61 protein-coding genes, 3 tRNA genes, 1 rRNA gene and 1 riboswitch (2 of these 66 running past the window's edge) are annotated in these 56286 nt (G+C 29.5%); of the genes, 35 read left to right on the plus strand and 30 right to left on the minus strand.

Annotated elements, in window-relative coordinates; all coding sequences use genetic code 11:
- The 8 genes in view from dapE to rpmH are tightly spaced (at most 29 nt apart) and all read right to left on the minus strand, a layout consistent with a single transcriptional unit that may run on beyond the window.
- Nucleotides 1–946 carry the 5' portion of a succinyl-diaminopimelate desuccinylase gene (dapE, locus tag AC5SL9_RS00280; RefSeq protein WP_494574088.1) on the minus strand. The gene continues 212 nt to the left of window position 1, outside the view, so 946 of the gene's 1158 nt are visible here — the first part of the coding sequence; it begins with the start codon at nucleotides 944–946; the stop codon falls past the left edge of the window.
- Nucleotides 947–1774: a 2,3,4,5-tetrahydropyridine-2,6-dicarboxylate N-succinyltransferase gene (gene dapD / locus AC5SL9_RS00285; RefSeq protein WP_006997441.1), complete on the minus strand. Its 828-nt coding sequence runs from the start codon at nucleotides 1772–1774 to the stop codon at nucleotides 947–949.
- Between the two features lie 29 nt (nucleotides 1775–1803).
- Entirely contained in the window at nucleotides 1804–2475 is a 672-nt protein-coding gene (locus AC5SL9_RS00290) for a pyrimidine 5'-nucleotidase (protein ID WP_027306796.1), read from the minus strand.
- A complete protein-coding gene (gene argB / locus AC5SL9_RS00295; RefSeq protein ID WP_494574089.1) occupies nucleotides 2472–3338 on the minus strand; it encodes an acetylglutamate kinase in 867 nt (288 codons plus the stop codon). The genes AC5SL9_RS00290 and argB overlap by 4 nt, the downstream gene beginning before the upstream one ends.
- Nucleotides 3339–5015: a membrane protein insertase YidC gene (gene yidC / locus AC5SL9_RS00300; RefSeq protein ID WP_494574090.1), complete on the minus strand. Its 1677-nt coding sequence runs from the start codon at nucleotides 5013–5015 to the stop codon at nucleotides 3339–3341.
- Nucleotides 5015–5266: a membrane protein insertion efficiency factor YidD gene (gene yidD, locus AC5SL9_RS00305; protein WP_006997437.1), complete on the minus strand. Its 252-nt coding sequence runs from the start codon at nucleotides 5264–5266 to the stop codon at nucleotides 5015–5017. The genes yidC and yidD overlap by 1 nt, the downstream gene beginning before the upstream one ends.
- Complete coding sequence (rnpA, locus tag AC5SL9_RS00310; RefSeq protein WP_011281733.1) at nucleotides 5266–5610, minus strand: ribonuclease P protein component; 345 nt, start codon at nucleotides 5608–5610, stop codon at nucleotides 5266–5268. The genes yidD and rnpA overlap by 1 nt, the downstream gene beginning before the upstream one ends.
- 10 nt (nucleotides 5611–5620) lie before the next feature.
- Nucleotides 5621–5785: a 50S ribosomal protein L34 gene (gene rpmH, locus AC5SL9_RS00315; RefSeq protein ID WP_006997435.1), complete on the minus strand. Its 165-nt coding sequence runs from the start codon at nucleotides 5783–5785 to the stop codon at nucleotides 5621–5623.
- 92 nt (nucleotides 5786–5877) lie between these two features.
- Here rpmH and AC5SL9_RS00320 point away from each other — a divergent pair, with 92 nt between their 5' ends.
- Nucleotides 5878–6597, plus strand: coding sequence for a TVP38/TMEM64 family protein (locus AC5SL9_RS00320; protein WP_011281734.1), 720 nt, complete (start codon nucleotides 5878–5880; stop codon nucleotides 6595–6597).
- A 2-nt stretch (nucleotides 6598–6599) separates the two neighbouring features.
- On the opposite strand, the gene AC5SL9_RS00325 is transcribed toward AC5SL9_RS00320, so the two are convergent.
- Nucleotides 6600–6673: transfer RNA gene (locus tag AC5SL9_RS00325), tRNA-Thr, on the minus strand.
- A gap of 101 nt (nucleotides 6674–6774) precedes the next feature.
- Here AC5SL9_RS00325 and AC5SL9_RS00330 point away from each other — a divergent pair.
- The 12 genes from AC5SL9_RS00330 to hisG all read left to right on the plus strand — a co-directional run bounded on the left by AC5SL9_RS00330 (nucleotide 6775) and on the right by hisG (nucleotide 14599).
- Nucleotides 6775–6972 carry a hypothetical protein gene (locus AC5SL9_RS00330; RefSeq protein ID WP_006997433.1) on the plus strand — a complete coding sequence of 66 codons (198 nt, stop codon included), beginning with the start codon at nucleotides 6775–6777 and terminating at the stop codon, nucleotides 6970–6972.
- Nucleotides 6973–7072: 100 nt separating this feature from the next.
- Nucleotides 7073–7630, plus strand: a complete 558-nt coding sequence (dcd, locus tag AC5SL9_RS00335; protein ID WP_006997431.1) for a dCTP deaminase — start codon at nucleotides 7073–7075, stop codon at nucleotides 7628–7630.
- Nucleotides 7631–7632: 2 nt separating this feature from the next.
- A complete protein-coding gene (gene murA / locus AC5SL9_RS00340) occupies nucleotides 7633–8886 on the plus strand; it encodes a UDP-N-acetylglucosamine 1-carboxyvinyltransferase (RefSeq protein WP_011281735.1) in 1254 nt (417 codons plus the stop codon).
- Nucleotides 8886–9281, plus strand: coding sequence for a DUF2948 family protein (locus AC5SL9_RS00345; RefSeq protein WP_011281736.1), 396 nt, complete (start codon nucleotides 8886–8888; stop codon nucleotides 9279–9281). The genes murA and AC5SL9_RS00345 overlap by 1 nt, the downstream gene beginning before the upstream one ends.
- The gene (gene hisD, locus AC5SL9_RS00350; protein WP_011281737.1) at nucleotides 9281–10567 is read left to right on the plus strand and encodes a histidinol dehydrogenase; all 1287 of its coding nucleotides are present in this window, start codon (nucleotides 9281–9283) and stop codon (nucleotides 10565–10567) included. The genes AC5SL9_RS00345 and hisD overlap by 1 nt, the downstream gene beginning before the upstream one ends.
- 2 nt (nucleotides 10568–10569) lie before the next feature.
- On the plus strand, nucleotides 10570–10785 hold the full coding sequence (infA, locus tag AC5SL9_RS00355; protein ID WP_006997427.1) for a translation initiation factor IF-1: 216 nt from the start codon (nucleotides 10570–10572) through the stop codon (nucleotides 10783–10785).
- Between the two features lie 5 nt (nucleotides 10786–10790).
- A tRNA-Phe gene (locus AC5SL9_RS00360) sits at nucleotides 10791–10866 on the plus strand.
- An 88-nt stretch (nucleotides 10867–10954) separates the two neighbouring features.
- Entirely contained in the window at nucleotides 10955–11167 is a 213-nt protein-coding gene (locus AC5SL9_RS00365; protein ID WP_006997426.1) for a cold-shock protein, read from the plus strand.
- A 235-nt stretch (nucleotides 11168–11402) separates the two neighbouring features.
- Nucleotides 11403–11477 (plus strand) — tRNA-His (locus tag AC5SL9_RS00370).
- Nucleotides 11478–11482: 5 nt separating this feature from the next.
- The gene (gene hisS / locus AC5SL9_RS00375) at nucleotides 11483–12880 is read left to right on the plus strand and encodes a histidine--tRNA ligase (protein WP_011281738.1); all 1398 of its coding nucleotides are present in this window, start codon (nucleotides 11483–11485) and stop codon (nucleotides 12878–12880) included.
- On the plus strand, nucleotides 12858–13910 hold the full coding sequence (locus AC5SL9_RS00380; protein WP_494574091.1) for an ATP phosphoribosyltransferase regulatory subunit: 1053 nt from the start codon (nucleotides 12858–12860) through the stop codon (nucleotides 13908–13910). The genes hisS and AC5SL9_RS00380 overlap by 23 nt, the downstream gene beginning before the upstream one ends.
- Nucleotides 13910–14599, plus strand: a complete 690-nt coding sequence (gene hisG / locus AC5SL9_RS00385; protein ID WP_011281740.1) for an ATP phosphoribosyltransferase — start codon at nucleotides 13910–13912, stop codon at nucleotides 14597–14599. The genes AC5SL9_RS00380 and hisG overlap by 1 nt, the downstream gene beginning before the upstream one ends.
- On the opposite strand, the gene AC5SL9_RS00390 is transcribed toward hisG, so the two are convergent.
- Nucleotides 14585–14716 carry a hypothetical protein gene (locus tag AC5SL9_RS00390; RefSeq protein ID WP_269077266.1) on the minus strand — a complete coding sequence of 44 codons (132 nt, stop codon included), beginning with the start codon at nucleotides 14714–14716 and terminating at the stop codon, nucleotides 14585–14587. The genes hisG and AC5SL9_RS00390 overlap by 15 nt on opposite strands.
- Before the next feature lie 64 nt (nucleotides 14717–14780).
- Here AC5SL9_RS00390 and AC5SL9_RS00395 point away from each other — a divergent pair, with 64 nt between their 5' ends.
- The 4 genes from AC5SL9_RS00395 (at nucleotide 14781) to AC5SL9_RS00410 (ending at nucleotide 18427) form a co-directional block, all read left to right on the plus strand.
- A complete protein-coding gene (locus tag AC5SL9_RS00395) occupies nucleotides 14781–15878 on the plus strand; it encodes a DNA recombination protein RmuC (protein ID WP_011281741.1) in 1098 nt (365 codons plus the stop codon).
- 37 nt (nucleotides 15879–15915) lie between these two features.
- Nucleotides 15916–16605 (plus strand): hypothetical protein, encoded by a 690-nt coding sequence (locus AC5SL9_RS00400; RefSeq protein WP_041185804.1) that lies wholly within the window; start codon nucleotides 15916–15918, stop codon nucleotides 16603–16605.
- Between the two features lies 1 nt (nucleotide 16606).
- Nucleotides 16607–18034, plus strand: coding sequence for an exonuclease domain-containing protein (locus AC5SL9_RS00405; protein WP_494574092.1), 1428 nt, complete (start codon nucleotides 16607–16609; stop codon nucleotides 18032–18034).
- 75 nt (nucleotides 18035–18109) lie between these two features.
- Nucleotides 18110–18427, plus strand: coding sequence for a thioredoxin family protein (locus AC5SL9_RS00410; RefSeq protein WP_011281744.1), 318 nt, complete (start codon nucleotides 18110–18112; stop codon nucleotides 18425–18427).
- On the opposite strand, the gene AC5SL9_RS00415 is transcribed toward AC5SL9_RS00410, so the two are convergent.
- Genes AC5SL9_RS00415 through AC5SL9_RS00480 form a run of 14 tightly spaced genes read right to left on the minus strand, consistent with a single transcriptional unit; the run spans nucleotide 18424 to nucleotide 30853 of the window.
- Nucleotides 18424–19692 carry a bifunctional folylpolyglutamate synthase/dihydrofolate synthase gene (locus tag AC5SL9_RS00415; protein ID WP_011281745.1) on the minus strand — a complete coding sequence of 423 codons (1269 nt, stop codon included), beginning with the start codon at nucleotides 19690–19692 and terminating at the stop codon, nucleotides 18424–18426. The two genes, AC5SL9_RS00410 and AC5SL9_RS00415, sit on opposite strands and share 4 nt — an antisense overlap.
- Nucleotides 19646–20575 carry an acetyl-CoA carboxylase carboxyl transferase subunit beta gene (locus AC5SL9_RS00420; RefSeq protein WP_011281746.1) on the minus strand — a complete coding sequence of 310 codons (930 nt, stop codon included), beginning with the start codon at nucleotides 20573–20575 and terminating at the stop codon, nucleotides 19646–19648. Before AC5SL9_RS00420 ends, AC5SL9_RS00415 begins: the two co-directional genes overlap by 47 nt.
- Nucleotides 20572–21369, minus strand: coding sequence for a tryptophan synthase subunit alpha (gene trpA, locus AC5SL9_RS00425; RefSeq protein ID WP_006997416.1), 798 nt, complete (start codon nucleotides 21367–21369; stop codon nucleotides 20572–20574). Before trpA ends, AC5SL9_RS00420 begins: the two co-directional genes overlap by 4 nt.
- Before the next feature lies 1 nt (nucleotide 21370).
- On the minus strand, nucleotides 21371–22603 hold the full coding sequence (gene trpB / locus AC5SL9_RS00430; RefSeq protein ID WP_006997415.1) for a tryptophan synthase subunit beta: 1233 nt from the start codon (nucleotides 22601–22603) through the stop codon (nucleotides 21371–21373).
- Complete coding sequence (locus AC5SL9_RS00435; protein WP_006997414.1) at nucleotides 22593–23222, minus strand: phosphoribosylanthranilate isomerase; 630 nt, start codon at nucleotides 23220–23222, stop codon at nucleotides 22593–22595. Before AC5SL9_RS00435 ends, trpB begins: the two co-directional genes overlap by 11 nt.
- Nucleotides 23219–23911: an orotidine-5'-phosphate decarboxylase gene (pyrF, locus tag AC5SL9_RS00440; protein ID WP_011281748.1), complete on the minus strand. Its 693-nt coding sequence runs from the start codon at nucleotides 23909–23911 to the stop codon at nucleotides 23219–23221. Before pyrF ends, AC5SL9_RS00435 begins: the two co-directional genes overlap by 4 nt.
- Nucleotides 23901–24191 (minus strand): HU family DNA-binding protein, encoded by a 291-nt coding sequence (locus AC5SL9_RS00445; RefSeq protein ID WP_006997412.1) that lies wholly within the window; start codon nucleotides 24189–24191, stop codon nucleotides 23901–23903. Before AC5SL9_RS00445 ends, pyrF begins: the two co-directional genes overlap by 11 nt.
- 3 nt (nucleotides 24192–24194) lie before the next feature.
- Nucleotides 24195–25925, minus strand: coding sequence for a S1 RNA-binding domain-containing protein (locus AC5SL9_RS00450; RefSeq protein ID WP_006997411.1), 1731 nt, complete (start codon nucleotides 25923–25925; stop codon nucleotides 24195–24197).
- Entirely contained in the window at nucleotides 25925–26578 is a 654-nt protein-coding gene (locus AC5SL9_RS00455) for a (d)CMP kinase (protein ID WP_006997410.1), read from the minus strand. The genes AC5SL9_RS00450 and AC5SL9_RS00455 overlap by 1 nt, the downstream gene beginning before the upstream one ends.
- Entirely contained in the window at nucleotides 26575–27903 is a 1329-nt protein-coding gene (aroA, locus tag AC5SL9_RS00460; protein WP_011281749.1) for a 3-phosphoshikimate 1-carboxyvinyltransferase, read from the minus strand. Before aroA ends, AC5SL9_RS00455 begins: the two co-directional genes overlap by 4 nt.
- A 3-nt stretch (nucleotides 27904–27906) precedes the next feature.
- A complete protein-coding gene (locus AC5SL9_RS00465; protein WP_011281750.1) occupies nucleotides 27907–28683 on the minus strand; it encodes an ATP-binding cassette domain-containing protein in 777 nt (258 codons plus the stop codon).
- 1 nt (nucleotide 28684) lies between these two features.
- The gene (lptC, locus tag AC5SL9_RS00470; protein WP_011281751.1) at nucleotides 28685–29269 is read right to left on the minus strand and encodes an LPS export ABC transporter periplasmic protein LptC; all 585 of its coding nucleotides are present in this window, start codon (nucleotides 29267–29269) and stop codon (nucleotides 28685–28687) included.
- Nucleotides 29270–30241: a KpsF/GutQ family sugar-phosphate isomerase gene (locus AC5SL9_RS00475; protein ID WP_011281752.1), complete on the minus strand. Its 972-nt coding sequence runs from the start codon at nucleotides 30239–30241 to the stop codon at nucleotides 29270–29272.
- Nucleotides 30242–30853 carry a ribonuclease D gene (locus AC5SL9_RS00480; protein WP_011281753.1) on the minus strand — a complete coding sequence of 204 codons (612 nt, stop codon included), beginning with the start codon at nucleotides 30851–30853 and terminating at the stop codon, nucleotides 30242–30244.
- A 16-nt stretch (nucleotides 30854–30869) separates the two neighbouring features.
- On the opposite strand from AC5SL9_RS00480, the gene AC5SL9_RS00485 reads away from it, so the two are divergent.
- Entirely contained in the window at nucleotides 30870–31838 is a 969-nt protein-coding gene (locus AC5SL9_RS00485; RefSeq protein ID WP_011281754.1) for a complex I NDUFA9 subunit family protein, read from the plus strand.
- A 171-nt stretch (nucleotides 31839–32009) separates the two neighbouring features.
- Here the strand turns inward: AC5SL9_RS00485 and AC5SL9_RS00490 are convergent, their stop codons facing one another.
- Nucleotides 32010–32510: a GcrA family cell cycle regulator gene (locus tag AC5SL9_RS00490; protein ID WP_006997403.1), complete on the minus strand. Its 501-nt coding sequence runs from the start codon at nucleotides 32508–32510 to the stop codon at nucleotides 32010–32012.
- A 123-nt stretch (nucleotides 32511–32633) separates the two neighbouring features.
- Between AC5SL9_RS00490 and AC5SL9_RS00495 the strand changes: the two genes are divergently transcribed.
- From AC5SL9_RS00495 to argF, 3 genes are read left to right on the plus strand one after another with little or no spacing between them, the layout of a single operon-like run.
- Nucleotides 32634–33446: an ABC transporter permease gene (locus tag AC5SL9_RS00495; RefSeq protein ID WP_006997402.1), complete on the plus strand. Its 813-nt coding sequence runs from the start codon at nucleotides 32634–32636 to the stop codon at nucleotides 33444–33446.
- A 3-nt stretch (nucleotides 33447–33449) separates the two neighbouring features.
- Nucleotides 33450–34616, plus strand: coding sequence for an aspartate aminotransferase family protein (locus AC5SL9_RS00500; RefSeq protein WP_018413799.1), 1167 nt, complete (start codon nucleotides 33450–33452; stop codon nucleotides 34614–34616).
- A 2-nt stretch (nucleotides 34617–34618) separates the two neighbouring features.
- A complete protein-coding gene (argF, locus tag AC5SL9_RS00505; protein WP_018413800.1) occupies nucleotides 34619–35548 on the plus strand; it encodes an ornithine carbamoyltransferase in 930 nt (309 codons plus the stop codon).
- Here the strand turns inward: argF and AC5SL9_RS00510 are convergent.
- The gene (locus AC5SL9_RS00510) at nucleotides 35540–36079 is read right to left on the minus strand and encodes a c-type cytochrome (protein WP_026225046.1); all 540 of its coding nucleotides are present in this window, start codon (nucleotides 36077–36079) and stop codon (nucleotides 35540–35542) included. The two genes, argF and AC5SL9_RS00510, sit on opposite strands and share 9 nt — an antisense overlap.
- A 103-nt stretch (nucleotides 36080–36182) precedes the next feature.
- Between AC5SL9_RS00510 and kdsB the strand changes: the two genes are divergently transcribed.
- From kdsB to recR, 5 genes are all read left to right on the plus strand, one after another.
- On the plus strand, nucleotides 36183–36923 hold the full coding sequence (gene kdsB / locus AC5SL9_RS00515; RefSeq protein ID WP_494574093.1) for a 3-deoxy-manno-octulosonate cytidylyltransferase: 741 nt from the start codon (nucleotides 36183–36185) through the stop codon (nucleotides 36921–36923).
- 1 nt (nucleotide 36924) lies between these two features.
- Complete coding sequence (locus AC5SL9_RS00520) at nucleotides 36925–37755, plus strand: prephenate dehydratase domain-containing protein (protein ID WP_006997397.1); 831 nt, start codon at nucleotides 36925–36927, stop codon at nucleotides 37753–37755.
- A gap of 144 nt (nucleotides 37756–37899) precedes the next feature.
- On the plus strand, nucleotides 37900–39573 hold the full coding sequence (dnaX, locus tag AC5SL9_RS00525) for a DNA polymerase III subunit gamma/tau (RefSeq protein WP_494574094.1): 1674 nt from the start codon (nucleotides 37900–37902) through the stop codon (nucleotides 39571–39573).
- Between the two features lie 3 nt (nucleotides 39574–39576).
- Nucleotides 39577–39894 (plus strand): YbaB/EbfC family nucleoid-associated protein, encoded by a 318-nt coding sequence (locus AC5SL9_RS00530; protein WP_006997395.1) that lies wholly within the window; start codon nucleotides 39577–39579, stop codon nucleotides 39892–39894.
- Nucleotides 39895–39898: 4 nt separating this feature from the next.
- Complete coding sequence (gene recR, locus AC5SL9_RS00535; RefSeq protein WP_006997394.1) at nucleotides 39899–40510, plus strand: recombination mediator RecR; 612 nt, start codon at nucleotides 39899–39901, stop codon at nucleotides 40508–40510.
- On the opposite strand, the gene AC5SL9_RS00540 is transcribed toward recR, so the two are convergent.
- A complete protein-coding gene (locus AC5SL9_RS00540) occupies nucleotides 40497–42692 on the minus strand; it encodes a malate synthase G (protein WP_494574095.1) in 2196 nt (731 codons plus the stop codon). The two genes, recR and AC5SL9_RS00540, sit on opposite strands and share 14 nt — an antisense overlap.
- A gap of 70 nt (nucleotides 42693–42762) precedes the next feature.
- Nucleotides 42763–42850, minus strand: a riboswitch (glycine riboswitch).
- Nucleotides 42851–42941: 91 nt separating this feature from the next.
- Here AC5SL9_RS00540 and AC5SL9_RS00545 point away from each other — a divergent pair.
- Nucleotides 42942–44048, plus strand: a complete 1107-nt coding sequence (locus AC5SL9_RS00545) for an acetyl-CoA carboxylase carboxyltransferase subunit alpha (RefSeq protein WP_011281763.1) — start codon at nucleotides 42942–42944, stop codon at nucleotides 44046–44048.
- On the opposite strand, the gene secA is transcribed toward AC5SL9_RS00545, so the two are convergent.
- On the minus strand, nucleotides 44043–46607 hold the full coding sequence (secA, locus tag AC5SL9_RS00550; protein ID WP_494574096.1) for a preprotein translocase subunit SecA: 2565 nt from the start codon (nucleotides 46605–46607) through the stop codon (nucleotides 44043–44045). The genes AC5SL9_RS00545 and secA overlap by 6 nt on opposite strands.
- 65 nt (nucleotides 46608–46672) lie before the next feature.
- On the opposite strand from secA, the gene argJ reads away from it, so the two are divergent.
- Both argJ and AC5SL9_RS00560 read left to right on the plus strand, forming a co-directional pair.
- Nucleotides 46673–47974, plus strand: a complete 1302-nt coding sequence (gene argJ, locus AC5SL9_RS00555; RefSeq protein ID WP_494574097.1) for a bifunctional glutamate N-acetyltransferase/amino-acid acetyltransferase ArgJ — start codon at nucleotides 46673–46675, stop codon at nucleotides 47972–47974.
- 41 nt (nucleotides 47975–48015) lie between these two features.
- Nucleotides 48016–48447, plus strand: a complete 432-nt coding sequence (locus tag AC5SL9_RS00560; RefSeq protein WP_011281766.1) for a DUF1178 family protein — start codon at nucleotides 48016–48018, stop codon at nucleotides 48445–48447.
- On the opposite strand, the gene ubiG is transcribed toward AC5SL9_RS00560, so the two are convergent.
- Nucleotides 48444–49166: a bifunctional 2-polyprenyl-6-hydroxyphenol methylase/3-demethylubiquinol 3-O-methyltransferase UbiG gene (gene ubiG, locus AC5SL9_RS00565; RefSeq protein ID WP_011281767.1), complete on the minus strand. Its 723-nt coding sequence runs from the start codon at nucleotides 49164–49166 to the stop codon at nucleotides 48444–48446. The genes AC5SL9_RS00560 and ubiG overlap by 4 nt on opposite strands.
- Before the next feature lie 65 nt (nucleotides 49167–49231).
- Here ubiG and AC5SL9_RS00570 point away from each other — a divergent pair, with 65 nt between their 5' ends.
- From AC5SL9_RS00570 to AC5SL9_RS00590, 5 genes are read left to right on the plus strand one after another with little or no spacing between them, the layout of a single operon-like run.
- Nucleotides 49232–50443 carry an aspartate kinase gene (locus AC5SL9_RS00570; protein ID WP_494574098.1) on the plus strand — a complete coding sequence of 404 codons (1212 nt, stop codon included), beginning with the start codon at nucleotides 49232–49234 and terminating at the stop codon, nucleotides 50441–50443.
- Nucleotides 50444–50446: 3 nt separating this feature from the next.
- Entirely contained in the window at nucleotides 50447–51547 is a 1101-nt protein-coding gene (ispG, locus tag AC5SL9_RS00575) for a flavodoxin-dependent (E)-4-hydroxy-3-methylbut-2-enyl-diphosphate synthase (protein ID WP_011281768.1), read from the plus strand.
- 5 nt (nucleotides 51548–51552) lie between these two features.
- Nucleotides 51553–52626 (plus strand): peptide chain release factor 1, encoded by a 1074-nt coding sequence (gene prfA / locus AC5SL9_RS00580; RefSeq protein ID WP_494574099.1) that lies wholly within the window; start codon nucleotides 51553–51555, stop codon nucleotides 52624–52626.
- Nucleotides 52627–53469, plus strand: a complete 843-nt coding sequence (prmC, locus tag AC5SL9_RS00585; protein ID WP_494574100.1) for a peptide chain release factor N(5)-glutamine methyltransferase — start codon at nucleotides 52627–52629, stop codon at nucleotides 53467–53469.
- Nucleotides 53470–53481: 12 nt separating this feature from the next.
- A complete protein-coding gene (locus AC5SL9_RS00590) occupies nucleotides 53482–53958 on the plus strand; it encodes a DUF4167 domain-containing protein (protein WP_494574101.1) in 477 nt (158 codons plus the stop codon).
- Between the two features lie 2 nt (nucleotides 53959–53960).
- Here the strand turns inward: AC5SL9_RS00590 and AC5SL9_RS00595 are convergent, their stop codons facing one another.
- The gene (locus tag AC5SL9_RS00595; protein ID WP_494574102.1) at nucleotides 53961–55259 is read right to left on the minus strand and encodes a M23 family metallopeptidase; all 1299 of its coding nucleotides are present in this window, start codon (nucleotides 55257–55259) and stop codon (nucleotides 53961–53963) included.
- 330 nt (nucleotides 55260–55589) lie between these two features.
- On the opposite strand from AC5SL9_RS00595, the gene AC5SL9_RS00600 reads away from it, so the two are divergent.
- A 16S ribosomal RNA gene (locus tag AC5SL9_RS00600) occupies nucleotides 55590–56286 on the plus strand (it continues 778 nt past the right edge of the window).

Consider the following 56286-nt stretch of genomic DNA (forward strand, 5'->3'; position numbering starts at 1 on the left):
GAATCATATAAGTTGTTTTATTAGGCTTAGTTAAAAAAGCTTCACCTGATACACGATATTCAACTTTAAAATTAGATTTATCGTTTTTAGTAATTTTTTTGAAAATTTTATTCAATCTATTCTTTAAGCTAGAAGACTTATGTTTATTATTAAATCTTATGTTAAAGGTAGCTCTTGCAAGGCCTGGAATAACATTATCAGCTGTATTATTGATATTAATTTTAGTTACCTCTAAATTTGTAGGCTGAAAGTCTTTTGTTCCTTTATCAAATTTTATTTCTTTTATTTCATTTAGTATTTTTATTAATGAAGTCGATGGATTTTTAGCACGATGAGGATATGCAACATGACCTTGAGTTCCAATTATCGTTAATTCAACATTAATACTTCCTCTTCTACCTATTTTAATCATTTCACCAAGTTTATTAGGGTTTGTTGGCTCACCAACTAAGCAAAAATCTATTTTTTCTTTTTTCTTTTTTAAGTAATCAACTACTTTTTTAGTACCATTAATTGCAACACCTTCTTCATCACCAGTAATTAATAAACTAATTGATCCATTAATTTTTTTATTAGTTAATACATAGTTGTTTACAGCAACAACCCAGCTTGCAATTGCACTTTTCATATCATTAGCACCTCTACCAATAAGATGATTTTTTTTAATAGTTGGACTAAAAGGTTTAATCGTCCAATCTTGTATATTTCCGGGAGGCACTACATCCAAATGACCAGCAAACATAAAGTTTGGTTGAGTATTACCCAATCTTGCATATAGGTTTTTAACTGGTTTAGATTTTTTATCTTTAAACTCTAAAATCTTACATTTAAATCCAATAGTAGTTAATTTTTTAGCTAAGAATTTCATTACCCCAGCATCAATTGGTGTAATGCTTGGAAATCTTATTAGCTCTTTAGCTAATGTGATTTCATTATAAGTTGGCATTTAGTCTCTTAATAAGTCGTTAATAGAAGTTTTAGATCTAGTTTTTTCATCAACTTGTTTAATAATTACCGCACAATATAAAGCAGGACCTTTACCATCTTTACTAGGAATGCTACCTGGAACTATTACTGAGTATGGTGGAATTTTTCCATAGATTACTTCACCAGTTTCTCGATAAACAATTTTTGTAGATTGACCAATAAATACACCCATAGATAATACAGATCCTTCTCCAACAATTACTCCTTCAACTATTTCTGAACGAGCTCCAATAAAGCAATTGTCTTCGATGATAGTAGGGTTAGCTTGCATTGGCTCTAATACACCTCCAATTCCAGCACCACCTGATATGTGACAGTTCTTTCCTATTTGTGCACAAGACCCTACAGAAGCCCAAGTGTCCACCATAGTTCCTTCATCTACATAAGCTCCAATATTTACAAAGCAAGGCATTAGTACTGCATTCTTTCCAATAAAAGATCCTTTTCTAACTGGAGAATTTGGAACCATTCTAAAACCAGCTTTTATATGATCTTCCTTAGTCCAATTTGCTGTTTTACCTTTTAATAAATGAGATTTATCATACCAACTACTATACGGGCCGCTTAATGAATCCATATCATGAGTTCTAAAACTTAACATTATTGCTTTTTTAACCCACTGATTAACTACCCACTCATTGCCATTTTTTTCAGCAACTCTTAGCTCACCTTTATCAACAAGTTCAATTGTTTGGTTGATAGCATCTAATATAGATTTATCAGATTGACCATTTATGGAATCTTTATTTTCCCAAGCTGTATTAATAATGCTTTCAAATTCTTTCATAGTTTTATTTTATCTTTAGTAGGTTAGTTTTATTGTGCTTTTAATATATTAATTTCTTGAAGAAAAGAAGGCAAGTTCTTAATCTTATAATCAATATATGGTTTATCGGCATCTTTTTTTGCAAATACTTCATCATTCTCAAGCCAACAAGTTTTCATTCCTAAATTTTTCGCTTGTTCTAAATTATGAGCAATATCTTCGATTAATATTGATTTTGTTGGATCAAGCTCAAATTTTTCTATTATCTTTTTATAAGGTTCAATTTTTGGTTTTGGAATAAAATTAGCATCAACAATATCAAACGCTCCATCAAACAAATCATCTATACCTAGTTGTTTAGTTACATTTTCAACATGAGCGTGAGAACCATTAGTAAAAATATATTTCTTTTCTTTTATTTTAATTAATTCTTCTCTTAATATCTCATCTTTAGGAAGCCAGCTAATATCAATATCATGAACAAATTCCAAAAATTCATGTGGATCAATTTTATCGTGACTCATTAATCCAGATAATGTCGTTCCATATTCATAGAAGTATTTTTTTTGAATTTCTCTTGCTTTAATTAAATCGACATTAAATTTCTTTGAAATAAAAGAAGACATCTTTTTATCAACTTCAGAAAAAACCTTTGTTTGTCCAGAATACAAAGTATTATCTAAGTCGAATAGCCAGTATTTAGTATCAATTAAATTTTTCATTCTCTAATTAAAGTTCCTGAACCATTATCAGATAATAGTTCAAAAAGGAGTGAGTGATTTTTTCTTCCATCAATTATTACAACTGCCTTAACTCCATTACTTGCAACATCTAGACAATTCTTAATTTTAGGTATCATTCCACCAGAAATTACTTCTTGATCAATTAATTCATTAGCTTTTTTAGAATTAATTTCAGGGATTAGTTTTTTTTCACTGTCTAATACGCCCTCAACATCACTAATAATCATTAATCTTCTAGCTTTTAGTTCAATTGCAATTGATCCTGCAGTAGTATCTGCATTTATATTAAAGGTCTGATTATCTTTATCCACACCTAAGGGTGCAATGACTGGTACTTCGTTTGCTTTTATTGTTTCAGTTAAGAACTCTTTGTTAATCCCAGTAGGCTTTCCCACAAATCCAAGATCTTTATCTTCTTGCTCAACAGTAATTATATTATTTTCTTTTGAGGTAATTCTTTTTGCTTTGCAGTCTAACTCATTTAAAGCTTCAACAATCTCTTTATTAAATTCAATTAATACATCTTTAACTATGTTGATCGTATCTTTATCAGTAACTCTTAGTCCGTTAATAAAATTGCTTTTAATATTAACTTCTGAAAGTTTATTATTAATTCTTTTTCCACCTCCATGAACAATTATAGGATTGAAACCAAGTTTTTTTAAAACGACTACATCTTCAATAAAAACTTTAAATAATTTTGGATCAACTAAAACACTGCCACCACACTTAATGATAATAAATTCATCATTATATTTTTCTAAATATTTTTTTACTTCTTCAACTGTTGGGCCATCTTTGGGTAGGATATTTATTAATTCTTCTTCTCTTAACGATGACATTTATGTTGTTTTGATAGTCATTTTTCTTTGAACAATATATTGTTGTATCATTGTGAAGATGTTGTTGAAGCTCCAGTAGATAACAAGACCTGCAGGAAATGGTGCAAGAATTACAGTTAAAAATACCGGAAAGAACATAAATATTTTAGCCTGTATAGGATCTGGTGGAGTTGGGTTTAGTTTCTGCTGTATCCACATTGTGATACCCATAATGATTGGCCACGCACCTATTAATAAGAAAGAAGGTGGGTCCCAAGGAAGTAAACCAAAAACATTAAATAAAGATGTAGGATCTCTATCACTTAAGTCATGTATCCATCCATAAAATGGCATGTGTCTCATTTCAATGGTTACAAATAATACTTTATATAGTGCAAAGAAAACTGGAATTTGAACTAGGATAGGCAGACAACCGCTCATAGGATTAACTTTTTCTTTTTTATAAAGAGCCATCATTGCTTGTTGTAATTTCATTTTGTCATCCTTGTGCAATTCTTTCAGACGAGCCATTTCAGGTGCTAATAACTTCATTTTACCCATAGACTTAAAACTAAAGTTGGCAAGAGGAAAGAAAGCCAATCTAATGCAAATAGTGACAGCAATAATTGCTAAACCGTAATTACCAAGTAATTTAAAGAAGTAATCTAATACAAAGAACAAAGGTTTTGTGATGAAGTACATAAAGCCCCAATCAATCGCTAGATCAAATTTATTGATATCTAAATTTTCAGCATAACCATCAATTACATTTACTCTTTTAGCAGCAACTATAATTTGAATTTTTTCTTCAATGGAACTGTTTGCTTTAACCTCAATACCTTTGGTAGATATGTAATTTGCTCTGAATTTATTTTTATAATCAAAAGTTGTTTTAAACTCTTTACCCTTTGGTGGTATAACTGATGTAACCCAAAACTTGTCTGAAATAGCAACAAATCCATCTTGTGCAATTTGAGTAAATTTTTTATCCTGGATATCGTCGTAATCTTCCTCAATTAATTCATCATCAAGTACAGATAAAAACCCTTCATGCAAAATATAAAAACCAGATATTTCTGGTAATTCGTTTCTAATTATTTGCCCATAGGAGTAAAAATTATAAGATTTATCTGATGAGTTAATTATTTTTTCTTTTACAGTAAATAAAAATTGATCATCTAGACTTATATGTTTTTCAAATGTAATCCCTTGAGTATTACTCCATGTTAGCTTTACAGGATTATTATTAGTTAATTTGTTATTTCCTGAAACTTCCCAGACGGTAGAAGCATCAGGTATATCTATATTTTTATTAGTGCTTACAAAGCCACTTTCAATTAAATAACCATCTTCAACATTTCTTGGGCTTAATAAGGTTATTTTTTCATTTTTATTAAGTTCGACATTATATTCCTTAAAAGTTAAATCATCTATTGCTGCACCCTTTAAAGAAATTGACCCAACAACACTTCCATTTTCAAATTGAATTCTATCATTTTCTTTTAAAGCATCTGCTCTTGAAAGTTTTGAAAAATTTTCATTTTTATCTAAGCTAGGAGTGTCTTCATTATTTTCAATTTTATTTTGTTCAGCTATATTTTTTTTAATAGTCGCAGGGTCAGGCTGAAAAAAAAGAGAGTATAAAATAATTACTGCTGCTGATAAGGATATTGCTGCGATTACGTTTCTAGTATCCATTATTTCTTAGCCTTGAATTCTTTATTTACTGGATCAAATCCTTCACCACCACCTAATATCTTAATAGGATGACATGAAAATATTCTTTTAGTACTTTTTGAGATTGCCTTAACAAGCCCATATGTTCTTAAACATTCAATTGTATATTCTGAGCAAGTTGGAAGATATCTGCACGAAGGAGTTAAGTAGGGGCTAATAACCATTTTATAAAATTTGATCAGGCCAATTAAAATGTTTGATATAATATTCATTACTTAATCTTTTCTATGTCTTGGAATAAAGTATCTTTTATTATCGCATATTCATTGTTTAGCATAGTTATTTTCGCAATCACAAGGTAAGAATAATTAAAGTTTATAGACACTTTTTTTATAGCTTCGTTCATTATATTTCTTAATCTTCTTTTAATTTTATTTCTCTTTACAGCACTACGGATTAGTTTTTTTTTAGCTACAAAGCTAATATTTAATTTTTTATTATCTTTATCTGCAAGAGGACCAAAAAAGAGAGTGATATATTTATTTGAGATTTTTTTTTTCTTAAGTAAATTTTTAAAATCTTCGTTTTTAGAAAGAGCAACAATTTTGCTTTTCATTTATTTTGAACTATTTACCCTGAGGTTTTTTTTGAGTGGATGACACTGTAAGGTTTTTACGTCCCTTATCACGTCTTCTCTTAATAAGTTTCTTCCCACCTTTAGTTGCCATCTTTGATCTGAAGCCATGCTTCTTAAGACGTTTTCCAACTTTGGGCTGATATGTTCTTTTCATAGGATTTATTTAAGTTTTTTTAAATTTCGCCCTTTATAGTAATTATATGTATAAATAGCAAATAGAAGATTTTATAATACGACCAATAAATTATGGAAAAATCAAAAAAAGTTAAGATAACTTTAGGTTTATTTTATCTTCTAGTTGTTTCATCATTTTTATACTTTTTTTTATCAAAATTCACCCTCGAAGAATTAACAAGCTATGAATTTATTAAAAACAATAGAGATTATTTTTTTGGATTAAAACAAACTAATTTATTTTTAATTTCTTTAATATTTTTAACAGCCACAATTATCTGGGTTGTGATGGCTGGATTTGGTTTGCCAGTTGCACTCTTAGCAGGGTTTATTTTTGGCAAGTGGCTTGGAACGATTATTCTAATAATTGGAATGACTATTGGTGCAACAATTTTATACATCATTGGAAATTATTTTTTTAAAGAAATTATTAAAGAAAAGTTTTTAAATAGATTTAAAAATTTAGAAGTAAAATTTAAAAAATCAGAATTTATTTATCTTTTAGCTTATAGATTTATTGGAGGCATTCCTTTTGCATTATCAAATGTGTTACCTTGTATTTTTAATGTTAGAGTGAGTAATTTTTTTTGGGCAACATTAATAGGATTAACTCCACCACTATTTTTAGTTGTTTCAATTGGAAGTGGACTTGAAAAAATCATAGAACAAAACTTAGAAGCTCCTAGAATCATTGATTTGATATATTCACCAGATATCTACATTCCAATGATTGCTTTTGGAGCTTTATTAGTAGCTGCAATTGTTGCTAGAAAAATATTCTACAAAAAATAATTTGGTGCCCCCACCAAGAATCGAACTTGAAATTTATCCTTACCATGGACATGTTATGCCATTTAACTATAGGGGCTAATTTGTTATTTTATTGAAGTATTTCTATAATAAATCATTTTTTCAAAAAATTGCCTTAATTTTTTTCATATAATGATTTATACCTACAGAGGAAATTTTATGGGCATTCATTACGATTATAAATCTACTAAAGGCAATAAGCTTATGGAGAAGCAGGCAAAGAGAGAAAAAAAGCTTGCTGAAAAAAAAGCAAAACGTGAAGCTAAAGAAGGACCAAAAGTTCAAGAAGAACCAGAGAAAACTTTAGATGCATCAAAGCCTATCACTTTAGATTTTTTAACTAATCCAGACAAATAATGAATGATAAAGAAAAAAATGAGAAGTTAAGTCTGGCTCTTAGAAAAAATTTAAAAAAAAGAAAAATTTTTCAAAAAAAAAATAAGAAGAAAAGTAAATAATGTCAGTACTTTCTGATAAATCTATAAGGAAGTTAGCAGTTGAGCAGTCAATGATTTCTCCTTTTATAGATAAGCAAGTCAGGGATGGTAAAATTTCTTATGGACTTAGTTCATTTGGCTATGATGCAAGAGTAGGAGATGAATTTAAGATATTTCATAATGTTAATTCTTCTATCGTTGACCCTAAGGAGTTTAGTTCAGATAATTTTGTAACCAAAAAAAGCTCTGATTATATTATCATTCCTCCTAATTCTTTCGCTCTTGGAACTACTATTGAAGTCTTTAAAATACCAAGAGATATTATGTGTATTGTTGTTGGTAAGAGCACATATGCAAGAACAGGAATCATAGTTAATGTAACTCCAATTGAATCTGAGTTTTTTGGAACAGTTACTCTTGAGTTTTCTAATACCACACCGCTACCTGCAAAAATTTATGCAAATGAAGGTGTTGCACAATTTTTATTTCTAAAAGGAGATCAGTCTCCAGAAACTTCATACGCTGACCGTAAAGGAAAATATATGGGTCAAACTGGAGTAACTTTACCAAAAGTATAATCATGAAAAAATTGGAAGTCTTTGGGGCAGCAAAGCTCAAGGGACAAATTAGAATTTCAGGTTCTAAAAATGCATCCCTTCCTATTTTAGCTGCAACATTATTATCAAATAAAAAGATATCTTTAGCAAACCTCCCACGGGTAAAAGATATTGAAACAATGATACTTTTATTAAAGTCATTAGGTTCAATTATTGAAGATAATAAAAAAGAATTGATTATCAAAAATACCAAGCAAACAAAAACTTTTGCAGCTTATAGTTTGGTTAAAACTATGAGAGCAGGAATATTAGTTTTAGGACCATTACTTGCTAAATTTGGTAAAGCAAAAGTTTCATTACCTGGCGGCTGCGCAATAGGGACAAGACCTGTTGATATTCATTTGCAAGCTCTATCAAAACTTGGAGTTAAATATAAAATTATCCAAGGTTATGTGCATGCTAATGCACCCAAAGGATTAATAGGAGCAAATATAAAATTTCCTAAAGTTTCAGTTGGTGCTACAGAAAATTTAATTATAGCCGCATGTTTAGCTAAAGGAAAAACAACTTTATCAAATTGTGCGATTGAACCTGAGATTAAAGATTTAGTTAATTTTTTAATTAATATGGGGTGTAATATTAAGTGGACTGCAAAGAGAACGGTTAGAATTGAAGGAGTGAACAATCTTAAAGAATTAGATTACTCAGTAATGCCGGATAGAATAGAGGCTGGAACTTATTTAATAGCTGCAGCATTAACTGAAGGAAATTTGAAAATTACTGGAATTGATCCTAAGATAATAAGTACAGAAATTAATATCTTAAAAAAAGTAGGATCAAAAATTACTTTAAAAAAAAATGAAATCCTTATTCAAGGAAGTAAAAAGATTAAAAATATAAATATTAAAACATCTCCTTATCCAGGGTTTCCAACAGATTTGCAGGCACAAATGATGGTATTATTATGTAAGGCTAATAAAAGATCTCATATTAAAGAAGAAATATTTGAAAATAGGTTTATGCACGTTGCAGAGCTTAATAGAATGGGAGCTAAAATTTCTATTAATGGAAATCAAGCAAGCATAGAAGGAAATATCAAATTTGAAGCAGCAGAATTAATGGCCACAGATTTAAGAGCCTCTGTATCTTTAATTCTTGCAGCTCTTGCAGCTAAAGGAAAATCAGTAATTAATAGAATATATCACCTTGATAGGGGCTATGAAGATATAGAGAAGAAATTAAAAAAAGTAGGGGCTAAAATTAAGAGAATTAATTAATGGATAAAAAATATTTATCAAAAATTATAGCTACAGATAATGAGGGATTACAAGTAATCTCAGCATGTTGCTCTGGAGCTGAAGTTAAAGTTAATGAAATTAAGTATCTTCAGAAAAACAAAGTTTTTCTATTATCATTAAAAAGATCTAAAGTAGAAACGGAAGAACAAGATAAAAAAATTATTAGTATTTGCAAATTTGAATTTGTAGATAGAGTTAAATCTAAAAATATTAAACAAAACGACCCTGAGGAAAAATTAGAGTTAATTGGGATGGATTATTTAAAAAATAATGACAATTATGAGATAAACTTAATGTTTACAAACAATGCATATATTACATTATCGACAGAAATAATTGAAGTAACTTTAGATGACCAAAACAAAGCTGATTAATGATTAAGATATTAGATAGTAAAAATAAAAACTTTGATAAAACTTTAGACGCATTACTGTCTAAACGAAAAAATAAAGTCCAACTTAATTCAGTTTCAGTTATTAAAATTATTAAAGATGTTAAGAAAAATGGAGATAAAGCTATTTTAAAGTATGAAAAGAGATTTAATAAAAATAGTATTATTGCCCCAAGCATAAAACAAATTAATAGAGCTATTCAGTCTTTAGATCAAAAAGTTAAAAAGGCAATCGATCTTGCTTATGATAGAATTTATAAATTCCATTCATTACAAAAATTTAAAAACATTTCTTATACAGACAAACTAAAAAATAAATTAGAGTATAAATACGTACCTATTGAATCAGTTGCAATTTATGTACCTGGTTCAACAGCTTCATATCCTTCCAGTGTTTTAATGAATGCAGTACCTGCAATTGTTGCTGGAGTGAAAAGACTAGTTATGGTTAATCCAGGTCAAAAAGGTAAACAAAATCCTGCGGTATTATATGCTGCTAAAAAATGTAAGATTAAAGAGATTTATTCAATTGGAGGACCATCTGCTATTGCAGCTGTTGCATATGGTACTAAGAAAATCAAAAAAGTTGACAAAATTATTGGCCCTGGAAATTCTTATGTAGCTGCAGCAAAAAAAGAAGTATTTGGAGATGTTGGAATTGAAGGAATGATTGCAGGTCCTTCTGAAGTGACAATTGTTTGTGATAAGTTTTCAAATCCTGAATGGATAGCGAGCGATCTAATAGGTCAAGCAGAACACGATAACCTTGCTCAATGTATTTTAATTTCAAAAGACAAATCAATTATTAAAAAAGTTAATTATGAAATTATCAATCAATTAAAAGAATTGCCTAGAGCAGTGATTGCAAAAAATAGTCTACTTAATAATGGAATTTTAATTTATATGCCGTCTGACCAAAAAATTATTAACACAGTAAATAAAATTGCTCCTGAGCACTTAGAGCTTAATACTAAGAACTATAAAAAGGTAGTGAGCAAGATTAAAAATGCAGGATCTATCTGTTTAGGAAAATATGCTGTAATGGCAATGACAGATTATAATGTTGGCTCTAATCATGTATTGCCAACCAATTCCTCAGCAAGATATTCAAGTGGAGTTAGTGTTAATGAATTTTATAAAAGAATTTCATATATAAACCTATCAAAAAAAGGGATTGAAACCCTTGGTCCATCAGTTATAACACTTGCAAACTACGAGGGTTTAGTGGGACACGCTAAGTCGGTAGAAAAAAGAATTAGGAGAAAATAAATTTGTCAAAACAAGAAATGCTGTCGTTCTCAGGAATTGTTGAGGATTTATTACCAAATGCAATGTTTAGAGTAAAATTAGAAAACGGCCATATTGTTACAGCTCATGCTGCAGGCAAATTGCGTAAGAACAGAATTAGAGTACTTCAAGGTGATAAGGTTCAAGTCGAAATGACACCTTACGATTTGACCAAAGGTCGTATCACTTTTAGAGGTTAATATGGGGCCCTGTAGCTCAGTTGGTAGAGCATCGGATTGAAAATCCGTGTGTCACTGGTTCGAGTCCAGTTGGGGCCACCACCACCTCCCTTAAAAATCTAAAAAATTATTGAAAAAATAAAAGAAATAAAATAACTTTTTTATATAAATAATAAAAGGATGAGTAAAAATGAGCACACTAAAAGGAACAGTAAAGTGGTTTAACGGTAAAAAAGGTTTTGGCTTTATTGAAAGAGAAGATAAAGAAAAAGATGCATTCGTTCACGCATCAGCAGTAAAAACTGCAGGTATGCGTTTTTTAAACGAAGGTGATAAACTAGAATTTGAGATGGAGGATGGCCCGAAAGGCCCTTCAGCTGTAAATTTAAAAAAAATAGACTAGTTCTTAAACTTCAAAAATCTAAAAGGGCGTTTAATCCTTAAAAATAAGGTTAACGTCCTTTTATATTTAGGTGTTGAAAATTATTCTTAATTGTCTAAAAGACTGATCATGATTATAAATATTACATACAGAGAGACTTCAAGAAGTACTCACAGACTTTGTTTCCATAGCCTTTAGGCTATTTATTTATAATATAATTTTAAATCCACACAAAAATAATATAAACACAAGGAATGCCTGCGTAGTATAACGGTTAGTACGATAGTTTGTGGAACTATAGGATTTGGTTCGATTCCAAGCGCGGGTACCAAAAAGATGAATAAAGAAAATAAACTAATTCCTGGGTTACCCTCAGGATTTGAAGATCGATGGGGCAAAAAATTAATTCTCAAGAAAAAGTTAATTAATACTATTGAAGCTAATTTTGTAAAATTTGGTTTTGGTGCTCTTGAAACGCCTTCATTTGAAATTTCAGAGAACATAGGATCATTTCTTGCAGATGATGATAGTAATCCTATGTCTGACGTATTCTCATTCAAAGATGGGGAGAAAAATATTACACTTAGATATGATTTATCAAGTCCACTAGCTAGATTTGTTGCTCAAAATAATCAGGAATTACCCTTACCTTATAAAAGATATCAAATGGGTGATGTCTGGAGAAACGAAAAAGCGGGTAATGCTCGTTATAGAAGCTTTTTACAATGTGATGCTGATATAGTTGGTAACGTTAACCCAGCCCAAGCAAATGCTGAACTATGTAATTTGATTGCAAGTACACTTCTTGCCTGTGGTTTAAAAAAAGATCAGTTCGTTGTTAACATTAGTAATAGAAAAATTGTTCAAGGTTTAATTGAAGACCTTAAAATATCCGATGATAAGAAGATAAAGGTTATGAGAGCAATAGATAAATTAGATAAGCCTGGCTTTGGTTTAAGAGGAGTTGAAGATTTATTAAAAGAAGAAAGAGTAGATGCAAGTGGAGCTGTTACAAAGGGTGCTAACTTAACAGATGATCAAGCTTCACAAATAATCAATTTCTTAAAAGTAAAAGATTTAAAAGAATTAAAAGAAAATTTAAAAAATCCTTTATCTCAAGAAGGAATTAAAGAATTAGAAGATTTATTAGAAATAGTAAGTTATGGAGATTATTTAGATCAAATAAAGACAAACTTTACAATTGTAAGAGGGCTTGCTTATTATGATGGGTTTTGTGTTGAAACCAATTTAAATTTCAAAGCAAAAAACAGCAAAGGTAAAGAAGTTGATATAGGAAGTATTTGTTCAGGTGGACAATATAATAAATTAATTTCAAGATTTAAGGGAGTTGATATTCCAGGAACTGGAATGAGCTTTGGTGTTGACCGATTATTATTTGCAATGATGCAACTTGATCAAATTGAAGTGGATGAAAAAAAACCAGTCATTATTTGTGTAATGGACGAAAAGTATTTAAAAAATTATTATGAGATTTTAAAAGTTTTAAGAGATAATAATATTAACTCTGAAATATTTTTAGATAGTAAAAAAAATTTAGGCAAACAATTAACGTACGCAAATAAAAAACAATGCCCGGTAGCTGTTATTTGTGGTGAAAATGAATTTAAAGATAATACGATTACTTTAAAAAACCTTTTAGGAGTTAAAGGTGAAAACAATCAGTTAACGTTCCCAAAAGAAAATTTAATTAATGAAATCAAAAAATTTATCTGAAAAAATTCTTAGATCGGTTAAATCTAAAGGATTTAAATATATTGATTTACCTTCAGTAATTGAGGCCAATCATATCGTTCAACGATCTGGGGAAAATTTTAGAAAGTTTATTTTTTCATTTACTGATCAAAATGGTAGTGAGCTTTGTCTTAGACCCGATCTAACTATTGCATCATGTTTAAGATACTTAGAAAATAATCTTAAAGGAAAAGAGAAAATATTTTATAGCGGTCAGGCCTATAGAAAATCAAATAATAAAAAAGATTCTATTATTAGAGACCAAGTTGGCTTTGAGATTATTGGCTCTAAAGATGAAAAGAAAGATGATAAGGAAATTATTAATACAGCCTTAAAATCTCTATCTAATTTACAATATTCATCAGGAACTTTAAAAATTGGTAACGTTGAGATTTTCAATTTATTAATTTCAAAGCTAGATATCCCAAAAAGATGGAAATTAAGGCTTTCAAGACACTTTTGGAGAGAAGTATACTTCAATGATTTATTAAAAAGGTTAGAGACAAACTCTGATGTAGACCCAACGATTGTTGAAGTTGATAAAAAGAGATATTTAAAAATGTTAAAAGATAATCAGCAAACAATAGTTGCTGGACGATCAATTGAAGAGATTTTAAAGAGATTTGATAACAAGATTAAAGATCCAAGAAGAGCTAGTAGAGGTAAAAACGTTTCAAAAATTATTAAAGAGTTTTTAAAAATTAACTGTCCAATAGGACAAGCTGCTGAAAACCTTAATATTTTTTTTAAAAAAAATAAAATTAATTTAGTTGTGGATCAAAAATATTTCCCAACTTCATTAAATAAAATTCAAAAATTAAATGTAGAGTTCTCAGCGTCTTTTGGGCGTCAATTAGAATATTATACAGGCATGGTATTTAAAATCGATATTAAATCTAAATCTAAAAATATTAATGTAATCAATGGTGGAAGATACGACAAACTAATTTCAGACCTTGGATCTAAAAAACAAGTTCCAGCAGTAGGAGCTGCTTTAAATTTAAACTACTAATGACAAAAAATATTATTAATATTGGAATTCCAAGTAAAGGTAGATTGAGAGCTGATATCTTAAAGATATTTAAAAAAAATAAATTAAATTTAGTCTCAGAAAGAGGTGAAAGAGATTTATTAGGATCTATTAAAAACTTAAATAATGTTAAAGTATTATATCTTCATGCAAGAGAGATAGTTGAAAGACTTGGAGATGGCTCTTTAGATCTTGGCTTTTCTGGATTTGATTTATTAAAAGAAAGTGAAGTAAATATTCAAAAAAAGATAAGTGTTGTTAAGAATTATGGATTTGGTAAAGCAACATTGGTTGTTGCTATCCCAGACCCTTGGATTGATGTTCAAACAGTTGCTGATTTAGAAGAAATTGCTTTTGAATTTAAAGATAAAAAGAAAAAAAGATTAAGAGTGGCAACGAAATATCCTAATTTAACAAGAGAGTTTTTGTTTTCAAAAGGAGTTACTCAATTTAAGTTAGTTAGTAGTTTAGGTGCAACTGAAGCATATCCTTTTACAGGGTCATCTGAAATTATAACCGATATTACTTCATCTGGTGAAACTCTGAGAGCGAATAATCTTAGAATTCTTAAAGATGGCGAAATTTTAAAGTCAGAAGCCTGCATGATGGCTTCAAAATCTTCTTTAAAAAATAGTCTAGTTAAAAAATTAGTTAAGCTACTTTCTAAGTAGAGTATCCTTAACGTAAATTAAAATAATCTTAATAATATCAAGGTTTCTAAGTACTGCATAAGCCGTAACTATAGTTCCTGTAATAAGTAGTATTTTTAATACTAAGATTAATTCCATAGAGACAGTTTTAAATAATTACATATATAAATCAAATTTTTACTATAAAATATCTCATAGAATCATGGACATAATTTTATTAACAGTTTTAGTCTTATTACTAGGAGTTGCTTTAGCAATCCTTTATCTGAACTTAAGATCTAAGCCAAAAGATGAGAGCGAAAATAAAGAAGCTGAAGAGATGGCCAATTTAAAGACAGAAATTACTTCATTAAAAGATACCTTAAATACTACTATTAATACTTCACTTGGTTCAATGTCGACTTCATTTACCGCTCTATCAACTGGGGTGACTAAAGATATGACAGAAGCTTTAACAAAAGTTGATGAAAAAGTAGGAAACTTCAACAGTCAGGTCGAATTATTAAATAAAAGCCAAGAAGGTATAACAAAAATTTTAGCTGGAGTTAAAAAATATGGAACTCTTGCGGAGTTTTCATTAGATGCACTGATTAAAGACTTATTACCTGCTTCTCAATTCATGACTAACGTTAAGATGAAAGAGGACACAAGTGAAAATGTTGAATTTGCAATTAAGCTTCAGGGTGATGTTTTAGTACCAGTAGATTCTCACTTTCCAGTAGAAAAATTTAAAGCTATTACCGATGGTTATGACGCGGATGATAAAAGAGCTGTTGCAGATGCAAGAGCAAAATTAGCGACTGCATTTAAAGCTAAAGCTAAAAGTGTTAATGAAAAATATATTGTTCCACCAAAGACAACAGATTTTGCAATAGTTTATGCACCGACTGAAAGTTTATATAAAGAGCTAACTGAATACCAAGATCCAACTACTAAAGAGTTATTAACTCAAGAATTAATGAAAAAACATAAAGTTGTAATCTGTGGTCCAAATACTCTTTCTGCTTATTTACAATCATTACACATGGGCTTTCAATCTCTAAAAGTTCAAAAGGGCGCAACTGAAATTTACGATCATCTAAAAACAATTAGCTCAAGATTTGGAAAACACTTTGATAATATAATTGCTCTTAGAAAAAAATTAGAAGAAGCAATGATTGTTGTTGATAAGTTTGGAACAGATGCAAGATCGATCAGCAGAAGCCTAGAAAATATTAAAGATCCCGAACAAGTTGATAAAGCTGTTCAAACAGAAAATGTAGAAAAATTTGTTGACCATTCAAAACAAGCCAAAAATTAATTTCATTTTTCCTTCAATACCCCTTATAACAAACTATATGCAGTGGAATAATAAATTTACTTATCCAAAATCTATGAGATCAATGGTTAGTGGCTCAAGAATGTATGCTGTAAATCAAGAAAAACTTCCATCAGTAACTTCCATATTACAAGCAACACAAAGTGAAGAAAAAAAAGCATCTCTTGCAAATTGGAAAGCAAGAGTGGGCGCTGCTGAAGCTAATAGAATTAAAAATGATGCTTCAAGTAGAGGAACATCGATGCATTCTCATTTAGAAAAATATTTATTAGGTCAATTAAATTTAGAGCTATTAGAAGAAGAGGCTAGTAAATCCAAAAAAATGGCAGATGAAATTATTGAACAAGGTATAAAAGGAAAATTGTCAGAAATTTATGGTACTGAAGCAACATTATATTATCCAGGAAAATATGCGGGTACATGTGATGCTTGTGGAGTGTACGAGGGACAAGAAACTATCATTGATTTTAAACAGTCCAACAAACCGAAAAAAGAAGAGTGGATTGAGGACTATTACCTTCAATTAGGGGCTTATTCATTAGCTCATAACGTTGTTCATAACTCAAATATCACTCAAGGAATTGTCCTGCTATGTACGGTTGATAATTTATTCCAAGATTTTAGAATTCAAGGTGTTAAACTAGAAGAATATCAAAATAAGTTTTTAGAAAAAGTCGAACAATACTATCACCAAAGGAATATGAACTAATATGAACCTTGCAATATGGGATATCGAATCTAGTAGCGCTAATACTTCATGGGGAAGCATTATTGAAGTAGGTGGCATTTTAGTTGACCCAAATTTTAAAGAATTAGATCGTTTTAATTTTAGATGTAGATTGCCAGAAGGAGAAGTTCCTCAAGCAATGGCTTTAATAGTTAACAAAACTAGCGTTGATTTATTAACCAAAGGAAATTTAAGTCACTACCAAATGTTATCTCAGTTAGAAGCAACATTTAAAAAATGGAGCCCAGCAATGTTTATGGGTTGGTCAAATATTGGCTTTGATGATGAAATGATAAGAAATGAATTCTTTAGAGGAATTAGATATCCTTATATCACTAACGCAACTCCTAACAAAAGACATGATGGTTTAAACATTGCAAGAGGCGCTCATGCAGTAGATGAAAGTGTTGTAAAAACTGAAATAAATGCAAAAGGGAATGCGGTCATGAAACTAGAATCGTTAGCTAGAATGAATGGTTTTGAATCAAGTGGTGCTCACTCAGCTTTATTTGATGCAGAACTAACCGTTAAGGTTTTAGGATTAATTAAAAAAAATCAGCCTCAAACTTGGGATACATTTTTAAGAACAGCAAACAAGAGCGATACAGAAACAATATTTAAAACAGAAAAAATGTTTACATTAGCTGAATATCATTTTGGTAAAAATTATAGATTTGTAGTTGCACCACTTCACCCAAAACATTGTATTCACCCAATCTATCAATGGGGCCAAGCTTTTGACCTTAAAATTGATCCTATTCCATTATTTGATATGTCAATTTCTGAACTTAAAAGTGCTATTAAAAAATTAAAGTTTTTAAGAACTATACGATCAAATAAAGCTCCTATAATTCTAGACGCAAGTTATGGACTACAAGTTGAACCATATAGTAATCTTGATCCTGATCTAATTAAAGAGCGTGCAAAATTAGTAAACAGTAATGAGAGATTTTCTCAAAATGTTTTAACCGCATTACGAGAAACAGCTGAAGAAAAAGCACAATTCGATTCACAAGTTGATTTACTGGCAGAAGAGACAATTTATAAAAAATTTACTCCTCAAAAAGATACAGCTTTATTTCCAAAATGGCATGCAGCTTCTTGGAAAGATAAATTAATATTATTAGATAAATTTGAAGACGAGAGAATGGTAAGCTTTGGAAAAAAGATAATATATCAAGAATCACCTGAGACACTTCCACCTGATATGTTTAAGACTATTAAGCGTGGAATAGCCGAAAGAATATTAAGTGATGAAAAAGAAAAATGGTGGACATGCAAAGAATTTTATTTTGAGTGTGATAATTTAAGAGATAGATATACAAACGAAAAAGATGAGAAAAAGCTGAAGTTTCTAGACGAAATTAATGAGTTCGTAGAAGGTATTCAAAAAAAATACGAACAAGCATAATAAGTCTCTGTTAATTAACTAAAAAAATCATTTTTTACATATTGAATAAATCTAATAAGAATTTATATATGAATCATGCTTATTGATTTTAAAGACGAAGAATTTGAAACAAAAATTAAGAATGAAGATATCTCTGTAGTTCAATTTTCTGCAGAATGGTGTGCTCCGTGCAAGAGCCTTAAACCCATCATGGATAAGTTTTCAGATAGCTACAAAGATAAAGCAAACTTTTATTATGCTGACATAGAAAATGGTGGAATTAACACAGGTTCAGCTGCTGGTGTAAGAGGTGTACCTACTGTTATTGTTTACAAAAAAGGTGTTGAAGTAGACAGAAAAGTTGGTGGAGTTGCTGAAAGTCAAATGAAAGAATTTCTAGATAAGAATATCTAGTTTAAGTTTAAAACTTCTCCTGCAAGATACAAAGAACCTGTAATTAAAATAATATCATTTTCTTGAAGATCAATTGAGCTAATTGCTTCCTCAATAGAATTTTTATAATTAATATTTTCAAAATTTTTAATTTTCTCTTTAAGTTCACTTCCCTTAATAGCATTGGGTTGATTTGGAATGTCAATTGTTGTTAATGATTTAATATCTTTAAAGTAACTCATATATTCATTGTGGTCTTTGTTGGCCATCATCCCTAAAATAATATGTTTGTTACAATTTAGACTTTGAAGATATTCATTTAATACCTTTGCGCCAAGTGGGTTATGAGATCCATCAACAAATAATAAATTATTACTAGTTAAATCTTTTAATTTTCCAGATTTTAATTCTTGTAGTCGTGCGATACTTTCTATTTTAGTAATACCACTCTTAATATGTTCATCAGTTATTTTATAGTCTGTTAATTGTCTAACAGTTGCAATTGCCGTAGAGACATTTTCTAATTGAAATTCTCCAGGCAAATTAGGTTTTGGAAGTTTAAGAGCACCAAATTCATCCTCAAAATAAAAAAAATCATTTTCTTTTAATGTAAAATTATAATTTTTATTAAAGATTATTTTTTTAGAAGTATTGTCTTTAATTGTATTTTCAATACTTTTGCTTATTTCATTTGAACTTTGTTTTGCAACTACGATTTTAGAGTTTAACAAAGTGGATGTTTTCTCAAATATTATTTTTTCAACTGTTTGCTCTTCTTTTGGAAGCCAGTCTAAGTGATCCAGACCAATAGCTGTTACAATACTAGCTAAGTTTTTTTTTAAAATATTGGTTGCATCAAATCTATGAAATAGACCTGACTCAATTAAGTTAATGTTTTCAGGGTATTTCTTTGCATAATGAAAATAAGCAACCGTTAAAATTTCAAAGAAAGTGATTTGTGTTTGATTATTAGCTTCTTCTACTTCAGAAAAAAGATTGGCTAATTCATCATCTGTTAGAGGCTTATTGTTAAAGACAAATCTCTCATTAATTTTTTGAATGTGAGGACTGGTATAAATATTACATTTATAATCAGCCTCTTTTAAAATTGCATAAAGTGCCTGGATAGTTGAAAATTTTCCGTTCGTGCCAACAATAGAAATGCAGTTAATTTGATCTTGAGGATTGCCTAATTTTTCTAAAAGATTTTTAGTTCGATCTAGACTTAGATCAATCTCTTTAGGATGCAGCTTTTGTAAGCGCTCTACTATCTTCTGAAGTTTCATTTTCTGATGAATTTATAGCAGAATTTTTCTTTAACAATATTGATAATAATGATCCAATTTTTTCTCTTAAGTCTTTTCTCTCTACAATTAAATCTACAAAGCCAGTTTTTTCTACATACTCACTTCTTTGAAAGCCTTCTGGTAACTCTTCTCTTACAGTGCCTTGAATTACTCTTGCTCCTGCAAAAGCTATAAGAGCTCCTGGTTCTGCTAAGTGCAGATCACCTAACATTGCATATGACGCTGTAATACCACCAGCAGTTGGATCAGTTAGAACAACAATATAGGGTAAATTATTTTTCTTTAGTTCGTTAATTGCAAGTGTCGTCCTTGTCATTTGACTTAAAGATATAAGACTTTCCATCATTCTCATTCCGCCACCAGAAGTAAACACTACAAAAGGTTGTTCATTTTCTATTGCATGTTGAATTCCGTATAAAAAAGCTTCACCTTCTGCAGCACCAATTGAGCCACCTACAAAATCAAAATCAGATGCAATCGCTGTGATTTTTAAATTTAGAATATTAGTATTAACAACCATCATTCCACAATCCATGCCAGTTTTTTTTCTAGCAGCTTTTAATCTATCTTTATAAGGTTTTGCATCATTCCAATTTAAAGGGTCATCTTGAGGAATTGGAGTTTTTAAAACTTCATAATTATTTTTGCCAAATATAATGTCAAATCTCTGACGTGGGCTTATTCTGTGGTGTTTGTTACAAGATGGGCAAACCCATAAGTTTTCTTCTAAATCTTTTTTTAAGATTGGCCCTTTACAACATGAGGTCCAGTCACTATTAGCTATCTCTGTTTTGGTTGCACGTGCTTTAATGATGGTTTTAATCTTTTCACCAAATCTTAAAGTTTTTTTAATCCAATTCATGCTATTTTTTTTCTTAACTTTAACACAATATTAGTTACATTTGTGACAGGATTTTGGCGTTTTTTAATAGAATTTGATATTTCTTTACATAAAGCACTGCCAACCACTAATCCATCAGCCTTTCTTAAAGATGCTATGGTTTTTTCAGTGATCCCAAAGCCTATTACAATATTCTTATTCTTGTTAAGTTTTTTAATTTTACCGTAACGCTCTAAAATTTTTTTAGGCGAAACCTTTAGCTTGCCACCAGTTGTTGAGAGCATACTGATATAATAGACCATATCATGTGAGTCTCTTATAATTTTTTTCATTCTGTCCAGAGACGTAGTAGGAGATACTAATTGAATAAAACTAATATCTTTTTTCTTACATTTTTTTGCAAATTCTTTATTTTCTGGATAAGGAAGGTCAACAACAATTAATCCATCTACTCCTACTTTTTTACAAATATTTATAAAGTTATTATCTCCATATTGATAAATCATATTATAATAACCCATCAATATTACGGGTTTTGATTGTTTTGATTTTTTAAAATTTTTAACTATTGAAAAAACATCTTTAATTTTGATACCATTTTTTAGAGCTCTATAAGCGCTTGATTGAATCTGTCCACCATCTGCAATTGGAGTGTTATGAGGAAATCCTATTTCGCAAATGTCAGCATATTTTGCAATTGATTTTAATATCTCAAGAGACTTCTTTTTAGTACTATCTCCAGCTACCGTGTAAGTTAGTAATGCAGGTCTCTTTTCAGTTTTTACTTTTTTAAATGCTAAGTTGATTAATGACATCTTAGTTAATTTTTCCCAATCTTTCTTTTAAAATATCACGATCCTTTTTGGCATCACCACAAGAATTAACAATAATGATAGTATCTTTGTTTAATTTTGGAGCAATTTTTATAGCTTCAGCAAAAGCATGACTAGGTTCAAGACTTGGGTTTATTTTTTCAAGTTTTGTAACTAGTTTGTATGCATTTAAAGCCGCCTCATCAGTTGCAGATGTATATCTTGCTCTTTTAGTATCTTTTAAGAAGCAGTGAATAGGGGATACCCCAGGATAATCTAATCCAGCAGAAATAGAAGCGGTATCGTTAATTTGTCCTTCACTATTTTGACAAACATAAGCTGCAGCTCCATGCAATATCCCAAGTTTAGCTCCATTAGTTAGAGGTGCTGCATGTAGTTTTGAATTTTTTGGTCCACCAGCTTCAACACCAATTAATTCAATCTGTTTTTTGTCATAATCAATAAACTCACTCCAAAACCCATAAGCTGAACTTCCACCTCCAACACAATTAATGAGTTTAATTTTTTTAGGCATCTTTTTAAATTCTGACTGAATTTGAACTTTCAATTCTCTTGAAATTTGAGCTGTACTCCAGCCACAAATTTTAACAAATATATTAGGGCCTACTGTTGATCCAACACACATATGGGTGTTATCGCAATTTGAAACCCAATAACGCATGCATTCACTGACAGCATCTACTAATGTTTGGCTTCCTGAATAAACAGGTACAACTTCTGCACCATTCTTTTTCATTGCATCTACATTAGGCTTTTGTCTTTTAATATCCTTTGCACCCATGAATATTTTGCATTTAAGGCCAAATTTTTTAGCAGCCATACTCAGCATCTTTCCAGCATACCCTGCACCCGTATCACCAACGACATATTTTTTCCCTGCCTTTTTAGCAATAAGGCAATGAACTGTTGCATTATAAATTTTATGAGCTCCTCCGTTCGCCTCAGACACCATTTTGGCATATATTTGAGCTCCACTTAAGTGATCTGATAGGTTTTGAAGTTTAATAAATGAAGTAGGAGAGCCTATATAATTCTTAAAATAATAGTCTCTTTCTTTAAGAAATTTTTTATCGTATCTAAGTTTTTCAAAAAGTTCAGTTAAATCCTCAATGGGCTTTTTTAATGTTTCAGGTATAAAATTTCCACCAAATTTACCACCCCAAAATCCATTTTTGTTGTGCTGATCAATTAAAGGAATTTTTTTTTTAAGTTTCATTGTTAATTAATTTAATTTTATTTAAAAAAATATTTATTTTTGAAACATCTTTTAATCCAGATGTTTCTAGACCTCCAGAAATATCTATAATGTCTGCAATTTCTTTATAATTTTCAAGGTTATCTTCAATTTGAATATTCCCAGCAAGCATCAATTCTTTATTAATTTTAATATTTTTAATTAATTGATGATCAAAGGACATGCTTTTTTCATAACCTTTACTGTCGAATAATATTATATCTGCAAGCTCATTATATTCTAAATATTTAACTGTGTCATTTTGATCTTTTACAGTTATCGCAACAATAATTTTCTTATTATATTTTTCTTTAACTGATTTAACTTCAGTAGGTGTACAATCATAAAGTTGATAATAATCGAATGGTAAATCCTTTATTTTTTCTAATATATCTTCATTAGGTTTAACTAATACAGCAACATATTCTGATTTTTTTTTATCAACTTTTAATAGCTTTTTAAGCTTGCTGTGTTCAACAAATCTTTTTGATTTAGGCCAATTACAAATAAACCCTATCATCTTAGGTGGAGTAGGATGGGAAGTTAAAAATTCTAAAGTTTTAGAGTCGGAGATCCCACAAATCTTGCAGGGTTGGATCATTGATTTAAGTGATTAATTAATCTTTTAATGTTGTTTTTGATATTACCCTTTATTAATGACCTTCCCATTACAATACCAGAAACTTTATTTTTAAAAGCATCATTAGGAGTCATTACTCTAGATTGATCATTTGCATCATCTCCAGGTAGCCTTATTCCTGGCGTAACAATAAATAAATTTTTGTATTTTTTCCTAACTATTTTTGCTTCTTGTGCAGAACACACAATTCCAGCTGCACCTGATTTTTTTATAAGACCAGCTTGTTTTAATACTAGCTGCTCTACGGTCTTGGTGTGACCAATTTCTTCAAGAGATTTTTTGTTAAGGCTTGTTAAAATTGTAACTCCTAATACTTTTAAATTTTTGTTAATTGATTTAGCTTTTTTTGTAATAGCTTTAAGCATTTCAAGGCCACCGCTTACATGAACTGTAATATATTTACATTTCTTTAAATCTTTTAAACTATCCATTGCAGATAAAGCAGTTTGTGGAATATCATTTATTTTTAAATCTAAGAAATAATCTCTCTTAAAATTTTGAAGAAAAGCTCTCCCACTTTTTGAATAAAAGAACTGTAAGCCAAATTTTGGAATTATTTGAAGTTTATTAGTTTTCGTATCGCTAATTATTTTTTTTATTTCTTTTAAGCTTGATGTATCACAAGCAACAAAGATATTTTTATTCATCATTGTTTAATTTTTTAAACATTTCCTTAGACATTTTAAAGTGAATTGTTTTTTTTTCAGGCGTATTCACTTTCTCTCCTGTTTTGGGATTTCTTGATATTCTTGCCTTTTGAATATTAGTAGAGAACATTCCAAAACCTCTTAATTCAACACGATCTCCTCGTTTAAGGGCCTGCTTTATTTCAGTAAGAATAATATCAGTAAACTTTTCTAAGTCTTTTTTTAAAAAATTTGGGTAGTTATTAGCGAGTTGTTTTAGAAGCTTTGATTTTACAATAGCCAATTTTTATTCGTCTTCTTTTTTCTTTTTCTCTAAATCATCAGATAATGATGAGAAAGGTAAGTTTTTACCACTTGCTTCAGAACCATAAGTATCTAGTGCAACTTTACGCTCAATTTCTTCTAAAAGTTTAATACTTAATGTTGCTTTTCTTTTATCTATATCTAACTCTTGAATAGCACAGTCAATTCTTTCTCCACCTGTAAATCTAGCAGGTCTTGCATCAGCAGCATTAATAGCTATTGCAGATTTTTTAATAATGAAGTCCATTTCACAGCCTTCAGGTCTTACAACAAGACCTTTGTTGTCAGTTGAAATAATCTTAACAGTGATAGTTTGTTTAACCTTTTTATCATTAAACCAATCAAAAGGGTCTGGTTGAGTTTGACGTAAGCCAACTCTAACTTTTTGTTCTGCTGCTTTTACTTCTAATACTTTAACTTTTAATTTATCGCCAATTTTATATTTAGCTAATTCTTCTTCACCATTATTTAGGTAAGTTAAATCATTACAATGCAAGAAAGCATCAATATCTAAGCCATCAACTTTTAAGAAAATAGAATATTCATTTTTACTTGCAACTTCACCCTCAACCTCAGATCCAATTGGGTAAGTTTTTTCAAATGTTTCAAAAGGGTTATCAGTTGTTAAACGGTGAGATATTGCCACTCTTCTTTTTTCTTTATCAATTTCAGTGATTACACAATCAATTTCATCTCCAACTTTAAACATTTTTTTTGCAGAAATATTTTTTTTAGTCCAACTTAATTCACTTGAGTGCAATAAAGTTGATAATCCTTTTTCAAGCTCACAAAAAGCTCCAAAGTCCATAAGCTTAACGACTTTTACTTTATAGATTTTGTTTAGTTCATAATTTGAAATGTTTTCAAAAGGGTCTGGTGTAAGTTGTTTTACTGAACAACCAACCTGAAGCTTTTCAAGATCAACACTGATTACTTTAAGGTCATGTTTCTCACCAATTGTAAAAACTTCATCAGGGTGATTAACTCTTGAATAAGAAATTTCTTGTAAGTGAACTAAAACATCAAGCTCACCATTAACACTAAAAAAACAACCAAATGAACTGTAGCCTTTTACTTCAGCACCTTTAATTATATCCCCAACTTTGAATTTTTCGACAATTTTAATTTTATCTTCTTTTTTAAATGAAGAGATTATTTCTCTTCTAGAAACACATGCGTTTCCTCTAACTTTATCTAATTTTATTAGAGCAAATTTTTGAGGCTCATTCATTAAATGACTAATGTCTTTTAATGGTTTATCTGAAATTTGAGATCCAGGTAAAAACATTAAAGAACCAGTATCGATGTGTTCAACTATGCATCCACCTTTAACACGTCCAGTAATTTTACCCATGATAGGTTCATTTTTTTCATACGCTTCAACAAGTTTGTCCCAACCTTGAATTTTTTGAGCTTTTGAAGCTGATACTAGTACTTCACCTTTTTTATCTTCTAACCTTTCAAGAAGAACAGAAATTTTTTCACCCACTTTTGCTTTATCAAGCATACCCATGCTTTTTAATTCATTAATATCTAAGATAGGCTCTGATTTTAAACCAGGTACTTCAAGAAATACAAAGTTATCAGTAACTTTGTTTACTACACCTGTAATAATTTTTCCTTCTTCAAGATTTGCTGTTTTAGTAAACTGTGAATTTAGTAATTGTTCGAATTCTTTAGAGGCGGGGTTTGAAAGGTCTTTATAAATTTCCATTAAGCTTTTAGTTTCCTATCCATAATTTGTTTAATTTTTAAAAAGCATGATCTTTTAGTTAAATTCGTGGTATTAATCAAGACCGAATCTCGAGTTCTCATAAGAGGTGAAACTTTTCTATTATAGTCACTTTTGTCACGGTTTTTGATACTTTTTAGGACTTCATTAAAAGATATTTTCTTATTTAGTCCTTTTAACTCTTTATACCTTCTTAAAGCTCTAGTCTTAGTATTTGCTGTTATAAAAAATTTAAAATCAGCATCAGGAATTATCTTATAAGTTATGTCTCTTCCATCTAAACAAGATCCATTATACTTTTTGGGAGGATGATAAGCGCTTTTAATTTGAAATGCATGAACAAGTTTTCTTATTTTTTTATCTTTTGATATAATTGATGCCATTGTTCCAACTTCATCTGATAACAATTTTTTATTTTGCAAATCTTTCATAGTTAATTTGAGCATCTTTTTTTTTATTAAACTATGACTATACTTATTTGGTTGAGTAAGTTTAATATTTGCAATTAATCTATAAATTTTTCCTGTATCTAAATAAAATAAGTTAAAATATTTAGAAATTAATTTTGCTTGAGTGCCGGCACCAGCAGCAGCAGGTGAGTCTATAGCGATTTTAATTTTTTTTTTAAGCTTCATAGTGATGAATGGTTTATATTTTTAATTATCTTCAAAAAAGATGGAAAGGAAGTGTTTATAGAGTCTTTATCATAAATTTTCCATTTTCCACCAAAGGTTAAAGCAGCAATTGTGCTCATCATAAAAACTCTATGATCCTTTAGATAGTTTTTAACAGTTATTGGTTTTTTTATTTCTAAATCAGGTTGTCCATAAATCTTAATAGAATCGTTTGTTAAATCTGTTTTTATACCCATCATATTTAAAATTTTAGAACCCCAAATTAATCTTGGACTTTCTTTTTGGTTTAGTTCTGAAAGGTCTTTAAAATAAGAAATACCTTTTGCTTTTGCTGCAATTAAAAAAATAACCAAAAATTCATCAATGGCACTACTATTTAATTCAACTGGACAATTAATAGCTTTAAGTTTTTTTGAACTTTTTATTAAAATATCAGAAATTTTTTCTCCTCTATAATTTTTTTGGTTTTCAAGTGTTATTTTGGCTCCCATTTTTTTTAAGATTGTAATAACTCCTACTCTAGAAGGATTGATATTTACATTCTTAATTAAAAGTTTTGAATTATCAGCAAGCGTTGTTAGTACCATAAAAAAAGCACTTGAGCTTATATCTCCTGGAATTTGATAATTGAAGGCAATAATTTTTTTTGGTTTTTTAATATCTATAAAATCAAATTTTTTAGTCTTTCTTACCTTGATTGGAATTTTTAAATATTTAAAAAGTAATTCTGTGTGATTTCTTGATTTCTTTGCTTTAATAGAGGTTGTTCCTGATGCATTCAATGCTGCAAGCATTACGCTACTTTTGCATTGAGCTGAACCTTTGTTCTCAAAATATTTAATACCTTTTGCTGATTGTGTGCCAAGAATTGTTAAAGGCAGTTTATTCTTTATTTTATAAAAAAATTTAACTCCGAATTTTCTTAGAGGTGTGGTTACTCTTGAAAAATCTCTTTTAGATAAACTTTTGTCACCAATTATCTTTATCTTTTTAGGAGATTTAATTAAAAGACCTAAAATTAATCTACCAAGTGTTCCGGAATTTTTAGCATCTATTGTTAAGTTTTTAATGTATTTAAAGCCATTAATTCCATTGCCTACTATTTCACAGTAATTTTTTTGTATCCGCACTTTTATGCCAAGTTTTTTGATGCTATCAATTGCAGCTAATACATCTTCTGACATTAAAAGGTTGTAACCTTTTGATTTTCCAATTGCTTGAGAAGCTAAAAGAACCCATCTTATACTTAAACTCTTATCTCCACTAACTCTTATCTGTTTATTAAATTTTTTTATTTTATCTTTAATTATGAGTGTTTTTGACATGCTTTAATTAAATTTAAAAGAGTCACCGAAATAAGCATTTTTGGCCTCAGTGTTATTAATCAATTCATTAGGAGATCCTTGCGCTACAATCTTACAGTTTGATAAAATGACTGCTACATCCACACAAGAAAGAAGATCTCGCGCTTGGTGATCACAAATACAAATAGTTATGTTGCTTTCTGTTTGTAAATTAACAATGATTTCCTGTAGCATCTTAATAGTCAGAACATCTAGTGCTGCGAAACACTCATCAAGTAAAAGCACCTTTGGGTCACTTAATAAGGCAAGAGCAATTACTAGCTTCTTTTTTTGTCCACCAGATAGAAACTTTGCTTTTATATCTCTGATAGCGTCTAATTCAAATTTAGCTATAAGCATATCAATCTTATGATGAATTAAATTTTTATCGTCGATTACGATTTCTGCTATTGCTTTTAAATTTTCTAATAAAGTAAGATCACTAAAATAACCACCGTATTGAGGAACATACCCAATTCTAAATTTTGTTGTTCTCAAATATATTGGGTAATCAACAACATCAATCCCCTCAAATTTAATTTTACCAAAGTCAGGTTTAATTAAACCTGTGATTAAATTAAAAATTGTTGATTTTCCAACTCCATTTGGTCCTAACATTCCTAAAATTTGTCCATGATTAATCTTAAAGCTTACGTTGTCTAAAATTTTTCTCTTACCAAATGATAATGATATATTTTCTAGAGAGATAAAGGGCTGAGGGTTTTTAAAAGATTTAATCCTAAATTTTTTTATTACACCCATATTACTTAGTTCCTTCGATTAATACTTTTTTTCCAGTATCATTCATAAAAATTTTAGTGTCTTTGGTAGTAAGATTCATTTCAATTTTATCAGCATATAAATTTGTTTTTTCTCCAGCATAAACGACATTTTCAGTAAATGTCCCAAGATTACTTAAAAAGGAAAAATCCAAGTATTCTCCTGATATCTTATGTCTTGGGTAAATAACTATTACATTTTCAGAAAAAATAGTATCATAATTTTTTGAATTATATTTGCCAAAATTAGAAGTAATTTTAACTGTGTCTGAATCTTTTATAAAAATAAAAGCTACAACGTCTCTTAAAAACATCACGTCAGAATTTTCAACTTTAATTTCAGCTTGTTTTGCAGTGATCTGATATTTATTACCTTTAACATCGGTAGAAACATAATTAATATCATCAATATAGGTTGAGTTGCTATTTTGATTTTCATCAATTTTTTCTTTAACTTGAGTTTCCTTTACATCTTCAAAATTCTCAGTGAAGTACTTTAAATAAAACCATAATGAAATAAGGATAATAATAAGAACCATTACAACTTGTAGGCCTGTTTTTTTATTCATTTAACGAATATTTGAATGAAGTATGTTGTGAATATGTAAAATTCCAATTGTCTTTTTTTTGTTTTTATCTTTGTGAACACATAATGAAGTGATTTTCTTTGCATTCATTATAGATAAAGCTTTTTCAGCAAGAGTGTCTAGATTGATGCTTATAGGGTTTTTGGTCATAACCTTTTTGACAGATAGATCTTGGAGATTATTGCTCATTGCATTAACTCTTCTAATTTGGCCATCAGTAATTATTCCTGTAGTGATTTTCTTATTATTTTGAACAATTAAAGTACCAAGTTTTTTATTTGAAATAATTTGTAAAGCTTTTTTCATATTTAAGCTTTCATTTACAAATGGAATTTTTTTTCCTGTGATCATTAATTCTTCAACAGTTCTAAGTTGTGCACCAAGATTTCCAGAGGGATGAAATTTTTTAAAATCTTTTTTATTAATATTTTTTTTATTTAAAACTGCTACTGCCAACGCATCACCTATGCTCAATTGATTAATTGTGCTTGAAGTTGGAACGATACCAAGACCTGCTTCAGTTACTTCTGGAATAAGGAGTTTGATATCAGACGCTTTGTATAATATCGAATTTTTTTTAGACATTATTCCTATTAGAGTGATTTTATTTCGATTTGCATATTTAATAATATTTTTTAACTCTTCTGTGGAACCAGAATAACTTATCAAAATTAAAATATCTTTTTTTGAAATACTACCAAGATCACCATGAGAACAGTCATTTGCAGATAGTGAAAATGAAGGTGTGCCAACAGAGGAAAGTGTTGCTGAAATTTTTGCTGCTATTAATCCACTTTTGCCTACCCCACATAATATCACTTTTGATTGACAGTTTGCCAACGATTCTACCGCTTCATTAAAAGAATTATTAATTGAATCTTTTAATTTTTTTAAAGCTTTGATTTCAAGATCAATTACACTCTTTGCAATTTTTTTATAATTTCTTTTTTTCATTTAATGAGACCATATATCGTCTTTAAATAAAGCCAAATCAAGATCAACTCTAGTTTTTAAAAATGCTAAACAGCTCTTATATAAATCAATTCGCTTTTCTCTTACTAGAATTTTATTTAATTCTTCATGAATTTTATGCAAATAAATAACATCATTAGCACAATATTTTAATTGTGCTGGAGATAGCTCTCCTCCAAAGTCTGAACTTTGAAATTGTTTACTTACATCTACGTTCATAAATTCTTTAATTAATGTTTTTAGGGAGTGACTATCAGAATAGGATCTAGCTAATTTTGAAGCTATTTTTGTATCAAGAATATTATTAGTTTCTGTTTTCAGGTAATGCTTAATGTGAGCCATGTCCGCCCTACCATAATGAAATATTTTTATGATTGATGCGTCAGAAAGAACTTTATTTAAGTTTGGAGCATCATATTTTTCCCTATCAAGCTGGATAATATGAGCATCAGAATTACCAGTTGATATTTGAATAAGGCACAAAGGATCACGCTTAACATTGAGACCCATAAACTCTCCATCAACCGCTATAATATTGCCTAAATCTAAATCTTCTGGTAGATCATTCTTGTGAAGTTTAATATCAATATTCATTTTTAATTATATATATATGAAAGCAAAAAATTGTCTAATTTTTGGCGGTAGTGGTCAAATAGGTCGTCATTTAATAAGAAAGCTTACTAAAAATAATTATAAAGTAACTGTGGTTACTAGAAACCTTCATCAAAAAGGATATGCAATAAAAACTCAAGCTAATGCAGGTTACATAGACATTGTTGAAGCTAATATCTTTGATGAAAAAAAAATTAGAAAGCTTTTCTCTCAAACTGATATTTGTATAAATTTAATTGGTATTTTATATGAAAGTGGCAAGGGCAATACTTTCAAAAATATTCACTCTATTTTTCCATCTATTTTATCTAAACTTTGTAAGGAATATAAAGTTCAGCAATTTATTCATTTGTCAGCATTAGGGATAAATGATGCACCAGACTCAGAGTATGCAAAAAGTAAATTAGATGGCGAACTTAATATTCAAAAAAATTTTCCTTTAGCAACAATATTAAGGCCTTCTGTAGTTTATTCAGTTGATGATAATTTTACTACGTCTTTTATGACTTTACTCAGTAGACTTCCATTTTTCCCTCTTTATTATAATGGATCAACTAAATTTGCTCCAATACATTGTTCGGATTTAACTGATACCATTTATCATGTTGTCTCTAAAAGTATTTACTCGAAAATTATAGAGTGTGTTGGGCCTGACATCTTATCCTTAAAAGAAATTTTAAAAAAATTATTACATTTAATAGATAAAAAAAGATTATTAGTACCATTACCTCTTTTTGTAGCAACTATGTCTGCTAAAGTTTTTCAATTATTTCCAAAACCACTCCTAACAATAGATCAGCTTACGCTTTTAAAATATGATAATGTTCCTTCAGGTAAATATCAAACTAATGCTGATATTGGGGTTCCAAGCACAAGAGTATTTGATAATGAAGTAGAAAAATATAGCTATATGTGGAGAGAAGGTGGGCAATTTTCTACAAAAAAATATAACCCTGCTAATTCTTAATAGAATTTCCTATACTAAAATTGTATGATTATTTATGATAATTAATATTATTTATTTTTTAATATTCTCAATTTTCTCTTATCTAATTTATCTAATCATAAAATCTCTGATTAGAGGGTTTAATGGGAAGAATAAGAAATAAAAAATTAAGATTAATTAAATTAATAATTATTAAGCAGTATTAATTTTTTTATCAATATACTGAGGTGTCTCTTCATCTTTATCAGCTACAGGCTCTTCTTTTCTTCCTTTTGGCTGATAGGCATATAGCAAATGAAGTTTGCAATATGAAAAATCTTTTAAAGACGATCGCCCACAAAAATAAAATGATTGTTCTTCAGGGTGACCTATAGGCCATTTACAAGAGCTCTCGTCTAGTTCCTCTAATTTCTTAGGATTTTCTGGTTCAAAGTCTTTTTCAATAATTAAGGATTGAAACTTACTTTTTCGTCCTCTTTTTTGCTTAGAAGAATTTTCTTCTGAACTATTATCAAAATTTTGGCTTGAAGATGCATTTCTAGTTTTAATTTTTGATGATAAATTTAATCTATGAGCTTTACCAATTACTGCATTTCTACTAATACCACCGATTATTTCAGCTATTTGGCTTGCAGTGCTTCCTTTGCCCCAAAGTTCTTTTAACTTTTCTACTTTTTCTTCGTTCCAGCTCATATTCTATATTTAGTATGTTAATTAAATTTTATAACTATATACAGATCACACAAGAATAAAAAAAAGACAATGGATTTTTCTGTTTTATACACATCTTTTTTTAAAATTTATATATGATTACTTATGGTTGAATTGGATAAAAAATATCATATCGGAGTTAAAAAGTTTGGCTTTGTAAATTGGATTGGCTTTAAAAGCCTATGGCTTAAAGAGTGTAACAGGTTCATGGCAGTTTGGCAGCAAACTTTGTTATCTCCACTTGTTTCAAGTTTATTATTTTTATCAGTTTTGTCCCTAGCTTTAGGCAATAATAGAGGAGATGTGCTTGGCTATTCTTTTATAAATTTTTTAGCGCCTGGTTTAATTGCAATGAGCATTTTAACACAATCATTTAGTCATTCTGTTTCTTCACTAATGATAGGAAAAATTCAAGGAAACATTGTTGATATGCTCTATGCACCACTTTCAGCCCTTGAAGTGTCGATGGCAATAATACTAGCTGCCTTAACAAGAAGTTTTTTAATAGCTATAATTTCAATAGCTGTCTTTTCATTAATAGTTGATATCACAATTTATAATATTTTTTATATTTTTGTATTTGGTTTTTTAAGTGCATTTATTCTTGGAAGTCTTGGTTTTATAACTGGCCTTTGGGCTGAAAAATTTGATCATACAGCAACTGTAACAAATTTTATAATAACTCCATTAAGTTTTTTATCAGGTGTATTTTATTCTATAGATAAACTGCCAGAATTATTTCAAAATATTAGTCACATAAATCCATTCTTTTATATGATCGATGGGTTTAGATATGGCTTCTTAGGAAAATCAGATGGACCAATAACAATAGGCCTAATCTATCTAACCATATTAAGTATTGTTATGTGGTATGTTGCTTTTCTTCTTTACAAAAAAGGTTATAAAATTAAATCTTAGTTAATGAGCGCTTTAGCAAAAAATTATAATAGAAGAAAAATTTCCTTTAAATATGGCAAAGGAAGTTTTTTATATTCTACTAATGGAAAAAAATATTTAGACTTTGTTCAGGGAATAGCAGTAAATTCCTTAGGACATGCAAACCCATATTTAATAAAAGCAGTTAACAAACAATCTAAAAAACTTTGGCATGTTTCTAATGCATTTATAATTCCAGAGGGTGAAAAATTAGCTAAAAGATTGGCAAAAAAAACTTTTGCAGACTTTATTATTTTCCAAAATAGTGGAGCAGAAGCCACAGAGGCTGCAATTAAAGTTGCTAGAAGATATTTTTATTCGATAGGACAACCTTCAAAAAATAGAATTCTTTGTGTTAAAAATTCATTTCATGGAAGAACATTAGCTACAATTTATGCTAGTGGATCAAAGAAGATGACTGAGGGCTTTGGACCAAAAGTTGATGGATTTGACCATTTTGAATTTGGAAATCATAAAGATTTTAAAAAAAAAATAACAAAAAAAACGGCTGCTATTATGGTTGAAACTGTGATGGGGGAAGGAGGAATTAAAGTTATACCCAATTGGTGTTTAAAAGAATTAAGAAAGATTTGTGATAAGAGAAAAATTTTATTAATTTTAGATGAAGTTCAGTGTGGAATTGGAAGGAGTGGAAATTTTTTTGCATTTGAAAATTCTAAAATTAAGCCTGATATTGTCCCAATAGCAAAAGGTATTGGAGGTGGATTTCCGTTAGGTGCAGTTTTAATGAATAAAAAGGTAGCATCAGGAATGACAGCTGGAACTCATGGGTCAACATTTGGTGGCAACCCACTAGCTATGTCTGTTGGAAATGCTGTTTTAGATCAAATATTAAAAAAAGGATTTCTTTCAAATGTTAAAAAATTATCAAAATACTTTTATTCAGAATTAAATAAATTAAGAAAAAAGTTTCCTAAAATAATTAAAGAAGTAAGAGGCGTTGGTTTATTAATCGGATTACAACTTCATGATGATCAAACAAAATTTATACAGAAACTAATGGATAATAAATTATTAACAATTAGAGCGGCTGAAAATGTTATTAGAATATTACCTCCTCTTAATGTTAAAAAAGAAGAGATAGATATAGCAATAAATATTATTAAAAAAGTGTGTTCTACTTATAAATAAATATGAAACATTTCATCAACCTTAAAGATATACCTTCAGCAGACCTTAAAAAAATCATCATTGATGCAAAGAATAGAAAACAAAAAAGAAAAAATTATAACACCCTAGAAGTTGATAAAGATAAACCTTTAAAAGGCAAGTTACTCATTCAAATGTTTGAAAAGGCAAGTTCGAGAACGCGATTAAGTTTTTACCTTGCAATAAAACAACTAGGTGGAGGAACTATAACACTTAGAGCTAATGAATTACACCTAGGAAAAGGTGGCGAAAGTCTAGCAGATACTGCTAAAATCTTATCAACTTATGGGGATGGTTTTATGCTGAGAACTGATAGTGATAAAAAAATAGAAGAATTTAGCAGATACTTAAAGATACCAGTAATAAATGGTTTAAGTCCATCGTCTCATCCAACACAAGTGCTATCAGATATTTTCACAGTTGAAGAGATTAAAAAAAAATCTATTTCCAAATTAAATATTTGCTGGATTGGAGATTCTAATAATGTTCTAAATAGTTTGATTGCGGCTTCAGTTAAATTTTCATTTAACTTAAATATTGGCTGTCCCAAGAATTATGGGCCTAAAAAATTTGTATTAGATTGGGTAAAAAAAAATAAAAGAAAAATTCATATCTTTAATGATGCTAAAAAAGCAGTTAAAAATGCTGATGTAATTTTTTCAGATAAAGTAATTTCATTGAACGATAAAGTTAATAAAAATAAAAAAATTAAAGATTTTAGAAACTTTCAAATTAATTCAAAATTGATGAGTTTTGCTAAAAAAGATACAACTTTTTTACACTGTCTTCCAAGGGGAGAAGAAGTTACGACAGATGTTTTTTTGGGAAAAAACTCTGAAGTATGGCTGCAGGCTCTAAATAGAGTGCACGTTCAAAAAAGTATTTTATTATATTGTTTTGGTAAATTAAGGTAGCTGTTTAGGGCTATCACTATTTTGATTTAGGTACTTAATAATCGAGGCTCTATCTTCTTCTTTTCTCAAGCCAGCGTAAGACATTTTTGTTCCTTTCAAATATGAGCTAGGTTTAGTTAAAAAACCATTAAGTTCTTCAAAAGTCCAGTCTTTACCATATGAGGCTAAAGTTTTAGAATATTTGTAGTCTTCTACAGCACCTACTTTACTGCCTACTACGTTATAAAGAGCAGGACCAATTTTATTTGGACCACCTTTTTCAATAGAGTGACATGCTGCACATTTTTTAAAAATTTTCTCACCTGAAGTTACATCGCCTAGAGCCATTATAGCGGCAATGTCTACTTTTTGCTCAACTTCAGCAACTTGGGATATTGTGGAAGCTGGTTGTCCTTCAACTTCAACTTGATACCCTGGATTTTCTGGTTTATTTACATGAAAGACACCATCAGCAACTTTTCCTAAACCAATTACAAGAAGCGCAACCATTAAAATAGCAGCAATAATTTTATTAAGCTCGAACGAATCCATATAAATTTTATTATTTTGCAGATATAACATGATAATTAAAAAATACTTAATTTTTAATTTTTTAATTTTGCGTCTGTTAGACGCACAAATTGGTAAATTTATAATGGCTAAAACATTAATATTAATTCCATCAAGAATGTCAGCAAGTAGATTGCCAGGTAAACCACTTTTAACAATTAATAATTTATCAATAATTTCTCATGTTTTTAAAAAGGCAGAAGAAACAAATATTGGCGAGGTAGTAGTAGCAACCGAAGATCAAGAAATACTCGATGATGTTGAAAAAAATGGTGGTAGAGCTGTTTTGACGAGTAACACTCATAAAACTGGCACAGATAGAATTTTTGAGGCTTACGAAAAGCTTAATATTAAAGACATTGATTTTATATTAAACCTGCAAGGGGATGAACCAAATATCGATAAAAATGATATTATAAATTTAAATAACTTTATGATTAATAGTAATTCTGGAATTGGAACGCTAGCAGCAGAAATTAAAAATGATAAAATGTTAATTGATCAAAATATAGTTAAGGTTATTACAGAAAAAAAATTAGAAAAGAATAATTTTCCAATAGCATTAAATTTTACTAGAGATGGTTTTTCAAGAAATGATCAAAATACTTATCATCATATTGGAATCTATTCTTATAAAACAAGTACATTAAAAAAATTTGTTAGTCTGGACCAAACATTAAAAGAAAAAAAAAATAGATTAGAACAGTTAAGAGCATTGGATAATAATCTGAAAATCAATGTTGCTTTGGCAAACTTTTCTCCCATTGGTGTAGATACAAAAGAAGATTATCTAGCTATAAAAAAAATTATGGAATATAAATCCTAAAATGACCAAAATTTATTTTCAAGGAACATTCGGTGCTTATTCACATTTAGCAGCACTAGAAATAGATCCTAAAGCAGAAATAATTCCATGTAAGACATTTGATGAATGTTTTTTAAAAACATCACAAGATAAAAATTCGAGAATGGTAATTCCAGAGTCAAATCGAATTACAGGAAATATTGGAATCGAATATCTTATTTTTAAGTATAGACTTAATATTTATGCGGAACATTTTCAGAAAATTGAACATAATTTATTAGGACAGCCAGATAGCAATTTAAGTGATATCAAAGATGTTTATTCTCACGCTCAAGCTTTATCACAGTGCTCTAAATTTATTAAAAAAAATAATTTAGTTGAACATATTCGTGCTGACACTGCTGGTTCGGCTGAGACAATTTCAAAGACTAAAATTAAAACTGAAGCAGCAATTGCTTCTACTTTAAGTGCTGAAATTTATGATCTAAAAATACTTTCAAAAAATATTGAGAATGAAAAAGGCAATGCTACGAGGTTTTTGGTAATGGGTAATGAAGTTTTACAGCCTGATTTTGGTGATAAGAAATACATAACTTCTTTTCTATTTAAGCTAAAAAGCAAGCCTGCAGCTCTCTATCAATCATTAGGTGGCTTTGCGATAAATGGAGTTAACCTTACAAAACTTCAAAGCTATCCAGAGCAAAATTCCTTTGAGTCATATTTTTTCTTATGTGATTTAGAGGGACACATCGACAATCCAAAAATACAAAAGTCTTTAGAAGAATTAGGACTTCATTGCCAAGATTTTCACGTACTAGGTGTTTTTGAGGCTGATAAGTTTAGAGAAAAATAACTTAGAAACTTTTCTTGTAGAATAGAAAACATTACTGTTATAATAGTTTTGGAGGCTAGAGGTGAATACTGCTTGAACCCGACCAGATCTTAACGGAAGCAGTCGTAGAGACAGTTATTCAGGTTCTAGTCTCCTTTATATAAAATGAATAAAAATACAAAAGTTTTAGCTTTAAAGTACAGACCTCAGACATTTAATGATCTTATAGGGCAAGATGTTGTTGCGGAAACAATTTCTAACTCTATTAAGGCTAATAAAGTGCCTAATGCCTATCTTTTTACTGGAATTAGAGGAATAGGAAAAACGACAACAGCAAGGATTGTTGCAAAATCTCTAAATTGTTCAAATGGAATAGATAATTTGTGTAAAGAGGAACTTTGTGAAAATTGTAATGCCATTTCTAACTCAAATCATATTGATGTATTGGAAATGGATGCAGCAAGTAAAACAGGGGTGGACGATGTAAGAGACCTTATTGAATTTTCTAGATATGGCCCAACTACTGCTAAATATAAAATATTTATAATTGATGAAGTTCACATGCTTAGCAAACAAGCATTCAATGCATTGTTAAAAACCTTAGAGGAGCCACCAGAATATTTAAAATTTATCTTTGCAACAACAGAAATAAAAAAAATTCCAATTACAGTAGTTTCACGTTGTCAAAGGTTTGATTTATCTAGAATTAAATCTTTAGAGTTGTTTGATTTTATTAAGAAAATTAAAGAAAAAGAAAATGGTAACGCATCAGATGATGCTCTTAAATTAATTGTTAAAATTTCTGAGGGTTCAGTTAGGGATGCGCTATCGTTACTTGATAGGGCTTTACTTACCTTGGATAAAGACAAAGAATTAGATCTTGCAGCAGCACAAAAAATATTTGGTTATTTTGATAAGTCTCAATTAATTGATTTATTTGAATTGATATTTGAAGGTAAAGAAACTGAAGTTCTCAACACTTACAGAGAAATATATAACCAGGGTGTTGAACCAAAAATTTTTATTAATGATTTTTTAGAGCTCTTATATTATTTTAAAAATATTGATTCACTCAATTTGGATGGTAATAATTTTTTATTGAATGATGAAGAGTTTAATAAAATTAAAGATCTTTCAGAAAAAGTTAACAATGAGACCCTAATATTATTTTGGCAATTTACTATTAAAACACTTGAGGAGCTTGATATTGTTTCTAATCAACATTTATCAATAGAAATGTTCTTAATTAGATTAATTCATTTAAAAAGCATTAAACAGGAAAGTGACAAACATAAAGACGATAGCAAACTATTATCTGAAAGTGAAAACCAAACATCCTTTTCCCCAAAAAAAACAAACGAAGATATCTTTGGAATAAAAGATAAATCTGAAACAATAGGGCAAATGAAAAATATTGTTCAGGAAAAAGATATCAAAGAAAAAGAAAATAATAACATTGAAATAAATACCAGTCTTATAAATTCATTTGATGATCTATTAAAAGCATGCTCTTCTAAAAAAGAGATTAAATTAAAATATGAATTAGAAAAAAATGTTAACCTTGTAAGTTTTGAGAACAAAAGAATTGAAATTTCATTTAATGAAGATTTAGATAAAGATTTTATTAAAGATCTTTCAACAAAACTTTTTGAATGGACCAATGAAAGATGGATTATAAGTCTAAGCAAAACTAAAGGACAGCCATCAAAAAAAGAAGAAGAAATTAATGAAAAAAAAGAACTGATAGAAAGTGTAAAGAACTCCTCAATTTATAAAGATATTTTAAAAAATTTCCCTGACGCAGAACTTATTGATGTTAAACCTAGAAAAGAAGATTAAAGAATGACTGATTTTACAAAAATTTTAGATAAAGCAAAAGAATTAGAGGCTAAAATGAAAGAGAGCCAAGAAAAAATAAAGAACATTCAGGTAGAAGGAACGTCTGGTTCAAATTCTGTAAAGGTTACTTTAAATGGTGAAAATGAAATGATCAAAATTGACCTTTCAGACGAAATATTAAAGGAAAATAAAATTATAATCGAAGATTTGATAGTGGCTGCCCATAATAATGCAAAATCAGAATTAAAATCTAAGACATCTGAAGAAATTTCTAAGTCTACAAGTGGATTAGGTATTCCTGGTTTTAAATGGCCACTTTAAGAATATGCAAAATATTAATGAGATAGAAGAGTTAATTAAATTAATTTCTAAACTTCCTGGCTTAGGTCCTAAATCTGCAAAAAGAATTGTATTAAAACTTATTAATAATAGGGATGAACTTGTAAAGCCAATGGCAAACACGTTGGCACAAGTTTATAAAAATGTTATTAGGTGTCAATCTTGTGGTACTTTAAAATCTAATTCATTAGGCTGTAACAATTGTGAAAATTCAAAAGAAAAATATAATAAAATATGTGTAGTTGAAGACATTGCAGATCAATGGTCAATTGAAAATTCAAATATCTATAAAGGCTACTTTCATATTCTTGGTGGCACTATTTCTTCTGCCGGCCAGAGAAAAGAGGATCTTTTGATTAATTCATTAGTAGAAAGAGTTTCAAGAGAAAATATTGAAGAAGTTATACTAGCAACAAGTGCAACAGTAGAAGGTCAAACTACTGCTTATTACATAGAGGATAGTTTAAAAAAAACTTCTACTAAGGTTACAAAACTTGCTCAAGGACTTCCTGTTGGTGGTGAAATAGAAAGTCTCGATGATGGAACTTTATATTCAGCTTTTAAAAACAGAACTGGAATTAAAACTAATTCTGACTAGATTTCTTTATTAATCGATTTAGATGTAATAACGGTTCTGTGTAACCCGAAGGTTGCTCTTTACCTTTAAAGATTAAATCACAAGCTGTCTTAAAAGCAATTGATTGCTCAAAATTTTCAGACATCATTTCGTAGCTTCCTCTTCCGGAGCGAGTATAGGCACCATCATTTTTATTTTGATCATCAACAATTTTTGCCATTTTTTTCATTACTTCCATAACTTGTGATTTTGTACAAATATCGTGATGTATCCAATTAGCTATATGTTGAGAAGAAATTCTTAAAGTGGCTCTATCCTCCATCAAACCAACATTATTAATATCAGGTACCTTTGAACAGCCAACTCCATGATCTATCCATCTGACGACATACCCTAAAAGAGTTTGTGCAGAATTGGAAATTTCAGAGTTAATTTCTTCCATTGACCAGTTTGGTCTGTCTGCTACAGGAATTGTTAACAAATCATCCAGTTTTGCAGATTCTCTTTTTTGAATTTCTTTCTGTTTCTCAAAAATATTTATTTCATGATAATGAAGAGCATGAAGAGCTGCCGCTGTAGGTGAGGGAACCCAAGCACAATTTGCTCCAGCATTTAGATGCCCAGTTTTTTGTTCCATCATCTCTTTCATTTTGTCCGGCATAGCCCACATTCCTTTGCCAATTTGAGCCTTACCAGAAAGACCACATTGAAGACCTATGTCTACATTGTTATTTTCATATGCCCCAATCCATTTAGAAGATTTCATATCTCCTTTTTTAATCATAGGACCAGCTTCCATTGAAGTATGCATTTCATCACCAGTACGATCTAAAAAACCAGTATTAATAAAAAATACTCTATTTTGAAGTGTTCTAATACACTCTTTTAAATTAGATGAGGTTCTTCTCTCTTCATCCATAATTCCAATTTTACAAGTGTATTTTTCCAATCCTAAAACTTCTTCAACTTTAGTAAAAATTAAATCAGTAAATGAGGTTTCATCAGGACCATGCATTTTTGGTTTAACAATATAAATAGAACCAGTTCTAGAATTACCTTTTTTTTTAATATCATGAAGGCAAGCTGCTGAAGTTATAAAGGCATCCATAATACCTTCTGGTATTTCAGAACCATCTTTTAAAGTGATTGCTGAGTTAGTCATAAGGTGTCCAACATTCCTTACCAATAATAAACTTCTTCCATGTAGCTTTAATCCTTTTCCATCTTTAGAAATATAACTTCTGTCGGGATTTAATTTACGCTCATAAGTCTTTCCATTTTTTTCAAAAGTTGATTTCAAATCACCTTTCATAAGTCCAAGCCAATTACGATAACAAATAACTTTGTCATCAGCATCTACTGCAGCGACACTATCTTCATTATCACAAATAGTTGAAACTGCAGCTTCAACAATAATATCACTAATTTTAGCAGGATCTTGTTGAGCACTAAAAGCATTTGGGTCTATAATTATTTCTATATGAAGATTATTATTTTTTAAAATTATTGCTGATGGATCATTGGCCTCTCCTCTATGACCAATATATTTATCTTTATTTTTTAAAGATGATTTATTACTATCTTTTAATATTGTTAAAGAGCCATTATCAATTTTAAAGCCTGTAATATTATGCCATTCAAAATTTTCTAGAGGAAAATATTTTTCTAAAAAGTCTCTTCCATATTTTATAACCATTTCTCCTCTTAAAGGATCGTATCTTTGAGTGGCACTATCCTCAGATTGCTCGATTACATCTGTACCATACAAACTGTCATATAAACTCATCCATCTAGCATTAGCGGCATTCAGTGCATACCTTTCGTTCATGATTGGAACTACTAATTGAGGTCCAGCAATACTAGTTATTTCTTCATCAACATTATTTGTTTTGATCTTAAAATCAGGGCCCACTTCTTTTAAATAATCAATTTCTTTTAAAAATTTTTTATACTCCTCTAGATTGATTTCATTACCTTTATTAGCAATATGCCAATCGTCTATTTTTTTTTGTAAATCTTCTCTTATTTTTAATAGCTCTTTATTTTTTGGGGCTAGCTCATGAACTACTTGGTCGAAGCCTTCCCAGAATTTTTCAGAAGAAATATTTGTATCTTTAAGCAACTCTTCATTAACGAAGTTAAGCAATTTATTAGAAACTGATAGATTGTGTATTTTTGTATATTGTTCTTTCATAGCACCCATTTTACCCCATCTGTATTTTTGCCTGAGAGTTTTGCTCCATCGGCGAGATAAATCTCTTTCCAGAGTGTTATGTTTGTTATCGGTCCATTTGCCTGAGAGTTTCCGGGGTGGTTGCTCCTTCGGCGCTATTATTTAATAGTCTCTCCCGATATCAATTAAGAGTACCTTTTAATAGAATTATGTCAAATATAAATTATTTAAAACATTTTATTGCCTTTTTTCTTAATTAATTAATAATTAAACAATCATATGAAAAATTATTTAAATTTTGAAACAGATATTAAAAATTTAGAGATAGAAATAGACAAACTTAAAGACCCTTATAATCAAGATGGTCTTTCGGAAGTAGATACCAAAAAAATATCTGAGTCTCAAAAAGAGATAGATAATAAACTACAAGAGATTTACTCTAACTTAGACCCCTGGCAAACTACTCTAGTTGCAAGACATGAAGACAGACCTAAAGCAAAATTTTTTATTGATAATTTATTTGAGGATTTTATCCCACTGTCAGGTGATAGATATTATGGAGAAGACAAATCCGTATTAGCAGGATTTGCAAAATTTGATGAAAAATCTGTCTTAGTTATTGGTCAAGAAAAAGGGGACAGCCTTGAAAGTAGAATTGAAAGAAATTTTGGAATGATGAGACCTGAAGGTTACAGAAAAACAATTAGATTAATGAAATTAGCAAATAAATTTAACATTCCGATAATTTCTTTTATAGACACACCCGGAGCTTACCCTGGTGTAGGAGCGGAAGAAAGAGGTCAAGCAGAGGCAATTGCAAAATCAATTGAGTGCTGCATGTCTTTAAACGTCCCAACTCTTGCAATTGTTATTGGAGAAGGTGGATCAGGAGGGGCAATAGCACTTGCTTCATCTAACAAGGTAATCATGTTAGAAAATGCAATTTACTCAGTAATATCTCCAGAGGGCTGTGCCACCATTTTATGGAGAGACCCTAAAAGAACTTTAGAAGCAGCAAAAGCTATGAAATTGTCTTCAAAAGACCTTTTAGAACTAAAAGTAATTGATGAAATTATTCCAGAGCCAATTGGTGGTGCCCACAGAGATAGAGACCTAATATTAGATAACGTAAGAAAATCGATTGAAAAAAATTTGAATGAATTTTTTAACATGAGTGGAGAAGAAATTTTTAATCATAGAAAAAATAAATTTTTAACTATTGGAAGATCTAAAGGTTTCGTAAATCAAATAGACGATCTAAGTACACTCAGCATGAAAGAAAGTAAGGTTAATTTATTTATTAAAAACTTCTTTAAATCAAAGTTAAATTTAGCAGTTTTATTTGGAGTAATAGTTTTATTGGGCTATTTTATATTTTCTTTATAAGGCCCCACAACAGTTTTTAAACTTTTTACCTGTAGCTTCACATTTCTCATTTCTTGAAATTTTTTCATTTTTTCTTTTTATTAGTAAACAATTTGGATCGTTAGATGTTTCTTTTTTTAATGGTCTTGAAATACTTTCACTAGGTTCTTGAACTATTTTTAAATTTATTAAAATTGTAACAAAATCCATTTTCAATTTATTCAATAAGTTTTCGAAAAGAAAAAAGGCTTCTTTTTTATACTCAACTAATGGATCTCTTTGACCATAAGATCTTAGGCCAATAACTTGTCTTAGTTGTTCAAGATATTGAATATGTGACTTCCAGTTTAAATCTATACACTGAAGAAAAATTCTTTTTTCAACTTCTTTTGCTTTTTCTTCATCCAACATTTTAATTCTTTCATTTTTTGCTTCTAAAAATTTAGAATTAATTTTATTTTTGAACTCTTCATCTTTTAATTCAGTAACATTTTTAAATTCATTATCATCAACACTTTTTCCTAGTAAAGTTTTTAACTGATTATTAAATTCATTATTTTTAGTTGTTGATAGTTTCTGTGTTTTTAAGCTGATTAGATGACTAATAATTTCAGATAAGAATTCATCTGAATAATCAAAAACTTTTTCACTATTCATCACGCCATTCCTTTGAGAGAATATTACATGTCTTTGATCATTTAACACGTCATCAAATTTTAATAAATTTTTTCTTATATCAAAATTTCTAGCCTCAACTTTTTGTTGTGCCCTTTCAAGTGCTTTATTAATCCAAGGGTGATCAATACTTTCTCCATCTTTTAAGCCTAATTTTTGAAGAATATTATTCATAGATTCTGAACCAAAAATTCTCATTAAGTCATCTTCTAAACTAACATAAAAAATTGAACTTCCTTCATCACCCTGTCTACCAGCTCTTCCTCTGGCTTGGTTATCAACTCTTCTAGATTCCATTCTTTCTGTACCAATAACAAATAGTCCACCGAGTGATTTTATTTTATTTTTATTTTCTAAAAGTTCATCATCAGGTTGACTTCCTTTTTTTCCACCTAACTGGATATCAACACCTCTACCCGAGATACTTGTTGTGATTATAACTGAATTCATTTTTCCAGCATTTGCAATGATTTCAGCTTCATTTTCATGATTTTTTGCATTTAAAACTACATGTTTAATTTTTTCATCATTTAGTAATTTTGAATAAATTTCTGATTTATTAATGCTAGAAGTGAAAACTAATATAGGCTGACCTTGCTTGTGACACTCCAGAACTTTTTCAATGATAGCTTTATTTTTTTCTTCTTCAGTTCTAAAAATTTGATCATTCCAATCTTTTCTAATCATTTCTTTATTTGTAGGGATGATAACCACAACTAAATTATATATTTCATAAAACTCCTGAGATTCAGTTGCTGCAGTTCCAGTACATCCTGAAATTTTATTATAGAGCTTGAAGTAATTTTGATAAGTTATTGATGCTAGAGTTTGATTTTCAGCTTGAACATCTATTCTTTCTTTGGCTTCAAGTGCTTGGTGTAAGCCATCTCCAAATCTTCTTCCCTCTAATATTCTACCAGTAAGTTCGTCAATAATTTTTAATGTTCCATCTTTAACAATATAATCCTTTCCTTTTTCAAATAGATGATGAGCTCTTAAAGATTGATTTACATGATGAACTAAACTTAAGTTTTCAGGGTCATAAAAGTTATTATTTTTTAGAATTCCAGCATCAGAGAATATTTTTTCTACATTATTTATTCCCTCATTGGTAAGCAATATATTTTTATCTTTTTCATCAATCTCATAATGTTCTGGTAATAATCTTTTTATAAGTTTGTCAATCGCAAGATATTGTTCTGTTTTGTCTTCAGCAGCTCCCGATATTACAAGTGGCGTTCTAGCCTCATCAATTAAACAAGAATCTATTTCATCCACAATAGTATAAACATGTCCTCTTTGAACCATTTGTTCTTTTGAAAATTTCATATTATCTCTAAGATAATCAAACCCTAATTCACTATTAGTTGCATATGTAATATCAAAATTATAATTTTTTTTTCTTTCAAGATCATCTTGGTCATTATTTATAAAACCAAAAGTTAATCCTAAAAATTTATATATCTCCCCCATTTCTTGCGAGTCTCTTTTTGCAAGATAGTCATTTACAGTAACTATATGCACCCCTTCTTCTGTCAGAGCATTTAAATAAGCAGCTAGACTTATTGTTAAAGTTTTACCTTCACCAGTTCTCATTTCTGCAATTTTGCCCTCGTGAAGCACAACACCTCCAAGTATTTGAACATCATGATGTCTCTCATTTCTTGTTCTCTTAGAAGCCTCTCTCACAAGTGCAAAAGCTTCAGGCAATAGGGTGTCTAAATTTTCACCATTTTTAAGTCTATCTTTCAATTCTGTAGTTTTTTTAGGAAAGTCTTCGTCACTAAGGTTTTTAACAGAAGCTTCTAAGGAGTTAACTTTTACAACTATTTTGTTAATTCTATCGAGCTCTTTTTGATTGCTAGATTTAATAAACTTTGTGATAAAATTTAAGGGATTAAGCATTTAATTTTCTGGTATATAATTAATTATAACTTTTAATATAAGTATTAAATAAATATTTTAAACACATGCCAATAAACGTTAAAAACTTTATAAACTCACTAAATTTAAAGTCAAAAAATAGTGACTTTCAAGATTTAGAACATCTAGATGGAGTTTCAATATCCACAGTTTGTGCAAATTTATACAGCAAACCCAGGGATGATTTGGTTATGTTTTATTTTAGAGACGGGGCAAACTATGCATCTGTTTATACACAATCAAAAATAGTTTCAGAGAACATTAAGTGGAATTTAAATATTAAAAGTAAAAAAATAAGCTCTCTAATTATTAATACTAGAAATGCTAATGCATTTACAGGATCAGATGGTTACAAAGGTTTAAAAGAAATAGCAGAAGAAGCAGCATTACAATTAACAAAAAAACAAACTGAAGACGAAGATTTTCCAAAGAAGATATCATCAAATCAAGTACTTTTTGGATGCACAGGGACAATTGGAGAAAAATATCCAACTGAAAAAATTAAAAAGAACATTCCAGAATTAATCAAAGAAATTAAATATACACAAAATAAATTTACCTGGATGAAAGCTGCATTAGGCATAATGACAACAGACCTACAGCCAAAAATTTCTATGGAGGAATGCAAAATAGGAAATAAAAATGTTAAGATTTATGGGATTGCTAAAGGATCAGGAATGATTTTTCCAAACATGGCGACCACATTAGGTTATGTTTTTACAGATGCAGATCTTTCAAACGATATTTTAAACAAACTATTAAAGAAAAATATTAATACAACTTTTAATGCAATTAGTTGCGATGGTGACACTAGTACTAATGATATGGTTTCTATTTTTTCAACAGGAAAAGTAAAAAACTCAATCATTAATAATATTAATGATAAAAAAATATTTAGTTTTGATAAAGCCCTACATTCAGTATTATTAAATTTGTCAAAAAGAGTGGTTAAGGATGGTGAAGGAGCTACTAAATTTATTACAATCAATATAGTTAAATCAAAAAGTGAGAAAGAAGCAAGAGTAATAGCTTTTTCTATTGCGAATTCAAATCTTGTTAAAACAGCCATCGCAGGAGAAGATCCAAATTGGGGTAGAATAATAATGGCCATAGGAAAATCTGGAGTGAAAATAGATTTAAAAAAATTAGCAATAAACTTTGGTGGTATTAAGATTATAGAAAAAGGACAAATTTTTAAATATTATAAAGAAAATGAAGCGGCTAACTATATGAAAAGTCAATCAATAGATATTTCAGTAGATTTAAATATGGGATCAAAAAGTTTTACTGCTTACACAATGGATTTAACAAAAAAATATATTGAGATTAATGCTGATTATAGAAGCTAATTTGATATTGAATTAACTTTATTAACTATTAACTATAAACCATGATCAAATACAAGCTCATATGTAAAGATTGTGAAACTACTTTTGATAGTTGGTTTTCATCGTCCAAGGAATATGAAAAACTTAAAAAGAAAAAATTCTTAAATTGTCATTTTTGTAATTCTTTAAATGTTGGAAAGGGCTTGATGTCTCCTAATGTGAGTACTTCAAAAAATATTTTAACAGACATTGATTCATCCAGTGAAAAATATAAAGAAATAAAAAAAACAATTTATAAATATCAAGAATTTATAAAAAAAAATTTTGAATATGTGGGAGAAAATTTTGCTTATGAGGCAAGGTCTCTACATTATAAAGACAAAAAAAAAGCCAAAGGTATTTATGGTACCGCAACAAAAAAAGATCTTAACGAATTAAAGGAAGAGGGTATAAAAGCAGAAATACTGCCTTGGATAAAAGATACTACGAACTAATTTTTTATAAATTTTGTAATATAATTAACAGAAGTATCATTTGTTACTTTCCAGCTATTATCTAATATATTAAAATTCATTCCATCTAATTTTTTAAGAGATAGATTGTTTTTTTTACTTATATCTATTAGCTCACTAGGTTTAACAAATTTTTCCCAATCATGTGTTCCAATTGGAAGCCATTTTAAAATATATTCAGCACCCACTATTGCAAATACATAAGATTTTAATGTTTTGTTAAGGGTTGCGATAAACATTATTCCATTTTTTTTCAATAATTTTGAACTTTCTTTAATAAAAAAGTCTATATCATTAACATGTTCAACTATTTCCATGTTCAAAATTACATCAAATTTTTTTTTATCTTTTAACATCTCTGGAGATGCAACTTTATAGTCAATCTTAAGTTTATTTTTTTTTGCATGAAATTTTGCAACTTCAATATTTTTCTTTGATGCATCAATGCCAACAACACTTGCTCCTAGTCTGCACATCGGTTCAGATAATAACCCCCCACCACAACCAATATCAAGTAATTTAATATTTTTTAACGGCTTATCAGATGATCTAATTTTAAAATCTTTGATAATATTTTCTTTTATATATCTAATTCTTATTGGATTAAAATTATGCAATGGTTTGAATTTACCATTAGGATCCCACCATTCTTCAGCAATTTTGGAAAATTTCTCAATTTCTTTTTTATTTATTGAATTCATAATAGATAACTTGTGGACATAACAATTAAGATGTATTTTATCAAATATAAATTACAAAATTATCAATGAAAACTGTTGTATTAAAGTTCGGTGGAACCTCCGTTGGAAGTATAGATAGAATAAAGAGCGTAGCAAAAATTATTTCCTCTTACAAAAAGAGGAAAATGGGTGTCATTGTGGTTTCATCTGCAATGAGTGGCACAACCAATGAATTAATAAAAAAAACAAAAGAATTAAGTAATACCTTTGATGCAGCAGAATATGATGTTTTGTTAGCAACAGGAGAGCAAGCAACTTGTGCATTAATTGCTGGTAGATTAAAACACCTTGGTTTTAAAGCTAGATCATGGATGTCTTGGCAGCTACCAATTATTACAGAAGGACCTTATAGCTCTTCAAGAATTAGCAAAATCAATAAAGGAAAAATACTTAGTTTCATGAAATCAGGTGGAATACCTATCATAACTGGTTTTCAAGGCATTAACTTAGAAAATAGACTTACAACACTGGGCAGAGGTGGAACTGATGCATCAGCAATAATGCTTGCAAAATTTTTTAATACTGATGCGTGTGATATCTACACTGATGTAGATGGTGTTTATACTACAGATCCAAGAAATCATTCTAAAGCCAAGAAAATTCATAAAATTTCCTATGATGAAATGTTAGAGATGGCATCATTAGGCGCAAAGGTTATGCAACCTACATCTGTGCAAGATGCAAAACTAAATAATATTAATTTTTCAGTTAAATCTTCATTTCAAAAAAAGAAAGGCACATTAATAACTGGTGCAAAAAAAACCTTCAGTAATCAAATAATAACTGGAATTACTTCTACAAAAAATGATTCTAAAGTTACGATTGTGGGCGTTAAAGACAGACCAGGAGTAGCAGCTGCTGTTTTTAAACCATTATCACTTAATCAAATTAATGTTGATATGGTAGTTCAAAATATTTCTTTAAATGGAAAAGAAACAGACTTAACTTTTACAATTAAATCTGAGGATGTAAAAAAAACAGAAAAAATAATTAAACAAAATAAAAGAATTTCATTTAGAAAACTTACGTATGACAATAATGTTTCAAAAGTATCTATTATTGGTGTGGGTATGATTACAACCCCAGGAATTACCTATAGAATGTTCCAAGCCTTGGCTTCAAAAAAGATTAACATAATGGTTATTTCAACTTCTGAAATTAAAATTTCAGTTTTAATTTCAAATAAACAGATAAAAAAAGCAGTAGCAGTGCTTCACAAAGAATTTAAGTTAGATTAACTTATGAGCTTAAGACCATTTAGAGACATTCATAGAAAAAAAACAAAAGTAATAAATGTTGGTGATGTAAAAATAGGTGGTGACAATCCAATTTCTGTTCAATCAATGACCAATACCTTAACAACTGATATTCAGGCCACAATAAAACAAATTAATGATATTCATGAAGAGGGTGCTGATCTGGTTAGAGTTTCGTGTCCAGATGAAGAGTCTTCATTAGCCCTTAAGGAAATTACAAAACATGTATCTGTTCCAATAATTGCTGATATTCATTTTCATTATAAAAGAGCAATAGAAGCTGCTGAAAATGGAGCAAAATGTTTAAGAATTAATCCAGGAAATATTGGGGATAAATTAAAAATACATGACGTGCTTAGTGCTGCTAAAAATAATGATTGTTCTATTAGAATAGGTGTTAACGCCGGCTCTCTTGAAAAAGATATTTTAGAAAAATATAAGGAGCCATGCCCAGAAGCTTTAGTTGAAAGTGCGCAAAGGAATATTAAGATTTTAGAAGACCAAGATTTTTTTAATTTTAAGATAAGTGTAAAATCTTCAGATATTTTTTTATCTATTGCAGCGTATCGTCAACTATCAAAAGTTACAGATTATCCATTACACCTAGGGATCACAGAAGCTGGAGGTTTTGTATCGGGTAGTGTTAAGTCATCAATAGGTCTTGGCTCACTTTTAATGGATGGAATAGGGGATACTATAAGAATTTCTTTGTCTGATGATCCAGTTAAAGAAATTAAAATTGGTAATGAAATATTAAAGTCACTTAATTTAAGAAATAGAGGTGTAAAAATTATATCTTGTCCGTCATGTGCAAGACAAGCATTTCAAGTAATTGACACGGTAAAAATATTAGAAGATAAACTAGCTCACATCAAAACCCCTTTAACATTATCGATTATTGGCTGTGTAGTTAATGGACCTGGAGAAGCAGCGATGACAGATATAGGAATTACTGGAGGCGGTAAGGGTAATAATATGCTTTATTTATCTGGCATTCAAAGTGAAAAAGTTTTATCAGAAGATATAATATCAAGAGTTGTAAGTGAAGTTGAAAAAAAAGCTGCTGAACTTGATAAAAAATTATAAATACAATGATACCTCTAAAAACTATTGAAGATTTAATATCTAAGCATTCTATTTTGGAGAAAGAGCTATCATCAGGTGAAGTGGATAAAAAACTTTTTGCCGAAAAATCAAAAGAATACTCGGATTTAAACGAAGTAATTGATGATGCTAGAAAATATTTTTCTTATGAGGGTGAAAAAAAAGATCTGGAGAAAATATTAAGCGACTCAAATAGTGATAATGAGTTTAAAGAAATGGCTGAAGTAGAATTAAAAGATTTAAAATTAGAAAACGAATCCATAGAAAAAAAATTAAAACTATTTTTATTACCAAAAGATGAGGCAGATAAAAAAAATGCAATTATAGAAATAAGAGCAGGTACGGGAGGGTTAGAGGCAAGTTTGTTTGCCGCAGATCTTTTTAAGATGTATGAAAAAGTTAGTCATCAAAAAAAATGGGAATTAGAATTAATAAGTATGTCTCAGAGTGAGGCAGGGGGACTGAAAGAAGTTATTGCATCAATTAGGGGGAAAAATATTTATTCAACATTAAAATATGAAAGTGGAGTTCATCGTGTTCAAAGAGTTCCAGATACAGAAACTCAAGGGAGAGTTCACACTTCTGCTGCAACAGTGGCTGTTCTACCAGAAGCAGAAGAGGTTGATATAAAAATAAATGACTCAGACTTAAGAATTGATGTTTTTAGAGCTGGTGGCCCAGGTGGACAATCCGTTAATACAACTGATAGTGCCGTGAGAATTACTCATATTCCAACTGGATTATCTGTATCTCAACAAGATCAAAAATCACAACACAAAAATAAAGCAAAAGGGATGTTAATTTTAAGATCAAGACTTTATGAATTAGAAAGATCAAGAATAGAAGGTGAAAGATCAGAGGATAGAAAAAGCAAAATAGGAACTGGAGACCGTTCTGAAAGAATTAGAACATACAATTTTCCACAAGGAAGAGTAACAGACCATCGTATTAATCTAACCTTACACAAACTTGAAGCTTTTTTAGAAGGCGAAGCCTTTGACGAAATGGTAGAAAGCTTAACGCTGCAAGCACAAGAAGAAAAATTGAGCAATCTTAATTAAATGAATATAAAAAATATTCTAAATGAAGGAATAGATATCTTACAAAAAAATAAGATAACCAACCCTCAACTTGATAGTGAGATATTATTATCCAACTCGATTAAAAGAGATAAAAAGCATATTATTTTAAACCCTAAAGAAGTTTTGAACTCAGAGCAATTAGGAAAATTTAAAAGTTTAATTGAAAGAAGAAAAAAAGGTGAACCAATTGCTTATTTAATAAATAAAAAAGAGTTTTGGAAAGATGAATTTTTTGTCAATAAAGATGTGCTAATTCCAAGACCTGATAGTGAACTAATAATAGAACAGGTTTTAAAAATTTATTCAAAAGATGATCAACTACAAATTCTCGATATTGGAACTGGATCTGGATGCATTCTTTTATCTATATTAAAAGAGAGATCTAATTTTTATGGAACTGGAATAGATATTTCTAAAAAAAGTATAAATGTAAGTAAATTTAACGCAAAACAACTAAACTTAACTAATCGAGTAAAATTTTTTCACTCAAGTGTTGACAATTTTAATAATGGCAAATATGATGTCATTGTTTCGAACCCTCCATATATTGAACAGTTAAGTTTAAAATATTTGGAAAAAGATGTAGTTAATTTTGAGCCAAAGTTAGCTTTAAGTGGTGGGTTTGATGGTTTTTCAAAAATCAGAAAAGTAATCAATAAGACAAATAATCTGATTAAGAAAAATGGTAAATTTATTTTAGAGATTGGTTTTAATCAAAAAAATAAAGTTATAAAAATATTAAAAGAAGAAGGTTTTTACGTTAACAAAGCCATAAAAGATTATGGCAACAATGATCGCTGTATAATCAGCACTAAAATTTAAATTGAAAATATTATGGTAACATTTAGAAGTAATAACAGTAATAACAATAGAAGACCTCCATTTAGAAGCAATAATAATAGAAGACCTCCATTTAGAAGCAATAATGAAGGGTCAAAATTTTCTAATAATGATAATTTTCAAAGAAAAGTTCCAGGTAGAAATAATCATAATGCGGTTAAACTTATTGAAAAATACAATGATTTAGCGAGAGAGGCTTTAGCTAATGAAGATAAAATTTTATCTGAAAATTATTTTCAACATGCGGATCACTTTACAAGAGTTCAAAACGAGCAAGAAAGCCTTAGAATGGCTAGAGTAAATTCATCTGCAACTGCAACTATTAAGCCAGTGGATTCAGACAAAAAGGTTGAAGAAACTATTAAAACCGAAGCTGAAACGGTTAAAAAAGAAGTGACCGAACCTGAAGTTAAAAAAGTTGTAAAAAGTGTAGATAAAAAAGTGGTTGAAAAGAAAGTCGCTGCTAGTTAATTTTATCCAATAATTAATTCTGATTTTAAAACATCTAATTTAATTTTTTCTACCTCAAATATTTCTCTTTCTTTTCCTTTAAGAGTTTTACCAGAAGGCAACTTTAATTTTTGAGAGTTAACTTTTTTTCCATTTACAACTACTTCATAATGTAGATGTGGACCTGTAGATTTTCCAGTCGACCCGACATAACCAATTATCTGACCCTGTTTTACTCTTATTCCCTCTTTTATTCCTCTAGCAAAATTTTTCATATGAGCATAAATAGTTTCATAAGTTGAATTATGTTTTATTTTAATACAATTTCCACCACCACCACACCATCTTGCTCTAGTTATCAGACCACTTCCAGATGCCATAATAGGAGTGCCCATTGGGGCTGCAAAGTCAGTTCCTCTATGCATTTTATTAAAACCATCTATAGGATGTTTTCTCATTCCAAATGCAGAAGAAAGCCTTGCACCATTAATAGGAGTTTTCATCAATGCTTTTTCAACACTCTTACCATTTTCATCATAGTGTCCTTCACTTCCTTTTTTTTGAAAATAATATAATGCATTATTTTTTCCACTTAGCTTTAGATCTGCAAAAATTATATTACCTGTCTCAAATATTTTACCATCATCATCTTCAAACACTTCGTACATGATTTGAAAATTATCATTTTTTCTAATATCTCTTTGAAAATCAACTTGGAATCCATAAATTCTTGCAAACTCAATAATTACGTTTGGCTGAACTTTCAAATCAATAGCTGTTTTATATAAACTTTGTGTAATTTTTCCTTCCTTAAAAACAATTTTTTTATTTAAATTTGTAATGATTATTTTTTTTTCAAAAAGATTATTATCTAGATTTCTTGTTAATTGAATTTTTTCTGTTCTAGAAACTGGAAATAAAAAAGAAGTAATTTTTTTATTATTTGATTGATCAATAGTAATTTTTATTTCAAGATTTGGCTGAAGATTATTTATATTATAATCCGAATTTAATTTTTTTTTGATCTGATTAATTTCTTCATTTGGTATTGAATAATTATTTAAAATTTTATCAAAGGTTTCACCACTAGAAATTTTATGATCAATATTTTTATATCTTGGAACTAGATTGTCAAAAATTTGGTTAACACTTTTTTGGAAATAAATATTATTTATTAAATTTTTGTAATTTTCATCTATTAATACTTTTTTTTCGTTATAGATGCTGGTGCTTGAAATCGTAATTAACAATAGTAAGAAAAGAAAAGTAATCTCAATGTTTTTTTTTATTATTTTTATTATTTTATTTGAACTAAATATCATCTTGAACTTTGAATTATTAATTTAGTAATGACTAAAAATCAAAAAAAACCTAGTATTTATTGATATATTTGAGCATTTATTTAAATGCTAAATGCTTGATTTACTTTTATTTTAGCTTATAAGCAGCACACTTTCTCAGTAAAATTATTGTTTACTCAATAGATTAGTGAGGATTATTGGGCGTTTTAAACCCAATTAGCTATTTAAAAAGTAAAAATTTAAGAAGAGAAGTGTGGACGGTTAAGGTTACCAAAATTTGTCGTACACACTTCAAAATCGTATGGATTGTATTCTTACAATTTATATATGAAGCTAGTGTGCGCCGTTTTTTAACTTGAGAGTTTGATCATGGCTCAGAACGTACGCTGGCGGCACGCCTAACACATGCAAGTCGAACGAAGTAGCAATACTTAGTGGCAGACGGGTGAGTAACATGTGGGTATCTACCCTTTGGCCTGGAATAACACGAGGAAACTTGTGCTAATACCGGATAAGTCTTTACGGAGAAAGCTTTATGCACCATTGGATGAGCCCGCACTTGATTAGTTTGTTGGTAGGGTAATGGCCTACCAAGACTATGATCAATAGCTGATTTGAGAGGATGATCAGCCACATTGGGACTGAGACACGGCCCAAACTCCTACGGGAGGCAGCAGTGGGGAATCTTGCACAATGGAGGAAACTCTGATGCAGCGATGCCGCGTGAGTGAAGAAGGCCTTTGGGTTGTAAAGCTCTTTCGTCGGGGAAGAAAATGACTGTACCCGAATAAGAAGGTCCGGCTAACTTCGTGCCAGCAGCCGCGGTAATACGAAGGGACCTAGCGTAGTTCGGAATTACTGGGCTTAAAGAGTTCGTAGGTGGTTGAAAAAGTTGGTGGTGAAATCCCAGAGCTTAACTCTGGAACTGCCATCAAAACTTTTCAGCTAGAGTATGATAGAGGAAAGCAGAATTTCTAGTGTAGAGGTGAAATTCGTAGATATTAGAAAGAATACCAATTGCGAAGGCAGCTTTCTGGATCATTACTGA

The sequence above is a fragment of the Candidatus Pelagibacter sp. PS_37 genome (assembly GCF_059417825.1).

What these genes read in the sequence shown, in the direction of transcription:
- AC5SL9_RS00455 (WP_006997410.1), bottom strand. Translation starts at nt 26,578, where the DNA reads ATGAAGCTTAAAAAAAAAATTAAAATCGCTATAGACTCACCTGCTGCT.
- hisD (WP_011281737.1), top strand. Translation starts at nt 9,281, where the DNA reads ATGATTAAGATATTAGATAGTAAAAATAAAAACTTTGATAAAACTTTA.
- hisG (WP_011281740.1), top strand. Translation starts at nt 13,910, where the DNA reads ATGACAAAAAATATTATTAATATTGGAATTCCAAGTAAAGGTAGATTG.
- yidD (WP_006997437.1), bottom strand. Translation starts at nt 5,266, where the DNA reads ATGAATATTATATCAAACATTTTAATTGGCCTGATCAAATTTTATAAA.
- AC5SL9_RS00330 (WP_006997433.1), top strand. Translation starts at nt 6,775, where the DNA reads ATGGGCATTCATTACGATTATAAATCTACTAAAGGCAATAAGCTTATG.
- trpB (WP_006997415.1), bottom strand. Translation starts at nt 22,603, where the DNA reads ATGAAACTTAAAAAAAAAATTCCTTTAATTGATCAGCACAACAAAAAT.
- argF (WP_018413800.1), top strand. Translation starts at nt 34,619, where the DNA reads ATGAAACATTTCATCAACCTTAAAGATATACCTTCAGCAGACCTTAAA.
- AC5SL9_RS00380 (WP_494574091.1), top strand. Translation starts at nt 12,858, where the DNA reads ATGAAATCAAAAAATTTATCTGAAAAAATTCTTAGATCGGTTAAATCT.
- ispG (WP_011281768.1), top strand. Translation starts at nt 50,447, where the DNA reads ATGAGCTTAAGACCATTTAGAGACATTCATAGAAAAAAAACAAAAGTA.
- AC5SL9_RS00545 (WP_011281763.1), top strand. Translation starts at nt 42,942, where the DNA reads ATGAAAAATTATTTAAATTTTGAAACAGATATTAAAAATTTAGAGATA.
- yidC (WP_494574090.1), bottom strand. Translation starts at nt 5,015, where the DNA reads ATGGATACTAGAAACGTAATCGCAGCAATATCCTTATCAGCAGCAGTA.
- AC5SL9_RS00290 (WP_027306796.1), bottom strand. Translation starts at nt 2,475, where the DNA reads ATGAAAAATTTAATTGATACTAAATACTGGCTATTCGACTTAGATAAT.
- AC5SL9_RS00595 (WP_494574102.1), bottom strand. Translation starts at nt 55,259, where the DNA reads ATGATATTTAGTTCAAATAAAATAATAAAAATAATAAAAAAAAACATT.
- hisS (WP_011281738.1), top strand. Translation starts at nt 11,483, where the DNA reads ATGAATAAAGAAAATAAACTAATTCCTGGGTTACCCTCAGGATTTGAA.
- AC5SL9_RS00480 (WP_011281753.1), bottom strand. Translation starts at nt 30,853, where the DNA reads ATGAATATTGATATTAAACTTCACAAGAATGATCTACCAGAAGATTTA.
- rpmH (WP_006997435.1), bottom strand. Translation starts at nt 5,785, where the DNA reads ATGAAAAGAACATATCAGCCCAAAGTTGGAAAACGTCTTAAGAAGCAT.
- secA (WP_494574096.1), bottom strand. Translation starts at nt 46,607, where the DNA reads ATGCTTAATCCCTTAAATTTTATCACAAAGTTTATTAAATCTAGCAAT.
- murA (WP_011281735.1), top strand. Translation starts at nt 7,633, where the DNA reads ATGAAAAAATTGGAAGTCTTTGGGGCAGCAAAGCTCAAGGGACAAATT.
- kdsB (WP_494574093.1), top strand. Translation starts at nt 36,183, where the DNA reads ATGGCTAAAACATTAATATTAATTCCATCAAGAATGTCAGCAAGTAGA.
- AC5SL9_RS00465 (WP_011281750.1), bottom strand. Translation starts at nt 28,683, where the DNA reads ATGGGTGTAATAAAAAAATTTAGGATTAAATCTTTTAAAAACCCTCAG.
- argJ (WP_494574097.1), top strand. Translation starts at nt 46,673, where the DNA reads ATGCCAATAAACGTTAAAAACTTTATAAACTCACTAAATTTAAAGTCA.
- AC5SL9_RS00400 (WP_041185804.1), top strand. Translation starts at nt 15,916, where the DNA reads ATGCAGTGGAATAATAAATTTACTTATCCAAAATCTATGAGATCAATG.
- AC5SL9_RS00395 (WP_011281741.1), top strand. Translation starts at nt 14,781, where the DNA reads ATGGACATAATTTTATTAACAGTTTTAGTCTTATTACTAGGAGTTGCT.
- AC5SL9_RS00475 (WP_011281752.1), bottom strand. Translation starts at nt 30,241, where the DNA reads ATGAAAAAAAGAAATTATAAAAAAATTGCAAAGAGTGTAATTGATCTT.
- AC5SL9_RS00495 (WP_006997402.1), top strand. Translation starts at nt 32,634, where the DNA reads ATGGTTGAATTGGATAAAAAATATCATATCGGAGTTAAAAAGTTTGGC.
- AC5SL9_RS00590 (WP_494574101.1), top strand. Translation starts at nt 53,482, where the DNA reads ATGGTAACATTTAGAAGTAATAACAGTAATAACAATAGAAGACCTCCA.
- ubiG (WP_011281767.1), bottom strand. Translation starts at nt 49,166, where the DNA reads ATGAATTCAATAAATAAAAAAGAAATTGAGAAATTTTCCAAAATTGCT.
- AC5SL9_RS00570 (WP_494574098.1), top strand. Translation starts at nt 49,232, where the DNA reads ATGAAAACTGTTGTATTAAAGTTCGGTGGAACCTCCGTTGGAAGTATA.
- dnaX (WP_494574094.1), top strand. Translation starts at nt 37,900, where the DNA reads ATGAATAAAAATACAAAAGTTTTAGCTTTAAAGTACAGACCTCAGACA.
- AC5SL9_RS00485 (WP_011281754.1), top strand. Translation starts at nt 30,870, where the DNA reads ATGAAAGCAAAAAATTGTCTAATTTTTGGCGGTAGTGGTCAAATAGGT.
- trpA (WP_006997416.1), bottom strand. Translation starts at nt 21,369, where the DNA reads ATGTCATTAATCAACTTAGCATTTAAAAAAGTAAAAACTGAAAAGAGA.
- recR (WP_006997394.1), top strand. Translation starts at nt 39,899, where the DNA reads ATGCAAAATATTAATGAGATAGAAGAGTTAATTAAATTAATTTCTAAA.
- AC5SL9_RS00345 (WP_011281736.1), top strand. Translation starts at nt 8,886, where the DNA reads ATGGATAAAAAATATTTATCAAAAATTATAGCTACAGATAATGAGGGA.
- AC5SL9_RS00510 (WP_026225046.1), bottom strand. Translation starts at nt 36,079, where the DNA reads ATGGATTCGTTCGAGCTTAATAAAATTATTGCTGCTATTTTAATGGTT.
- dcd (WP_006997431.1), top strand. Translation starts at nt 7,073, where the DNA reads ATGTCAGTACTTTCTGATAAATCTATAAGGAAGTTAGCAGTTGAGCAG.
- lptC (WP_011281751.1), bottom strand. Translation starts at nt 29,269, where the DNA reads ATGAATAAAAAAACAGGCCTACAAGTTGTAATGGTTCTTATTATTATC.
- AC5SL9_RS00435 (WP_006997414.1), bottom strand. Translation starts at nt 23,222, where the DNA reads ATGATCCAACCCTGCAAGATTTGTGGGATCTCCGACTCTAAAACTTTA.
- AC5SL9_RS00405 (WP_494574092.1), top strand. Translation starts at nt 16,607, where the DNA reads ATGAACCTTGCAATATGGGATATCGAATCTAGTAGCGCTAATACTTCA.
- AC5SL9_RS00560 (WP_011281766.1), top strand. Translation starts at nt 48,016, where the DNA reads ATGATCAAATACAAGCTCATATGTAAAGATTGTGAAACTACTTTTGAT.
- AC5SL9_RS00520 (WP_006997397.1), top strand. Translation starts at nt 36,925, where the DNA reads ATGACCAAAATTTATTTTCAAGGAACATTCGGTGCTTATTCACATTTA.
- aroA (WP_011281749.1), bottom strand. Translation starts at nt 27,903, where the DNA reads ATGTCAAAAACACTCATAATTAAAGATAAAATAAAAAAATTTAATAAA.
- AC5SL9_RS00500 (WP_018413799.1), top strand. Translation starts at nt 33,450, where the DNA reads ATGAGCGCTTTAGCAAAAAATTATAATAGAAGAAAAATTTCCTTTAAA.
- rnpA (WP_011281733.1), bottom strand. Translation starts at nt 5,610, where the DNA reads ATGAAAAGCAAAATTGTTGCTCTTTCTAAAAACGAAGATTTTAAAAAT.
- pyrF (WP_011281748.1), bottom strand. Translation starts at nt 23,911, where the DNA reads ATGATGAATAAAAATATCTTTGTTGCTTGTGATACATCAAGCTTAAAA.
- AC5SL9_RS00530 (WP_006997395.1), top strand. Translation starts at nt 39,577, where the DNA reads ATGACTGATTTTACAAAAATTTTAGATAAAGCAAAAGAATTAGAGGCT.
- AC5SL9_RS00320 (WP_011281734.1), top strand. Translation starts at nt 5,878, where the DNA reads ATGGAAAAATCAAAAAAAGTTAAGATAACTTTAGGTTTATTTTATCTT.
- AC5SL9_RS00390 (WP_269077266.1), bottom strand. Translation starts at nt 14,716, where the DNA reads ATGGAATTAATCTTAGTATTAAAAATACTACTTATTACAGGAACTATA.
- AC5SL9_RS00420 (WP_011281746.1), bottom strand. Translation starts at nt 20,575, where the DNA reads ATGAATTGGATTAAAAAAACTTTAAGATTTGGTGAAAAGATTAAAACC.
- AC5SL9_RS00540 (WP_494574095.1), bottom strand. Translation starts at nt 42,692, where the DNA reads ATGGGTGCTATGAAAGAACAATATACAAAAATACACAATCTATCAGTT.
- AC5SL9_RS00450 (WP_006997411.1), bottom strand. Translation starts at nt 25,925, where the DNA reads ATGGAAATTTATAAAGACCTTTCAAACCCCGCCTCTAAAGAATTCGAA.
- AC5SL9_RS00490 (WP_006997403.1), bottom strand. Translation starts at nt 32,510, where the DNA reads ATGAGCTGGAACGAAGAAAAAGTAGAAAAGTTAAAAGAACTTTGGGGC.
- AC5SL9_RS00365 (WP_006997426.1), top strand. Translation starts at nt 10,955, where the DNA reads ATGAGCACACTAAAAGGAACAGTAAAGTGGTTTAACGGTAAAAAAGGT.
- AC5SL9_RS00410 (WP_011281744.1), top strand. Translation starts at nt 18,110, where the DNA reads ATGCTTATTGATTTTAAAGACGAAGAATTTGAAACAAAAATTAAGAAT.
- dapD (WP_006997441.1), bottom strand. Translation starts at nt 1,774, where the DNA reads ATGAAAGAATTTGAAAGCATTATTAATACAGCTTGGGAAAATAAAGAT.
- argB (WP_494574089.1), bottom strand. Translation starts at nt 3,338, where the DNA reads ATGTCATCGTTAAGAGAAGAAGAATTAATAAATATCCTACCCAAAGAT.
- prmC (WP_494574100.1), top strand. Translation starts at nt 52,627, where the DNA reads ATGAATATAAAAAATATTCTAAATGAAGGAATAGATATCTTACAAAAA.
- AC5SL9_RS00415 (WP_011281745.1), bottom strand. Translation starts at nt 19,692, where the DNA reads ATGAAACTTCAGAAGATAGTAGAGCGCTTACAAAAGCTGCATCCTAAA.
- prfA (WP_494574099.1), top strand. Translation starts at nt 51,553, where the DNA reads ATGATACCTCTAAAAACTATTGAAGATTTAATATCTAAGCATTCTATT.